56 protein-coding genes (2 of these 56 cut by a window edge) are annotated in these 56,536 nt (G+C 72.5%); 27 read left to right on the forward strand and 29 right to left on the reverse strand.

Features of this window, described 5'->3' with window-relative positions:
• Positions 1-98 carry the 3' end of a MarR family winged helix-turn-helix transcriptional regulator gene (locus DV20_RS37430; RefSeq protein ID WP_043788151.1) on the forward strand. It extends 346 nt beyond the left edge of the window, so only the last 98 of its 444 coding nucleotides appear in the window; its start codon lies off the left edge, out of view; the stop codon is at positions 96-98.
• A gap of 26 nt (positions 99-124) precedes the next feature.
• The gene (locus DV20_RS37435; protein ID WP_043788152.1) at positions 125-559 is read left to right on the forward strand and encodes an OsmC family peroxiredoxin; all 435 of its coding nucleotides are present in this window, start codon (positions 125-127) and stop codon (positions 557-559) included.
• A 49-nt stretch (positions 560-608) separates the two neighbouring features.
• On the opposite strand, the gene DV20_RS37440 is transcribed toward DV20_RS37435, so the two are convergent.
• A complete protein-coding gene (locus DV20_RS37440) occupies positions 609-1,412 on the reverse strand; it encodes an SDR family NAD(P)-dependent oxidoreductase (RefSeq protein ID WP_043788153.1) in 804 nt (267 codons plus the stop codon).
• An 85-nt stretch (positions 1,413-1,497) separates the two neighbouring features.
• Here DV20_RS37440 and DV20_RS37445 point away from each other — a divergent pair, with 85 nt between their 5' ends.
• The 3 genes from DV20_RS37445 (at position 1,498) to DV20_RS37455 (ending at position 6,763) form a co-directional block, all read left to right on the forward strand.
• The gene (locus tag DV20_RS37445) at positions 1,498-2,136 is read left to right on the forward strand and encodes a TetR/AcrR family transcriptional regulator (RefSeq protein ID WP_043788154.1); all 639 of its coding nucleotides are present in this window, start codon (positions 1,498-1,500) and stop codon (positions 2,134-2,136) included.
• Between the two features lie 247 nt (positions 2,137-2,383).
• Positions 2,384-3,277 carry a LacI family DNA-binding transcriptional regulator gene (locus DV20_RS37450; RefSeq protein WP_043788156.1) on the forward strand — a complete coding sequence of 298 codons (894 nt, stop codon included), beginning with the start codon at positions 2,384-2,386 and terminating at the stop codon, positions 3,275-3,277.
• A gap of 207 nt (positions 3,278-3,484) precedes the next feature.
• On the forward strand, positions 3,485-6,763 hold the full coding sequence (locus tag DV20_RS37455) for a S8 family serine peptidase (protein ID WP_043788157.1): 3,279 nt from the start codon (positions 3,485-3,487) through the stop codon (positions 6,761-6,763).
• Here the strand turns inward: DV20_RS37455 and DV20_RS37460 are convergent.
• From DV20_RS37460 to DV20_RS37475, 5 genes are read right to left on the reverse strand one after another with little or no spacing between them, the layout of a single operon-like run.
• Entirely contained in the window at positions 6,738-7,301 is a 564-nt protein-coding gene (locus DV20_RS37460) for a hypothetical protein (RefSeq protein ID WP_043788159.1), read from the reverse strand. The two genes, DV20_RS37455 and DV20_RS37460, sit on opposite strands and share 26 nt — an antisense overlap.
• A gap of 18 nt (positions 7,302-7,319) precedes the next feature.
• Complete coding sequence (locus DV20_RS46020) at positions 7,320-7,493, reverse strand: hypothetical protein (protein ID WP_167344420.1); 174 nt, start codon at positions 7,491-7,493, stop codon at positions 7,320-7,322.
• A complete protein-coding gene (locus tag DV20_RS37465) occupies positions 7,490-8,056 on the reverse strand; it encodes a hypothetical protein (RefSeq protein ID WP_043788160.1) in 567 nt (188 codons plus the stop codon). The genes DV20_RS46020 and DV20_RS37465 overlap by 4 nt, the downstream gene beginning before the upstream one ends.
• Positions 8,022-8,537, reverse strand: a complete 516-nt coding sequence (locus tag DV20_RS37470) for a hypothetical protein (RefSeq protein ID WP_043788161.1) — start codon at positions 8,535-8,537, stop codon at positions 8,022-8,024. Before DV20_RS37470 ends, DV20_RS37465 begins: the two co-directional genes overlap by 35 nt.
• Entirely contained in the window at positions 8,534-9,181 is a 648-nt protein-coding gene (locus DV20_RS37475; RefSeq protein WP_235191111.1) for a hypothetical protein, read from the reverse strand. Before DV20_RS37475 ends, DV20_RS37470 begins: the two co-directional genes overlap by 4 nt.
• A 179-nt stretch (positions 9,182-9,360) precedes the next feature.
• On the opposite strand from DV20_RS37475, the gene DV20_RS37480 reads away from it, so the two are divergent.
• Positions 9,361-9,885 carry a MauE/DoxX family redox-associated membrane protein gene (locus tag DV20_RS37480; RefSeq protein ID WP_043788324.1) on the forward strand — a complete coding sequence of 175 codons (525 nt, stop codon included), beginning with the start codon at positions 9,361-9,363 and terminating at the stop codon, positions 9,883-9,885.
• A 108-nt stretch (positions 9,886-9,993) separates the two neighbouring features.
• Here the strand turns inward: DV20_RS37480 and DV20_RS37485 are convergent, their stop codons facing one another.
• On the reverse strand, positions 9,994-10,617 hold the full coding sequence (locus DV20_RS37485) for a TetR family transcriptional regulator (protein WP_043788165.1): 624 nt from the start codon (positions 10,615-10,617) through the stop codon (positions 9,994-9,996).
• 81 nt (positions 10,618-10,698) lie between these two features.
• On the opposite strand from DV20_RS37485, the gene DV20_RS37490 reads away from it, so the two are divergent.
• A complete protein-coding gene (locus DV20_RS37490) occupies positions 10,699-11,160 on the forward strand; it encodes a nitroreductase family deazaflavin-dependent oxidoreductase (protein ID WP_043788166.1) in 462 nt (153 codons plus the stop codon).
• A gap of 37 nt (positions 11,161-11,197) precedes the next feature.
• Here DV20_RS37490 and DV20_RS37495 read toward each other — a convergent pair whose 3' ends face one another.
• Entirely contained in the window at positions 11,198-12,043 is an 846-nt protein-coding gene (locus tag DV20_RS37495) for an SCO6745 family protein (RefSeq protein WP_043788168.1), read from the reverse strand.
• A 72-nt stretch (positions 12,044-12,115) separates the two neighbouring features.
• Positions 12,116-12,322 (reverse strand): hypothetical protein, encoded by a 207-nt coding sequence (locus DV20_RS45250; RefSeq protein WP_152603809.1) that lies wholly within the window; start codon positions 12,320-12,322, stop codon positions 12,116-12,118.
• Between the two features lie 21 nt (positions 12,323-12,343).
• Between DV20_RS45250 and DV20_RS37500 the strand changes: the two genes are divergently transcribed.
• Genes DV20_RS37500 through DV20_RS37510 form a run of 3 tightly spaced genes read left to right on the forward strand, consistent with a single transcriptional unit; the run spans position 12,344 to position 16,308 of the window.
• Complete coding sequence (locus DV20_RS37500) at positions 12,344-13,183, forward strand: ABC transporter ATP-binding protein (RefSeq protein ID WP_084093864.1); 840 nt, start codon at positions 12,344-12,346, stop codon at positions 13,181-13,183.
• A gap of 51 nt (positions 13,184-13,234) precedes the next feature.
• Positions 13,235-14,212 (forward strand): ABC transporter substrate-binding protein, encoded by a 978-nt coding sequence (locus DV20_RS37505; protein WP_043788171.1) that lies wholly within the window; start codon positions 13,235-13,237, stop codon positions 14,210-14,212.
• Between the two features lie 2 nt (positions 14,213-14,214).
• A complete protein-coding gene (locus DV20_RS37510; protein ID WP_167344421.1) occupies positions 14,215-16,308 on the forward strand; it encodes an iron ABC transporter permease in 2,094 nt (697 codons plus the stop codon).
• Positions 16,309-16,343: 35 nt separating this feature from the next.
• On the opposite strand, the gene DV20_RS37515 is transcribed toward DV20_RS37510, so the two are convergent.
• On the reverse strand, positions 16,344-16,832 hold the full coding sequence (locus DV20_RS37515; protein WP_043788172.1) for a MarR family winged helix-turn-helix transcriptional regulator: 489 nt from the start codon (positions 16,830-16,832) through the stop codon (positions 16,344-16,346).
• 65 nt (positions 16,833-16,897) lie between these two features.
• Here DV20_RS37515 and DV20_RS37520 point away from each other — a divergent pair, with 65 nt between their 5' ends.
• From DV20_RS37520 to DV20_RS37535, 4 genes are all read left to right on the forward strand, one after another.
• Complete coding sequence (locus tag DV20_RS37520; RefSeq protein ID WP_043788174.1) at positions 16,898-17,320, forward strand: DUF6069 family protein; 423 nt, start codon at positions 16,898-16,900, stop codon at positions 17,318-17,320.
• Positions 17,321-17,526: 206 nt separating this feature from the next.
• Complete coding sequence (locus tag DV20_RS45255) at positions 17,527-19,050, forward strand: S1 family peptidase (RefSeq protein ID WP_051736294.1); 1,524 nt, start codon at positions 17,527-17,529, stop codon at positions 19,048-19,050.
• Positions 19,051-19,251: 201 nt separating this feature from the next.
• Positions 19,252-19,866 carry a TetR/AcrR family transcriptional regulator gene (locus DV20_RS37530; RefSeq protein ID WP_043788176.1) on the forward strand — a complete coding sequence of 205 codons (615 nt, stop codon included), beginning with the start codon at positions 19,252-19,254 and terminating at the stop codon, positions 19,864-19,866.
• Between the two features lie 40 nt (positions 19,867-19,906).
• A complete protein-coding gene (locus DV20_RS37535; RefSeq protein WP_043788177.1) occupies positions 19,907-20,998 on the forward strand; it encodes a winged helix DNA-binding domain-containing protein in 1,092 nt (363 codons plus the stop codon).
• 24 nt (positions 20,999-21,022) lie between these two features.
• Here DV20_RS37535 and DV20_RS37540 read toward each other — a convergent pair whose 3' ends face one another.
• Entirely contained in the window at positions 21,023-21,982 is a 960-nt protein-coding gene (locus DV20_RS37540; RefSeq protein ID WP_043788179.1) for a helix-turn-helix transcriptional regulator, read from the reverse strand.
• A 111-nt stretch (positions 21,983-22,093) separates the two neighbouring features.
• On the opposite strand from DV20_RS37540, the gene DV20_RS37545 reads away from it, so the two are divergent.
• Together DV20_RS37545 and DV20_RS37550 are read left to right on the forward strand one after the other, a co-directional pair.
• Positions 22,094-22,552 (forward strand): nucleoside deaminase, encoded by a 459-nt coding sequence (locus DV20_RS37545; RefSeq protein ID WP_043788180.1) that lies wholly within the window; start codon positions 22,094-22,096, stop codon positions 22,550-22,552.
• Positions 22,553-22,614: 62 nt separating this feature from the next.
• The gene (locus DV20_RS37550; RefSeq protein WP_043788181.1) at positions 22,615-23,577 is read left to right on the forward strand and encodes an isopenicillin N synthase family dioxygenase; all 963 of its coding nucleotides are present in this window, start codon (positions 22,615-22,617) and stop codon (positions 23,575-23,577) included.
• Between the two features lie 3 nt (positions 23,578-23,580).
• Here the strand turns inward: DV20_RS37550 and DV20_RS46865 are convergent, their stop codons facing one another.
• Both DV20_RS46865 and DV20_RS37560 read right to left on the reverse strand, forming a co-directional pair.
• Positions 23,581-24,069 (reverse strand): hypothetical protein, encoded by a 489-nt coding sequence (locus DV20_RS46865; RefSeq protein ID WP_235191112.1) that lies wholly within the window; start codon positions 24,067-24,069, stop codon positions 23,581-23,583.
• Positions 24,070-24,166: 97 nt separating this feature from the next.
• Complete coding sequence (locus tag DV20_RS37560) at positions 24,167-25,453, reverse strand: GGDEF domain-containing protein (RefSeq protein WP_043788182.1); 1,287 nt, start codon at positions 25,451-25,453, stop codon at positions 24,167-24,169.
• Between the two features lie 219 nt (positions 25,454-25,672).
• Here DV20_RS37560 and DV20_RS37565 point away from each other — a divergent pair, with 219 nt between their 5' ends.
• Positions 25,673-26,632, forward strand: coding sequence for a chitinase (locus tag DV20_RS37565; RefSeq protein ID WP_200876580.1), 960 nt, complete (start codon positions 25,673-25,675; stop codon positions 26,630-26,632).
• Between the two features lie 70 nt (positions 26,633-26,702).
• Here the strand turns inward: DV20_RS37565 and DV20_RS37570 are convergent, their stop codons facing one another.
• The 10 genes from DV20_RS37570 to DV20_RS37615 form a co-directional block, all read right to left on the reverse strand.
• On the reverse strand, positions 26,703-27,179 hold the full coding sequence (locus DV20_RS37570; protein WP_043788187.1) for a hypothetical protein: 477 nt from the start codon (positions 27,177-27,179) through the stop codon (positions 26,703-26,705).
• A 156-nt stretch (positions 27,180-27,335) separates the two neighbouring features.
• A complete protein-coding gene (gene murJ / locus DV20_RS37575) occupies positions 27,336-29,117 on the reverse strand; it encodes a murein biosynthesis integral membrane protein MurJ (RefSeq protein WP_235191113.1) in 1,782 nt (593 codons plus the stop codon).
• A 75-nt stretch (positions 29,118-29,192) separates the two neighbouring features.
• Entirely contained in the window at positions 29,193-29,450 is a 258-nt protein-coding gene (locus tag DV20_RS37580; RefSeq protein ID WP_043788191.1) for a hypothetical protein, read from the reverse strand.
• A gap of 139 nt (positions 29,451-29,589) precedes the next feature.
• On the reverse strand, positions 29,590-30,186 hold the full coding sequence (locus DV20_RS37585) for a TetR/AcrR family transcriptional regulator (protein ID WP_043788192.1): 597 nt from the start codon (positions 30,184-30,186) through the stop codon (positions 29,590-29,592).
• A 7-nt stretch (positions 30,187-30,193) separates the two neighbouring features.
• Entirely contained in the window at positions 30,194-31,360 is a 1,167-nt protein-coding gene (locus DV20_RS37590; RefSeq protein ID WP_084093866.1) for an acyl-CoA dehydrogenase family protein, read from the reverse strand.
• Positions 31,357-33,333: an acetyl/propionyl/methylcrotonyl-CoA carboxylase subunit alpha gene (locus DV20_RS37595; protein WP_043788193.1), complete on the reverse strand. Its 1,977-nt coding sequence runs from the start codon at positions 33,331-33,333 to the stop codon at positions 31,357-31,359. Before DV20_RS37595 ends, DV20_RS37590 begins: the two co-directional genes overlap by 4 nt.
• Positions 33,334-33,340: 7 nt before the next feature.
• Positions 33,341-34,939, reverse strand: coding sequence for an acyl-CoA carboxylase subunit beta (locus DV20_RS37600; protein WP_200876581.1), 1,599 nt, complete (start codon positions 34,937-34,939; stop codon positions 33,341-33,343).
• Positions 34,936-36,084: an acyl-CoA dehydrogenase family protein gene (locus DV20_RS37605; protein ID WP_043788196.1), complete on the reverse strand. Its 1,149-nt coding sequence runs from the start codon at positions 36,082-36,084 to the stop codon at positions 34,936-34,938. The genes DV20_RS37600 and DV20_RS37605 overlap by 4 nt, the downstream gene beginning before the upstream one ends.
• Positions 36,081-37,775, reverse strand: a complete 1,695-nt coding sequence (locus DV20_RS37610) for an acyclic terpene utilization AtuA family protein (RefSeq protein ID WP_043788330.1) — start codon at positions 37,773-37,775, stop codon at positions 36,081-36,083. The genes DV20_RS37605 and DV20_RS37610 overlap by 4 nt, the downstream gene beginning before the upstream one ends.
• Before the next feature lie 11 nt (positions 37,776-37,786).
• Positions 37,787-38,611 (reverse strand): TIGR03084 family metal-binding protein, encoded by an 825-nt coding sequence (locus DV20_RS37615; protein ID WP_051736295.1) that lies wholly within the window; start codon positions 38,609-38,611, stop codon positions 37,787-37,789.
• Between the two features lie 179 nt (positions 38,612-38,790).
• On the opposite strand from DV20_RS37615, the gene DV20_RS37620 reads away from it, so the two are divergent.
• From DV20_RS37620 to DV20_RS37640, 5 genes are all read left to right on the forward strand, one after another.
• Positions 38,791-40,026, forward strand: coding sequence for an HNH endonuclease signature motif containing protein (locus DV20_RS37620; RefSeq protein ID WP_043788198.1), 1,236 nt, complete (start codon positions 38,791-38,793; stop codon positions 40,024-40,026).
• A 298-nt stretch (positions 40,027-40,324) separates the two neighbouring features.
• On the forward strand, positions 40,325-41,164 hold the full coding sequence (locus DV20_RS37625; protein ID WP_043788200.1) for an enoyl-CoA hydratase-related protein: 840 nt from the start codon (positions 40,325-40,327) through the stop codon (positions 41,162-41,164).
• Positions 41,161-41,745, forward strand: a complete 585-nt coding sequence (locus tag DV20_RS37630; RefSeq protein WP_043788202.1) for an acetoacetate decarboxylase family protein — start codon at positions 41,161-41,163, stop codon at positions 41,743-41,745. The genes DV20_RS37625 and DV20_RS37630 overlap by 4 nt, the downstream gene beginning before the upstream one ends.
• A 237-nt stretch (positions 41,746-41,982) precedes the next feature.
• Positions 41,983-44,883: a ribonucleoside-diphosphate reductase subunit alpha gene (locus tag DV20_RS37635; RefSeq protein WP_043788204.1), complete on the forward strand. Its 2,901-nt coding sequence runs from the start codon at positions 41,983-41,985 to the stop codon at positions 44,881-44,883.
• Between the two features lie 16 nt (positions 44,884-44,899).
• On the forward strand, positions 44,900-45,973 hold the full coding sequence (locus DV20_RS37640) for a ribonucleotide-diphosphate reductase subunit beta (RefSeq protein ID WP_043788205.1): 1,074 nt from the start codon (positions 44,900-44,902) through the stop codon (positions 45,971-45,973).
• 73 nt (positions 45,974-46,046) lie between these two features.
• On the opposite strand, the gene DV20_RS37645 is transcribed toward DV20_RS37640, so the two are convergent.
• The gene (locus DV20_RS37645; RefSeq protein WP_043788207.1) at positions 46,047-46,487 is read right to left on the reverse strand and encodes a pyridoxamine 5'-phosphate oxidase family protein; all 441 of its coding nucleotides are present in this window, start codon (positions 46,485-46,487) and stop codon (positions 46,047-46,049) included.
• Positions 46,488-46,538: 51 nt separating this feature from the next.
• Between DV20_RS37645 and DV20_RS37650 the strand changes: the two genes are divergently transcribed.
• The 4 genes from DV20_RS37650 (at position 46,539) to DV20_RS37665 (ending at position 51,630) form a co-directional block, all read left to right on the forward strand.
• Positions 46,539-47,537, forward strand: coding sequence for an AraC family transcriptional regulator (locus tag DV20_RS37650; protein WP_043788332.1), 999 nt, complete (start codon positions 46,539-46,541; stop codon positions 47,535-47,537).
• A gap of 17 nt (positions 47,538-47,554) precedes the next feature.
• Positions 47,555-49,015: a cytochrome P450 gene (locus DV20_RS37655; protein WP_043788209.1), complete on the forward strand. Its 1,461-nt coding sequence runs from the start codon at positions 47,555-47,557 to the stop codon at positions 49,013-49,015.
• Between the two features lie 246 nt (positions 49,016-49,261).
• Complete coding sequence (locus tag DV20_RS37660; RefSeq protein ID WP_043788333.1) at positions 49,262-51,088, forward strand: putative bifunctional diguanylate cyclase/phosphodiesterase; 1,827 nt, start codon at positions 49,262-49,264, stop codon at positions 51,086-51,088.
• A gap of 80 nt (positions 51,089-51,168) precedes the next feature.
• Positions 51,169-51,630: a peroxiredoxin gene (locus DV20_RS37665; RefSeq protein WP_043788210.1), complete on the forward strand. Its 462-nt coding sequence runs from the start codon at positions 51,169-51,171 to the stop codon at positions 51,628-51,630.
• Here the strand turns inward: DV20_RS37665 and DV20_RS37670 are convergent.
• The 4 genes from DV20_RS37670 to DV20_RS37685 all read right to left on the reverse strand — a co-directional run bounded on the left by DV20_RS37670 (position 51,627) and on the right by DV20_RS37685 (position 55,542).
• Positions 51,627-52,157 (reverse strand): GNAT family N-acetyltransferase, encoded by a 531-nt coding sequence (locus DV20_RS37670; protein ID WP_043788211.1) that lies wholly within the window; start codon positions 52,155-52,157, stop codon positions 51,627-51,629. The two genes, DV20_RS37665 and DV20_RS37670, sit on opposite strands and share 4 nt — an antisense overlap.
• A gap of 38 nt (positions 52,158-52,195) precedes the next feature.
• Positions 52,196-53,404: an LCP family protein gene (locus tag DV20_RS37675; protein ID WP_043788212.1), complete on the reverse strand. Its 1,209-nt coding sequence runs from the start codon at positions 53,402-53,404 to the stop codon at positions 52,196-52,198.
• A gap of 95 nt (positions 53,405-53,499) precedes the next feature.
• Positions 53,500-54,753: an SAM-dependent methyltransferase gene (locus tag DV20_RS37680; RefSeq protein WP_043788213.1), complete on the reverse strand. Its 1,254-nt coding sequence runs from the start codon at positions 54,751-54,753 to the stop codon at positions 53,500-53,502.
• Positions 54,754-54,849: 96 nt separating this feature from the next.
• Positions 54,850-55,542 (reverse strand): alpha/beta hydrolase, encoded by a 693-nt coding sequence (locus tag DV20_RS37685; RefSeq protein ID WP_043788214.1) that lies wholly within the window; start codon positions 55,540-55,542, stop codon positions 54,850-54,852.
• A gap of 117 nt (positions 55,543-55,659) precedes the next feature.
• Between DV20_RS37685 and DV20_RS37690 the strand changes: the two genes are divergently transcribed.
• Complete coding sequence (locus tag DV20_RS37690; RefSeq protein WP_043788215.1) at positions 55,660-56,388, forward strand: SIS domain-containing protein; 729 nt, start codon at positions 55,660-55,662, stop codon at positions 56,386-56,388.
• Positions 56,389-56,519: 131 nt separating this feature from the next.
• Here the strand turns inward: DV20_RS37690 and DV20_RS37695 are convergent, their stop codons facing one another.
• Positions 56,520-56,536: the end of an ABC transporter ATP-binding protein gene (locus DV20_RS37695; protein WP_043788216.1), read on the reverse strand. The gene runs 1,855 nt beyond the window's last position; the window shows 17 of its 1,872 coding nt (coding positions 1,856-1,872); its start codon lies off the right edge, out of view — the gene reads right to left on this strand; its stop codon occupies positions 56,520-56,522.

Consider the following 56,536-nt stretch of genomic DNA (forward strand, 5'->3'; position numbering starts at 1 on the left):
GCTGCGCACTGGGCCTCGGCGACGAGGAGCGGCGGGAACTGATCAAGACCCTGCGGCGGCTGACGGCGTCAGCCGCCGCGTATTCGTCCGAGCACTGAATCACCCGAACATCGAGGAGGCTTCTATGCCCAGCCGTGACGCCACCACCCACTGGGTCGGCGGACTGAACAGCGGGAAGGGCGAGGTCACGCTGGACTCGTCCAACGCCGGCACGTTCGCGGTCTCGTTCCCGACCCGCGCGGGCAACCCGGACGGCCAGACGAGCCCCGAGGAGCTCATCGCGGCCGCGCACTCGTCGTGCCTGGCGATGAACCTGTCGGGCGTGCTGGAGTCCCACAAGCTCACGGCGGACTCGATCGACGTGAGCGCGGAGGTGACCCTCGGCCCGGCGGCCGGCGGCGGTTTCGAGATCAGCGGCATCGCGATCACGCTGCGCGCCTCGATCCCGGGCGTGACGGCGGAACAGTTCGCGGAGTACGCGGAGACGGCGGAGAAGACCTGCCCGGTGTCGAAGGCCCTCGCGGGCACGACGATCACCATGGACGCGGCGCTCGCCTGATCGCCCTTGCCGAGCGGCCCCTCGCCTTTCGCGGTGAGGGGCCGTTCGCTCAGCCGAACGCGGCCTGCGCCACGGGTTCCCACTCCCGCCAGCCCGCCAGCCGTTCGCCGTACTCGGCTTCGACCGCCGCCAGCGACTTGCCGAAGAACATCCGGGCCGGCGGGTTCTCGATGTCCGCCAGCCGCAGCAACGGCTCCCGGGTCGCGCGGGGGTCGCCGAGGTCCCATTCGATCCGGGTCGCTTCGCGCACCGCGTCGTACGCCGGGTGGGGCTCGCTCCGGCGGACGCTGCCGCCCCCGAAGTCCGTCCGGTACGGGCCGGGCTCCAGGCAGATCACGTCGATCCCGAGGGCCGCCACCTCCTGGCGCAGGGACTCCGAAAGTCCTTCCACCGCCCACTTCGACGCGTGGTACGCGCCGATGCCCGGGAACGCGCGGATGCCGCCCTCGCTGGTGACCTGGATGATCCGGCCGCGCCCCTGACGGCGCATGATCGGCAGGGCCGCCTGGGTCAGCCAGAGCGTGCCGAAGAAGTTCGTCTCGAGCTCCGCGCGGACCTCCTCCTCGGTCAGCTCCTCGACCATCCCGAAGTGCCCGTAACCGGCGTTGTTCACCAGCACGTCCAGGGACCCGAACTCCGCCGCCGCCCGCTCCACCGCGTCGACGGCGGCGGCGCGGTCGGTGACGTCCAGCCGCAGCGGCAGCACGGCGTCGCCGTACCGCTCGACGAGGGGACGCAGGCTTCCGACGTCCCGCGCGGTGGCGGCGACCCGGTCGCCGCGGGCCAGCGCCGCTTCGGTCCACTCGCGGCCGAAGCCCTTGGACGTCCCGGTGATGAACCAGCTCTTCGTCACGACTTGCCCTTCCTGCTCGAATACTGCATCACAAGCTAACAGTAGCATGGACTGCATTAATGCATCGAGTGGTAAGGTGGCGGCCATGATCGCGAACGACGGGCGCCGTGAGCGCAAGAAGGCCCAGACCCGCGCCCGCATCCAGGACGCGGCCCTGGACCTCTTCGCCGGTCAGGGCTACCGCGAAACCACGATCGCGCAGATCGCCGCGCGCGCCGACGTCGCGACCCGCACCGTCACGCTGCACTTCCCGGCCAAGGAGGACCTGCTCTTCGCCGACGACCCGTTCACCCCGGAGTCGCTGGCGGCGCGGCTGCGCGACCGGCAGCCGGAGAGCACGCTCGACGCGGTCCGTGAGTGGATGCACGCGACCATGCGCGAGCTCGACGAGCGCGACCGCGCGACCGGGGTGGATCCCGCGCACCTCTGGCAGCGCCGCGCCCTCCGCGCCGACCTCCTCATGGCCGACGACGACCTCCGCGGCCGCGCCCGCGCCGGCTACCGCGACCTCGAACTCCTGATCGCCGAGGCCATCGGCGAGGACCTCGGCCTCCCGACGGACGCCCTGCTCCCCCGGCTCGCGGCCGTCACGGTGGTCACCGGCCTCCGGGAGATCTACGTGACCCGCGAAGGCCGGGCGCGCACGGCGGCGAGCGAACTGGCCGGCCTGGTCGACGAGGTGCTCGCGTTCGCCAAGGCCGGTCTCCGCACCGCTCCGGCGTGAGCCCACCGGCAGACCGATCGGTTTCGATCCTCGCGAACGGGGTCACCTCGCGGGAGGACCATCGACGCGAACCCAGTCCGGCGGAAAGATCGAATCGGTTCGATCATCACCTGGCCCGGTGAATACGCGCGGAACAGCCCACGATTTTCTTGTGCATCCCCGAACCGTGCTCTACTTTTGATGGTCGTCGATGCGGTTCGACGAATCATGACGGGGTCGCCGTCTCCGGGGGGCAGTCGAGAACGCCATGCGCAAGCGGGGTCATCACCGGCACGCCGGGGCACGGCTGACCGCCGGCCGCCGGACGAATGTGCTCGCCCTGGTCGTTCCGCTGCGTGCCGGCGCCCATGACGTCGTCGTCCGGGAATTCGTGGCCGCCGCGATCGCCGCGGCCGGCGCCCGGGAACACGCCCTGTTGCTGATCACCGCCGAAGAGGGCCCGGCCGCGCTGCGCCGCGCGGTGTCCTCGTCCGTCGCCGACGGGGTCGTGCTGATGGACGTCGAGGCCGCCGACCCGCGCGTGCCGGTGCTGCTCGGGCTCGACCGGCCGGCGGTGCTGATCGGCGTGCCGGACCGGCCGCGCGGGCTCGGCTGCCTCGACCTGGACTTCGCCGCGGCGGGCGCGCTGTGCCTGGGCCACCTCGCCGGCCTGGGCCACGAGCACGTCGCCCTGATCGGCGCGCCGCCCGCGGCCTACCGGCGCGGCAGCAGCTCCGCGACCCGGCTCGCCCGGGGCTTCACGGCGGAGGCGACCCGCCGCGGCCTCCGCTCCACCACGCTGGCCTGGGGAAACACCCCCCGGCAGATCCTGCGCGGCCTGGACGCGCTGTTCACCCGGCACCCGGACGTCACCGGCCTCGTGGTGCACAACGAAACCGCGCTGCCCGCCGTGCTGGCGGCCCTGCACCACCGGGAGCTGCGGGTGCCCGAGGACCTCTCGCTCGTCGCCGTCTGCCCGGAGAGCCTGACCGCGCACAGCCTGCTCGAGCTGACCTGCGTGGCGATCCCGGCGCGGGAGATCGGTGCGCTCGCCGTCGAAACGGTCATCGGGCAGCTCGACGACGGCATCGCGCCCGGAACCCGGCTGCTGGCGCCGAAGCTGGCCGTCCGCGCCAGCACCGCGCCGCCACGCCCGCGGTGACCCCCCGGGGCGAATGGCCTTCCGCATTTTGCCACTGACGGTATTCCGGTGATCAATTATCGGCGGTTGGTTCACGGAAATGATGTATTGCCCGGTACACCCGGGCCGGTGTTAACGTGACCGCGGCGGCGCGCGGCTCATTTTTCCCGCACGCATTCGCCGAGACGAAATTCCGGGGGAAGCGATCTGCAGGTGGGGGTCCTTGACATGCATCGAAGACAGCTGGCACTGGCGGCCGCCGTGGTGGCGGGGGTTTCGCTGCCCGTTCCGGCGGCGGCGGAACCGGCCGCCCCGCCCGTCGTCGCCGGCGATTCCGGGTCCTCCGTCACGCTGATCACCGGCGACCGGGTGCGGGTACTGCCGAATACCCGCGGGAAAAGCCCGGTCGTGGTCGAACCGGGCCCGGGACGCGAGCGGATCGGCTTCTTCCGCGAAACGAACACCGGCACGAAGCCCGGCGACATCACCGTGGTGCCGTCGGACGCGCTGGCGCTGGTGGCCGCCGGCCGGCTCGATCCCCGGCTGTTCGACGTCTCCGAACTGCTGCGGCAGCACCTCGCCGACTCCGCGGCGAGCCTGCCCCTGATCGTCACCTACGCCGCCGGCGGGGACCCGGCGGCCACGCCGCCCGCCACCACGGCCGTGCGCGAGCTGCCGAGCGTGCGCGGCACGGCCCTGCGCCAGGACCGGCGCCGCGGCCCGGAGTTCTGGTCCTGGCTCACCGCCGGGTCCGCGCTGCGGGCCGGGGTGGGCAAGGTGTGGCTGGACGGCCTGGCCACCCCGGCCCTCGACGTCAGCGTGCCGCAGATCGGCGGCCCGGAGGCGTGGCAGGCGGGGTACACGGGCCGCGGCGTCACCGTCGGCCTCCTCGACACCGGCGTCCGGGCCGATCACCCGGATCTCGCCGGCAAGGTCGTCGAGGCGAAGGACTTCACCGGGACCCGGCCGGACGCGAGCGACGACCTGGGGCACGGCACGCACGTCGCCGGCATCATCGCCGGGACCGGCGCCGCCTCCGGTGGGCGCTACCGCGGGGTCGCGCCGGACGCCCGGCTGATCAGCGGCAAGGTCTGCGTCGACCACGGCTGCCCGGAATCCGCGGTGATCGCCGGTCTGGAGTGGATCGCGCCGAAGGTGCGCGTGGTCAACCTGAGCCTCGGCGGCGACGCGACCGACGGCACGGATCCGGTGTCCCAGGCGGTGAACGCGCTGACCGCCCGCCACGGCACCCTCTTCGTCGCCCCGGCGGGCAACGACCGTTCGCTCGACCTGCCCGAACCGGGACCGGTCGTCGCGCCCGCCGCGGCGGACGCGGCACTGGCGGTCGGCAGCGTGTCGGCCCAGGACACCACCAGCGCGTTCTCCAACCGGGGCCCGCGGCTCGGCGACCACGCGGTCAAGCCCGACATCGCCGCGCCCGGCGAAGGCATCGTCTCGGCGCGGGCGACGGGCACGCGCGACGGCGACACCGCGCCGGTGGACGACGGCTACGCCCGGCTCTCCGGGACGTCGATGGCGGCACCGCACGTCGCGGGGACGGCGGCCCTGCTGCTCCAGCGGCACCCGGACTGGCTCGCCGGCCGGCTCAAGACCACGTTGACCAGCACCGCCAAGCCGACCGCCGACGTCGCCGACCAGGGCGCCGGCCGGGTGGACGCGGCCCGCGCGGTCACCCAGCAGGTCACGGCCACCACCGGCAGCGTCGGTTACGGCTTCGTCGCCTGGCCGCGCACGCGAGCCGTCACGAAGACCGTGACCTACCACAACGACGGCGACGCGGCCGTCACCCTCGCGCTGGCCACCACTTCCCCGCTGTTCACGCCTTCGGCGGCGGCCGTCGTGGTGCCCGCGCACGGGAACGCCGACGTCGGCGTCACCCTCCGGGCGGGCGGGGACGCCGCCGGGCCGCACGGCGGCCGGCTGACCGCGACGGCGCCCGGGATCACCGTGCAGACCGCGCTCGGCGCCTTCCTGGAAGCCGAAAGCTACGACGTGTCCGTCCGGCTGATCGGCCGGGACGGGCGGTTCACGGCGGGCGTGGCCACGCTCGTCGACACCGCGACCGGGGCCGCGTTCGGCGTGCGGCCGTTTCGCGCCGACGGCACGGCCGTGGTGCGGGTCCCCAAGGGACGCTACGACCTCAACGCGCTAGACGTGTCCGGCGATCCGAGCGGCCGGACCCGCCCGGCCGCGGTGACGCTGCTGTCGCGGCCCGGTCAGCCGGTGACCGGCGACGTCTCGGTCACGCTCGACGCCCGCGCCGGCAAACCCCTGCGGGCGGTGGTCGACCGCCCGGACGCGCGGCTGCAGGGCGGTGAACTGGGCCTGGTGTCCGGGAACCCGGGCGGCACCCGCACGAACACGCTCGCCTGGATCGTCCAGCCGGGCAACGAGCTGTACGCGGCCGGCTCGGGCCGCGAGGTCACCGACCACACGTACGCGATGTACTTCCGGGCGACGCTGGAGGCCGGCGACGACCTCTACCAGCTCGCGCTGCTCGAACGCGGCCGCGTGCCGGCCGACCCCGTCTTCCGGGTGCGCGACAAGGACCTCGCCGTGGTCGACGCCCGGTACCACACCCAGGGGAAACCGGCGGAAAGCCTGCGCGGCGACGACGTCACCTTCGGCTTCCCGGGCGCCGACAGCGGCACGTACCAGGTCTCGGCGCCGGCGCTGCCGAGCCGGCGCACCGAGCACTACACGACCGGGGTGAGCTGGCAGCACGTCGTGGCGGTGTACCCGGACCCGCTGACCGACGCGGAGACCAGCTACTCGTACCGGACCTACCGGCCCGGCTTCCAGCACGCCGGCTGGAACCGCGCCCCGGTCGGGCCCGCGTTCGGCGCGCCGGCGGACGGCTGGGGTGTGCTGCGTGCCGGGAACCAGCTGGCGTACGCGATCCCGCTGGTGTCGGGCAGCGACCCGGAGGTGTACACCACGCCGCCGGCGGGCCTCACCGGCACGGCGACGCTCTCGCGCGACGGCGTCACGCTGGCCACCGCGGAGAACCCGGCCGCCGGTGCGCTCGCCATCCCGGACGGTGCGGGCACGTACACGCTGCGGTCCGTCGCCACGCGCAGCGTGCCGTGGTCGGTGGTGGGCACCGCGGTGGACGTGGCGTGGACGTTCCGCGAGCCCGGCCTGGCGGCGCCGGCGAAGCCGTTGCCGCTGCTGGTGGTCCGGGCCGAGGGCGCGGTCGACGACCAGAGCCGCGCCCCGGCCGGGAAGCCGTTCGTGCTCGCGCTGACCGCCCAGCGGCAGCCGGGCGCGGGTGAGTTCCGGCTGGCGGAGCTGCGCGTCGAGACGTCCACCGACGACGGTGCCAAGTGGACGGCCGTGCCCACGGCCCGCATCGGCAACGGCGGGCTCGCGGTGGTGCACAACCCGCCGGGCGGAGGGTTCGTGTCGCTGCGGATCACCGCCCGCGACACGGAAGGCAACGCGCTCACCCAAACCGTGCTCAGGGCGTACCAGACCACGCCGTGACGGCGAGCGCGGCGAGCGGGACGACGAAGGCGGCCCCGGTCAGGACCCTGAGCTCCCGGCCGTGGGCCCGCCATTCGCCGTCCCAGCCGTTTTCGCCGTCGTAGCGCAGGTTCGCCGTCGTCATCAACGCCCGGCCCAGCCCGAACCCCACCCCCGCGCCCACCGCCGCGGCCGGCGAAGCCGTGAGGACCACGGCGATCGCGGCGACGTACGGCAGGCCGCTGGGCAGGTAGGTGCGGACGCCCGTGCCCATCTCGAAGCCGAACTGCAGCGGGCCGAGGTGCCGGCCGAGGCGGAACACCGTGTCCGGCACCAGCCGCCGGTTCTCCGGCAGCCGGAACGACCACACGCCCGTTTCGCGCAGCAGCACCGTCCCCAGCGCCACGGCCACCACGGCCCAGCACGCGAGCGACGGCAGCGGGGCGCGCAGCAGGGATCCGGCCACGAGCAGCACGAGCGCGGTCAGGGCGCCGCCGCAGACCAGTCCGGCGCAGAACGCCAGTGTCGGAGTGCCTCGCCAGACCGGCGAGCTCAGCACGAAGGCCGAGTTCCGGCTTCAACTGGAGCCGCTGGTGGCGAACCCGGCGGCCGCGCACAGGACGAGCCACGCCCCGGGCAGCAGCCGGCCCGGCGCGAGCAGGAGGGCCAGCGTCACCGCGGCCGCGGCGAGCACCAGCCCGGCGGCGATCGTCAGCGGGTGCCACCGGCGCCGCGCCGACCCCGCGGTCACAGGGCCGCGCGGCAGATCGTCAGGTACGTCTGGCCGGTGTACCCGCCGCCCCAGAAGGTGGAGAAGCCGTCGGAGCAGCGGTAGACCTTCTGGTCCGGGGTCGTCCACCGCCACGCGTTCTTGCCCACGAACTGGCCGCAGGAGTTGGACACGGGCTGGTGGTCGACCTGGAGGCCGCCCTCGTTCCAGGTGCCGTACTTGTGCCAGCCCGCTTCGCAGTAGGTGCTCCCCCGCCAGAACCCGCCGAAGCAGGCGGCGTAGGCGTTGACGTACGCGCCACTCGTGTCGGGCAGCTCGGCGTAGCCGGTCGGGTAGGCGTCCCGGCAGTCGTTGCGGTCGTAGCCCGGCATGCCGTACGGGCCGAACTCGGCGTTCGCCGTCCGGACGCGGGACAGGCCGGACCAGTCGAGCGCGGTCGCGCCGATCGTCAACGCGCCCAGCGCCACCGCGCGCAGGAACGTCCGGCGCGTCCCGCGGGTCTTCAGCCTCCGCCCGGCGCGGGTGGTCCCGACCTGTAGGCCGGGCCGGTCAAGCTCGGGAATGCGCGCCAACTCCAGCGTCACCGGTGCCGCCTCCTTCCTGCCGGCCGGTCCATCCGGCCAGTGCCGTGTCCACTTCGGACGCCCGGACCGGCAGCAGCATCCGCCGGACACGGCCGGTTTCGTCGAGCAGCATCAGCACCGGCGGCGAGAGGTGGGAGACCGAGCGCCACGCTTCGCCGTCGCTGATCACCGGCAGGCCGTGAGCGAGCTCCGCCCACGTCGCCGGGGGTTCGTGGGTCAGCAGGATCGCGTCGGCGCCGAGCCCGGCCAGCCGCTCGACGACGGTCAGGCACAGCGGGCAGCCCGAATCGACCGCCGCCACGATCCGGCCGGCGAACCGCGGCCCGAGCACCAGATCGGGCGGCGCGGCCACGAATCCGCCGTCGCCGCGGGTGACCATCCCGCGCAGCAGCCGGACTTCGCGCAGGACGGCCGCCAGGCCGAAGAACAGCAGGACGATCGCCGCCCAGGTGATCAGGGTGACCGCGATCGACGGGCTCATCGGCGGTCCCAGGCGATGTCGATCCCGTCGAGCCAGTCGAGCCGCTCCCGCTCGGTCTTCGCCGCCGTGCCGGCGAGGTGGACCTCGGCCACGCCCGCCGGGCAGCCGAGGACGAACGAGCGCGCGGGATCCTTGCCGTACCCGGACTTCCAGACTTCGCCGTGTTTCGTGCGGGCGCCCGCGTGCCGGGGCAGCAACGCCGCGGCCTGCCGGGGTGCGGGGATCGACAGCGAACCGTGGTCCTTCACCACGACCACCAAGTGCTCGTTCGCCGGGTCCAGCAGCGTCTCCGCACGGGGGACGACGGTCATCCCGTCGACGTGGTCCTCGATCCGCAACGAGCCGAAGAGGGCCAGCACGCGGTCGCGGCCGGGCGCCGGGCCCGCGTACACCGTCATCAGTTCGTGGTAGGTGCCCAGCAGGGTGGCCACGGACGACTGCCCGTCGCGGGCCTCGGCGACGACGACTTCGCGGCCGTGCACGAGAAGGCGCTCGCGGGTGTCGGCCGGTGCGACGTACGTGCACGCGAAGTCGTGGTAGCCGCGCGCCCCGATCTGGAACCCGGTGCCGTAGGAGCCGCCGACGAACCGCACTCCGGCCACGACGTGGGAAACGGGGGCCGCCGCGGGCAGGCCCACGGTCACCCGGTCTCCGCTCGGCGCCACCAATCGCAGCCGTTGTACCGCCATCAGACCCCCCATTTCCGGAATCCGCCCCCCGTGAGGCTAGCCGAGGAATTCGGCGGTGACCACGGTCGTTTTCCGACGGTTCTCGAATTGCTCCGATCGGGGACGGTACTTTTGTCGGCGAATACAGTGGGGTGATGCACTCCTTCTGGTCCGCGGGAATGACGACGCTGACGGTGTCCGGAGCCATTCTCCTGGCCGCGGCCGGTGTCACCCACGCGGCGCGGCCCCGGGAGCACCGCGCGGTGCTGCGCGCGCACCGCCTGCTGCCCGCACCGGCGTTCGTGGCGCCGGCGACCGCCGTCGCGGAGGTCGTCGTGGGCGTGTCCGTGCTCGCGGTCCTGCTCACCGCGCCGGCGGCCGCGACACCGCCCGTCACCGCGCAAGCGGCGCTCTACTGCGCTTTTGCCGTCTACGCGGCGGTGTTGCGGAGACGGCGGGCCGACGTGCCGTGCGGGTGTTTCGGCGCGGGGAAGGTCTCGTGGGCGGTGGTGTCGAGGGCCGTCGCGCTCGCGGCGGGCAGCGCCGGGTGCGTGGCGCTCGGTCCGGCCCCGGACCGGTGGCCGTGCCTGGCCGCCGGCCTGGTCCTCGCGATGGCGAACCAGCTGGTTCTCGCGTGGCGCGGTGCCACCGAAGGAAAGCCACGCGGGGCTTTCCGCTGATTCTTTCCGGTCGGTGAATCCAAAATTGTTCGCCGGAAAATCACCGTCATGGGCCCGAGTCTTCGGGAGGCGGTGCAGCGACCGCGATGGGATCGGACAGTTCCCCGGCTACTCCTGAACCCCGTGCCCCTCGGCTCCGGCGGAGTGGTCGAGGCCAGCGGCGAGCAGGTCGAACGCCTGGCCGGTCAGCTCGGAGTCCGGCGCCCGCCGTCCGGCCGCCCGCCAGGCGGCGACCGCCGGCTGCACCGCGCACAGCGCCACCGAAGCCACCAGGTGCGGCCGGGGGTCCGCGGCCGGGTCGATGCCCATCCGGGCGCCGATCAGCCGCGCCACCTCGTCGAACCGGGCGGTCGCCCGCTCGATCCGCGCGGCCGTCAGCGCCGGGCTGACCGAGATCACGTCCTGCAGGCCGTGGAAGCGCGAGTCGGCTTCGTACGCCCGCATGACCTCGACCGCGGCCGTCTTCAGCGCGGTCAGCGCCGGCACGTCGGCCGGTTGCCCGGCGAACGCGGCGAGCACCGCCGTGATCTGTTCGTCCGCGAGCGCCAGCGCGACGTCCTCCTTCGAGGCGAAGTACCGGAAGAACGTCCGGGAGGAGACCTCGACCGCTTCGGCGATCTGGTCGACGGTCGTGGCCTCGAAGCCGTTGGCGCAGAACAGTTCCTGAGCCGCGTCGATCAACGCCTCCCGCGTCCGCTGCTTCTTCCGCTCCCGCAGGCCGAGCTTCTCCATGCCGGCCAGCGTACGGCACTCACGTCACCATGAGGCTTTTGTCAGTTGACGACACTTGTCACTCTATGACACATTGGCGGCATGCCCAAAGCCCCCGCACCCACGTCCCCCTACTGGAAGCTGCAGCGGCAGCTGACCCGGCTCAACACGTTCCTGTTCCGCAGAACCCGCGGCAAGGTGGGCGGGTCGTTCTTCGGCGGCGCACCGGTGCTGCTGCTGCACCACGTCGGCCGCAAGTCCGGCCAGGCCCGGATCAGCCCGCTGATCTACGTCGACGACTCGCCGCGGCTGGTCGTCGTCGCCTCGAAAGGCGGCGTGGACGCGCACCCCGCGTGGTACCACAACCTCATGGCGATGACGGCCACCGAAGTGGAACTGCCCGGCGGCGAACGTCGCCGGGTCCGTCCGCGCGTCGCCGAAGGCGCGGAGCGAACCCGGCTGTGGGAGCGAGCGGTGGCGATCTACAAGCCCTACGCCGCCTACGCGACCTATACCGAGCGGACGATTCCCGTAGTGGTCCTCGAACCCGCCGACGCCACGTAGGCCGGAAGCCCGGGCTCCGCCGGGAGACGCGGACCGGCTACCTCGCGAGCATCCACGGCATGAGTTCCTCGGCGAGCGCGCGGCTGTACGGCCGCACCAGCGCCTGCAGTTCCGCGCAGGCGGACTCACCGATGTGCGCGTAGGGCGTCACGCTGTTCTGGTCGGTCGCCTTCTCGATCTCCGCCCGGCGGGCCGCGCCCGCGGGCGTGAACGTCAGGTCGGCGTCGTCGGTGAGCCAGTCCCGCGCACGGAGGCCGGCGACGGCCCGTGCCCAGTCCTCTTCGGACCACGCCCGGGAGGTGCGCAACGTCTCGGCGGGGACGGCCCCGGAAGCCGCGTGGGTGACGAGGGCTTCGATGCCGCTCAGGCCCGCCGTCAGCAGGGCCGCGATGTGGGCGTCGCCGCGGTACTCCCGGAGCAGGGTTTGCGCGTGCCACAGAACCAGATGCGGCTCGGCGGGCCACGGCAAGGCCGCGTGGGCGGCGAAGAGCGGGCGGCCGGCGACGTCCTCGGCGACCGTCTCGGCGGCCTCGCGCGACAGGGTGGCGGCCCGGCGCATCTCCGGCGAGCCGATCGCCTCGCCCAGGACGCCGCGCAACGTCCGGTCGGCCGCGGCGTGCCGCGCGGCCAGCACGGCGGCCGGGTCGGTGGCGGACCAGGCCGCGCTGATCGACGTCCGGACCAGGACCGGGTTGAAGTTGTGGAACGTCGCGACCACGACCGGCGCCGGAACCGCCCCGAGGGCCGCCGACCTCGACGCGAAGTAGCCGGCGCGGCCGGTGAGGCCGAGCTTCTCGTACGCGGCGGTGGCTTCCGGCGCGAAGTAGATCATCCCGTGGTAGGGCTCGAGGATCCGCCAGGTCCGGCGCGCCGCTTCGATCACGCCGTCAACGTACCAGCCAGTCGGTATGCCGTGGACGTCCTCACGCCGGCCGTTCTTCGCGTCGGCCGCGGTTCACCGGACGTGGTCTTCGTCCCGGTCGCGTGCGCCGGCCCGCCGGTGCCGGACCAGCGCCGCCGGCGCCACCAGCAGTGCGACGGGCAGGCCGGTGACGAGCCACCGGCTCCGCCGCCGGCCGGAGAACTCCATCCCCCGCCACCGGTGCCGCGAGCCGGGCACCGGCCCCGTGTGCCGGTCACCACAACCCTTGTACTTAGGCAAGGCTGACCTTATTGTCCTCCCGTGTCCCTTGATCCTTCCCGTGCCGGTACCGGCGTGCACGCCCGGGCGATCGACGTCGCTTACGGCAGCGACGTCGTCGTGCGTGCCGCGTCGCTTTCCCTGCACGCGGGCACCGTCACCGCGCTGATCGGGCCGAACGGCAGCGGGAAGTCGACGCTGCTGCGGGCCCTCGCTCGGCTGCACCCGCCGGTCGCCGGGTCGGTCGCCTTCGCCGACGGTGCCGACCTGCGTGCCCTGTCCGGGAAGGACATCGCCAAGCGGATCACCCTGCTCTCGCAGCACCGGACCGCGCCGGGCGGGGTGAGCGTGCGGGAGCTGGTCGAGTTCGGCAGGCACCCGCACCGGTCGCGGTGGGGCGGCCGCGACCCCGAAGGGCCCGCCGCCGTCGAGCGGGCGATGGCGCTGACCGGGCTGTCCGCCCTCGCCGACCGGCCCGTGCAGGCCCTGTCCGGCGGACAGGCGCAGCGGGTGTGGCTCGCCGCCTGCCTGGCGCAGGACACCGCGCTGCTGCTGCTCGACGAACCCACGACCTTCCTCGACCTGCGGTACCAGGTCGAGATCCTCGACGTCGTCCGCGATCTCGCCGACCGGCACGGCGTCGGCGTCGGCGTGGTGCTGCACGACCTCGACCAGGCCGCCGCGGTCGCCGACCGGGTGCTGCTGCTCGAAGGCGGCCGGGTCACCGCCGAGGGCGCCCCCGCCGACGTGCTGACGCCGGAACACCTCAGCCGGGCCTACGGCATCCGCGTGGACGTCGTGACCGACCCGGCCGACGGCCGGATCCACACCCGCGCGGTGGGCCGCTTCAACGACACCGCCGCGCGGACCGCGCCGGTCTGACCGGAACCCCGTCACCGGCCGAAGTCTCTGCAAGAAACGCTAGGGAGAACCATGCGCATCACCCGGACGTTCCTCGGCTTGGCCGCGGCCGCCACGTTCTTCGTGGCCGGCTGCGGCACCACCGAGGCGCCCACGGACAACGCCGCCGCCACCGCCGCCACCGGCCCGGTCACGGTCGTCGACTCGCGCGGCAAGGAGGTGAAGCTGCCCGGCCCGGCCAAGCGCGTCGCGGCCACCGAGTGGAACGCCGTCGAGCACCTCGTGTCGCTCGGCGTCATGCCGGTCGGCGTGTCGGACATCAAGGGCTACGGGCAGTGGGTCAGCGCCGAAAAGCTCGACGGCACCCCGAAGGACATCGGCACCCGCGGCGAGCCGAGCCTCGACACGCTCGGCTCGCTGGGACCGGACCTCGTGGTCGTCACCGACAGCGTGACCGAAGGGGCGCTCGAGCAGATCGAGGCGAAGGTGCCGGTGATCGTCCTCAAGGGCGGCAACGCCAAGGACCCGATCGCCGGGATGTACGCCAACCTGGACACCATCGCGAAGGCCACCGGCACCGAAGCCAAGGCGGCGCGGCTGAAGTCCGAGTTCGAGCAGAAGCTCACCGCGGGCCGGGCCGAGGTGGAGAAGCTGGGAGCCCTCGGCCGGCAGGTCGCCTTCTCCGACGCCTACGTCACCTCCGGCTCGGTCAGCATCCGGCCCTACACCAAGGGCGCGCTCGTGTCCGCGGTGTTCGGCAAGCTCGGCCTCGAGACCGCCTGGCCGATGGAGGGCGACGCGGTCTACGGCCTCGCGCAGGCCGACGTCGAAGGCCTCACGAAGCTGCCCGACGTGCGGTTCTGGTACATCGCCAACAACGCCGACGGCGACCCCTACCAGCAGCAGCTGGCCGGCAACGCGATCTGGACGAACCTCCCGTTCGTCAAGAGCGGCAAGGTGCACCGCTTCCCGGACTCCCTCTGGATGTTCGGCGGGCCGAGGTCCATGGCGCAGTTCGTCGACGCGGCCGTCGCCGCCCTGAAGCACTAGCGGTGGCCACCCTGACCGAGCCCCGGCCGCCCGTGGTCGCCGTCCGGCGGCGCGGGCGGCTCGCACTGCTCGGCGGCGGCCTCGCCGCCCTGCTCCTGCTGGGTTCGGCCGTGCACCTGACACAGGGCACCGCGGACCTGGGCGCGCTGGACGTGCTGCGGCTGGTGTCCGGCGCCGGGACCGGCGACACGGCCGCCGTCGTCGTCGAGTCGCGGCTGCCGCGCCTGCTCGCGGCCTTGGTCGTCGGGGGTGCCCTCGGCGTGGCCGGCGCGGTGCTGCAGTCGGTGTCCCGCAACAGTTTGGCGTCGCCGGACACACTGGCCGTCAACGCCGGGGCGCACCTGGCGGTGGTCGCCGTCGCCGCGTTCGGCGTCTCGCTGCCCCTGCTCGGCGCGACCGGGATCGCCTTCGCGGGTGGGCTCGCCGCGGCCGTGTTCGTGCTCGCGCTGGCCGGTACCGGGGGCACCGGGATCTTGCGGCTGGTGCTGGCGGGCACCGCGATCGCGCTGGCCCTGATCTCGGTGACCCAGGTCCTGTTGCTGCTGTACGCCCAGGAAACCCGCGGCCTCTTCGCCTGGGGCGAAGGATCGCTGGACCAGAACGGGCTCGGCGGTGTCCGCACGCTCGGCCCCGTCGCCGGCGTCGCGCTGGCCGTGCTGCTCGGCATGGCCCGGCGGCTCGACCTGATCCACGTCGGCGACGACCACGCCAGGACCCTGGGCGTCCACATCGGACGGACGCGGTTCGCCGCGGTCGGGCTGGCGGTGCTGCTGGCCGCGACGGCGGTGACGCTGGCCGGGCCGATCGGGTTCGTCGGCCTCGCCGCGCCGGCCGTGGCGCGGCTGCTCGCGTCCGTGGTGCCGGGCCTGCACCGGCACGCCGCGCTCATCCCGTGCTCGGCGGCGCTGGGCGCGGTTCTGCTGCTGGGCGCCGATGTCCTGCTGCGCGCGATCATCGGCCCGCAGCGCGCCCTGGAGGTGCCGACGGGCGTCGTGACGACGATCCTCGGCGCGCTCTTCCTCGTGGTGCTGGCCCGGACCGCCCGGATCACCACCGCGACCGCCGCACCGCCGTCGGCCGGCGCGCGCGGCGGGGTGAGCGCGACCCGGTACCGGGTGACCCTCGGCGCGCTGGCGGTCGCCGTGGTCGCCGTCGCCGTGGGAGCGGTCCTGCTCGGGGACGCGAAACTGCTGCTGGGCGACGTCGTGAACTGGGTGAGCGGCCAGGCGGGCCCGATCGTCACCGGCGTGCTGGACACCCGCGTCCCCCGCGTGGCGGCCGCGCTGCTGGCGGGCGCGGCACTGGCGCTGGGCGGCGCGCTCACCCAGGCGGTCGCCCGCAATCCCCTGGCCGAGCCGGGGATGATCGGCGTCGTCGGCGGTGCGGGCCTCGGCGCGGTCGCGGTGATCACCACGGTGTCCGGGGTCGGGTTCTGGACCTTGACCGGGTCCGCGGGCCTGGGTGCCGCCGTGGCGATGGCCGTGGTCTTCGCCGCGGCCGCCCGGGGCGGCTTCACCAGCGAACGCCTGGTGCTGATCGGTTTCGGTGTGCACGCGGCGGCCCAGGCGCTGGTGACGCTGCTGATCACGCTGTCCGATCCGTGGAACGAGACGAAGGCGCTGACCTGGCTGGGCGGCTCGACCTACGGCCGCACCTTCCCGCACCTGGTGCCGATGGTGCTGGCGCTGCTGCTGGTGGCGCCGGTGCTGTTCCGCATGCGCCGCGAGCTCGACCTGCTTTCGCTCGACGACGAGACCCCGCGCGTCCTGGGTGTGCCCGTGGCCCGCACCCGGTTGCTGCTGCTGTCGTGCGCGGTCCTGCTGACCGGCGCGGCGGTCGCGGGCATCGGGGTGCTGACGTTCGTCGGGCTGGTCGCCCCGCACGCGGCCCGCGCGATCGTGGGCAGCCGGCACGCCCGCCTGCTGCCCGCCGCGGCGCTGCTGGGCGCAATCCTGGTCGGCATGGCCGACACCGCCGGCCGCACGCTCATCGCCCCCGGCCAGCTCCCGGCCGGCCTGATGACCGCGATCATCGGCGCGCCCTACTTCGTGTGGCTGCTGTACCGGCACCGCTCGAAGGCCGCACGGGGACGCTGACGACGCGCCTTCACCTCAGTGCCCGGCCGGCGCCCCTACTCGGGTTTCAGGATCTCCGTGGGCAGACCGAGGGCCTCGACGATCCGCTCCACGGCCCGGCCGACCCGCACGAAGTCCTCGCCCAGCGGGTCCGTCACCAGCCGGCGGACCGTCGTGACGTGCGCGGGTGCCGCGGCCGCCAGGTGGGCGCGGCCGGCCTCGGTCAACGTCGCGGTCGTGAACCGGCGGCCCTGGCCGGTGCACACCTCGCGCGTCACCCAGCCACGGTCTTCCAGGCGGGCCACCGCGTGCGAGATCCGCGGCAGCGATCCGTTGGCCATCTCCGCGATCTCGCTCATGCGCAGGCTTTCCCCCGGTACCGCCGACAGCCGGGCCAGGATCAGGTAGCCCAGCAACGTCAGGTCGGCGTCCCGCAGCAGCTGGCTCTCCAGCGCGCCCGGCAGCGTGAGCAGGACCTTCGCCAGGTTGATCCACGCCCGCAGTTCGTCTTCGCCGAGCCAGCGGACCGGCTCCTCCTCGCTCACGGCCTTGACTTTAACACGCAACCCAACCTACCGTTTGGGTTGCGTGTTAAACCCAAGGAGGAGCGATGACCCCCACCCCCAAACCGACCGCGGCCACGGTCGTCCGCCTCGGCTTCGCCCTCTTGGCGGCGGCCGCGGCGAACACCGCCATCGCGCTCGGGGCGCTGGCGCTCGACGACGGCGGCATCGCCATGGGCCTGTCCCCCGCGTCCTACCTGCCCGCCACCGCGGCCGGCCTGCTGCTGGGCACCGTCGGCTGGTTCGTGCTCGCCCGCACGGCCCCGAAGGCCCTGCGCGTGGTCGTCCCCGCGGTCCTCGTCCTCACCTGGGTCCCGGACCTGCTGCTGTTCACGGCGGGCGCCACGGCGGCCAACGTCGTCGGCCTGATGCTCATGCACCTGGTGGTCACGACGGCGGTCGTCCTCGCCCTCCGCCCGGCCCCGTCCCCGGCCGAAGACGGCGCCCGGCCGCTCCGGACGGCCGACTAGGGCGACCGCGGCACCCTCGCCCGCCACCAGCCCGAGGACCCGGGCCCTTTCCGTCCACTTCGGACCGAGCGCGGGCCGCCGGCTCACCCCGGCGAAGTCCGGGCGCCGCGGCTCCCCCGCGAGACCAACGTCACAGCGATCCCCCGGCTTCACCCGCCAAGATGGTCATGCCGGTCGAAACCGGCATGGGGATTCAAGGGGGATCAATGCGTTATCTCAGACCTGCGCTCCTCGCCGGCGCGGTAGTCCTCGGCACGCTCACCGCGGCGGCGCCGGCCCAAGCCGTCTCCGGGGGCGCGCCCGCGGCCGACGGCGCCTACGCCTTCACCGCGAAGCTGATCACGAGCAGCCGCGCGTGCAGCGGGGTGCTCGTCGCCCCGAACTGGGTGCTCACCGCGGCGAGCTGCTTTCCCGGTACGACGGACGGCGGTGCGCCCGCGACAGCCACCACGGCGATCGTCGGCCGCACCGATCTGCGCGGCACCGCCGGGCACGAAACCACGGTGTCGGCGGTCTTCCCGCGCGGCGACCGCGATCTCGCGCTCGCGAAACTCGCCCACGCCGTGACCGACGTCGCTCCGGTGACGCTGGGCGGCACCGCTCCGGCCGCCGGCGAGAAGCTGCGCGTCGCGGGTTACGGGCGCACCGGAACCGAGTGGGTGCCCGACAAACTGCACACCGGGGCCTTCACGGTGACGTCCGCGACGGCCACCACGGCCGCGCTCACCGGCGACGGCGGGATCGACACCTGCAAGGGCGACGCCGGTGGCCCGGCGTTGCGCGAGAGCGGCGGCCGGCTCGAGCTGGCCGGCATCAGCAGTGCGTCGTGGCAGCACGGCTGCCTCGGCGAAGCGGGAACCCGGCAGGGCACCACCGCCGTCCGCACCGACGACGTGGCGGGCTGGGTCGAGCAGCTCACCCTCGTCACCGACGTGGCACTGACCGGTGGCCGGATCACGCGGCTGCAGAACGGCTCCGCGTACCTGCTGAACGCCGTCGGCGACAGCTCCTGGTCGCTGCAGTGGGACGCCCGCTTCGGCGCCGTGACGAAGCTGCGCGCCGACGGTCCCCGCATCGGCGTCCTGCTGGCCAACGGCGATCTGTGGGTCAAGGACGATGCCGTGCCGGGCCTCGGCTGGGTCCGCGAATCCGACGCCGTCACCGACTTCGCCCTGTCCGGCACCCGGATCGCCGCCGTGCGGGAGGGATCGGCGTACCTGAAGGAAGGCGATCTCCAGGGCGGCTGGACGACGCAGTGGGACGCCGGGTTCGGCGCGGTGGCGGCGGTCGGCATCGGCGGCGCGCGCGTCGGCGTGCTCACCGCCGATGCGCACCTGCGCCTGAAGGACGACGTCGCCCACCCCGGCTGGACCGACCAGGCGGACCGCGTCACGGCGTTCGACCTGTCCGGAGACCGGATCGCCGTGCTGCGGGACGGATTCGCGCAGCTCAAGCAGGGCGACCTCTTCGGCGGGTGGAGCACCCAGTGGGACCCGCGGTTCGGCGCCGTGACCAAGCTCGACATCGACGGCGCGCGCATCGGCGTCCTGCTGGCGGACGGCGTCGTCCAGGTGAAGGACGACAGCGCGGCGAACACCGGCTGGTTCGCCGAGTCCGACCGGACCACGGCCTTCGGGCTGGCCGGCGGCCGGGTCGCCGTCGTCCGCGACGGGCGCCTCTCGGTCAAGGACGGTGACCTGCAGGGCCCCTGGACCGAACTGGGCCAGTAGCCGCGGCCCCCGGTGACGGTGGTGGCGCGGACCGCACTTCCCCTGCGGCCGCGCCACCACCGGAACCGACTCTACCCCACCATCGAACTTCTGTTCGACCGGGGCCCCGGTTCTCTCGGCGGATCCCCGCACAAAGCGCCCGCTTACAATGGGCACGACCGGCTTCCGTCACGGGCGCCGGGCGAGCGGGAGGAACACCGGATGTCGATGTCACTGTCGGCCGAACTCTGGCCGGACGTGCAGCCGGAGACCGCCCGGCGGCTCATGCTGGCCGGGGTCGAAGCCTTCGCCCAGCGCGGCTACCACGCCACCACCACGCGGGACATCGCCGGCGCCGCCGGGATGTCGCCCGCCGCGCTCTACGTGCACTTCCCCTCCAAGGCCGCGCTGCTGTTCGCGATCAGCCGCTACGGCCACGAACAGACCCTCGCGCTGGTCGAGAACGTCGTCGCCAAGGAGTCCGATCCGGTCGAACGGATCCGGCTGATCGTCGAGGACTTCGTGGCCTGGCACGCGCGGCGCCACACCGTCGCGCGGGTCGTCCAGTACGAGCTGCAGGCGCTGCCCGAGCAGGAGTTCGAGGTGGTCGCCGCGCTGCGGCGCCGGATCGAGCGAATCGTGCGCGAGGTCATCGCCGAGGGCGCCGAAGCCGGCGTGTTCACGGTGTCCGACCCGCACGTCGCCGCCCGGGCCGTGCTTTCACTGGGCGTCGACGTCGCCCGGTGGTACAGCGAGCGCGCCCGCCAGACGCCGGCCGCGCTGGGCAAGGAGTACGGCGGGCTCGTGCTGCGCATGCTCGGCGTGTCCGGGCAGTAGCGGACGAATCCTGACCGCTTTCTCCGGCACGGTGGGCCCCATGCCCCACGTCCTCGGCCCGCGGGCCCTCAACCGCGCCACCCTCGCCCGGCAGCTGCTGCTCGAGCGCGCCGACCTGCCCGTCCTCGACGCCGTCGCCCACCTCGGCGGCCTGCAGGCGCAGGAGCCGCAGGAACCGTTCACCGGGCTGTGGTCCCGGCTGCGCGGGTTCGATCCGGCCGCGCTGGACACGCTGCTGACCGGACGGCGCGTCGTGCGGACCCACCTCATGCGCCGCACCGTCCACCTGCTCGCCGCCGACGACGTCCTGGCGTGGCGGAGCCGGTTCGACACCATGCTGCGGCAGCGGGTCGCCGGCACCTACCGCCGCGAGCTCGAGGGCGTCGACTTCGCCGAGCTGGCCGCGGCGGGCCGGGCGGTGCTGGCCGACGGCGAACCCCGCTCGATGGGCGAGCTCGCGCGGGCCGTCGCCGGCCGGTGGCCCGCCCCGGGCCCGCGCCCGCTCGGCGAGCTGCTGATCGCCGCGCTGATCCCGTCGGTGCAGCTGCCGCCGCGCGGGCTGTGGCGCACCAAGGCCGGCGTGCGGAACCTCCCCCTGGCCGCGTGGCTCGGCCGCGACGCCGACCCGCTCGACCCGGACGACGGCGTCGGCCGGGCGCTGGTCCGGCGCTACCTGGCGGCGTTCGGCCCGGCGGCCACGGCCGACCTGCGCGCGTGGTCCGGGCTGGCCGGGTTGCCCGCCGCGGTGAAGGCGGTCCGCGAGGAGCTGGTGGTCTTCCGCGACGAGCGGGGACGCGAGCTGCTCGACCTGCCCGGCGCGCCCCGGCCCGGCCCGGACACGCCGGCACCGGTGCGGTTCCTGCCGGCGTTCGACAACGCGATCCTCGGCTACGACGACCGGTCCCGCATCATCGACGACGCCCACCGCGGGCTGTCGGTGGCGGGCGAGCGGGTCGTCCTGGTCGACGGCCGCGTTGCGGCGACGTGGACGGTGGCCGCGGAAACGGTGGTGGTGCGGCCGCTGCGGCGGTTCACCGGGGCGGAACGCGGGGAGGTCGTGGCCGAGGGAAGCGCCTTGGCCGCCTTCCTGAGCGACGGCGGCAGCGACCGGGCGCGGGTGGCCGCGGACTGACGGCGAGCTGCCGCCCCGGGGACGCTACTGGCCCACCGCCCGGGCGAACCGCTCCGCCACCTCCCGCAGCCGCTCCACCAGTCCCGGCGGCGCCTCCTCGACCACGAAGTCGTACCCCATCTGCGCCAGGTGGTACGGCGCCGCGTCCAGGTGGGCCGCCCCGGTCCGCACCCGGCAGCTGCTTTCGTCGATCTCCTCGACCGTCCCCGCCGTCGGCGGGATGCGCCGGGCCAGCGCGGCGGCCGGAGCGGCCACCCGCAGGACCAGCCGGTGCGGGTACACCTCCGTCGAAAGCTGGCGGGAGACGTACTCCGCGAGGTCCGCCGCCGGGGGTTCGCGCGGGGTGAAGCGGAAGCCCGTCACCGGCGTCCCGTCGATCCGGTCCACCCGGAAGGTGCGCCAGTCCGCGCGGTCGAGGTCGAAGGCGACCAGGTACCAGCGCCGCCCCGTGTGGACCAGCCGCAGCGGCTCGACCGACCGCTGCGTCGCGGCACCGGACCGGTCGCCGTAGCCGAAGCGCAGCCGCTCGTGGTCGCGGCAGGCCGCCGCGATCGCCGTCAGCACCGAGGCGTCCACCGTCGGGCCGGCTCCCGGCAGGGACACCGTCGCCGCCTGCAGCGCACCCACCCGCGGCCGCAGCCGGGCGGGCAGCACCTGCTCCAGTTTCGCCAGCGCGCGCACCGACGTCTCCTCGATGCCGCTGACCGTCCCGCTCGCCGCCGTGCGCAGGCCGACCGCGACCGCGACGGCCTCGTCGTCGTCCAGCAGCAGCGGCGGCAGCGCCGCGCCCGCGCCCAGCCGGTAGCCGCCCGCCACCCCGGGCGTCGCGTGCACCGGGTAGCCGAGGGAGCGCAGCCGCTCGACGTCGCGCCGGATCGTGCGGACGTCGACCTCGAGGCGGGCGGCGAGGTCGGCACCCGGCCAGTCCCGGCGCGCCTGCAGCAGCGAGAGCAGCCTGAGCAACCGTTCCGAAGTGCCGTACATGGCACGCAGTGTGCCAGACATCGCGGACAGCACCTGTCCGCGATCCGCCGGAAGGGGCCGTCCCGCCGCCGAACACTTGCCAGACACCGCCCCGGCCGGAAAGAGTGGCGCATGCCGATCGATCCGCACACCCTGCTCGCCGTCGCCCGCGAAGAAGCCGAGCGGGGCAAGGCCGAAGGCGGCGTGCCGATCGGGGCCGCGCTGTTCGACTCCGCGGGCACCCTGCTGGGCCGCGGGCACAACCGGCGCGTGCAGGACGGCGACCCGTCGATGCACGCCGAGACCGCGGCCTTCCGCAACGCCGGCCGGCGCCCGCACTACCGCGACACGATCATGGTCACGACGCTCTCGCCGTGCTGGTACTGCTCCGGGCTCGTCCGTCAGTTCGGTATCGGGCACGTCGTCATCGGTGAGGCCGAGACGTTCCACGGCGGTCACGACTGGCTCGCCGGGCTCGGGGTGGAGATCACCCTGCTCGACGATCCCGGCTGCACCGCGCTGATGACGGAGTTCATCGCCGCGCGCCCGGACCTGTGGTTCGAGGACATCGGCGTCGAGAAGTCCGATTAGGACAGCAGGACAACCCACGGCTTCCCCGAAGCCGGGCACGACCGTTCGTCACAGGAGCCGGTATGCCGTCATCCGTTCCGCTCGTGGACCTTTCGCCGTGGTTCGCGGGCACGTCCGAGGGCCGGGCCGAAGTCGCGGGCCGGATCGACCGCGCGCTGCGCGCGTCCGGTTTCCTGCTGGTCACCGGGCACGGCGTCCCGGACGACCTGCGCCACCGGACGCGCGAGCTGGCGCGGGAGTTCTTCGCGCTGCCCGAGGACGTCAAGCAGCGCTACGCGGTCACGGTCGGCGGCCGCGGCTGGCTGCCGCCGGGCGTCGAGGCCAACGGCTACGCCGAGGGCACCGAGACCCCGCCGGACCTCAAGGAGTCCTATTCGGCGGGCGCGGACACCCGGACCGGTGTCGCCGAGGTCGACGGGTTCTGGTTCCAGCCCAACGTCTGGCCGCACGAGGTGCCCGGCCTCGGCGAGGTGGCCACGGAGTACATGCGCCGGATGCGGGCGCTGTCGGACCACCTGCTGGAGATCTTCGCCGCCGCGCTCGGCCTCGCCCAGAGCCACTTCACCCGGCACACCGGGCACCCGACGTACACGTTCAACATCAACTGGTACCCGCCGATGACCCGCGTCGGCCCGCCGGCGCCGGACCAGTTCCGGATCGGCCCGCACACCGACTTCGGCACGGTCACGGTGCTCGACCGCCAGGCCGGCGTCGGCGGCCTGCAGGTCTGCACGGCCGACGGCGAATGGGTGGACGCGCCGTTCCACCCGGAGGCGTTCACGGTGAACATCGGCGACCTGATGGCCCGCTGGACGGGCGACCGCTGGCGCTCGACCCGCCACCGGGTGCTGCCGCCCGCGGCGACGGCGCCGGACGAGGACCTCGTGTCGCTGATCTTCTTCTACGAGACCGATCACGACGCGCGGATCACGTCACTGGCGCCGCCGCTGGGGAGCCGGACCTACCCGGAGGTGATCGCGTCGCAGTACCTCAAGGAGAAACTGGCCGCGATCACGATGAGCTGACGATCAATCGCAGATCCGCGCGGCGACCGCGGCCGGGACGTCTTCGCACAACTGTCCCGTACCCCCGTTCCGCATCACCCATTTCCCGTTCTGGTTGGCGAACAGCATGCGACCGCCGTCGAGTTCGTTGGTGAAATGGGCGAACGCCCAGGACCCCTCGCACTTGATGCGCTGCAGCCCCCTGCTGTCGACGACCAGCGCGGCGGACGCCTTTTCGTTCGCCTTGAACGCGGCTTCCAGCGTGGCCTTGGTGGCCGAGGCGCAGGCGCTCGCCGGTGTGCTCGCCTTGGCCGGCACCGGCTCCGCCACCTGCACGGGAGCGGGCGCCTTGGTGGCCGTCGTCGCCGTCACGGTCGGCGCCGCCGGCGCCGGCGCGGCCCCTTGGGCGCTCGGCGGATTCTGCTCGCCACCGCAGGCCGAAAGGGCGAACGCCAGCGCCACGACGATTCCGGTGCCGGCTCCGGCCCGCGCGAAATGAACCTTGGAATACATTTGTTTCCCCCTGCGTCATCGACGGCCCCTCACCGTCTTCACAACCACCAAGACGCCCCGGGGAATTGCCGGTTGCACGCCCTTCCTAACGGGAAGGTCACGACTCCGGCTGGGCGCACACCGTCCGGTTCCGGCCCGCCGCCTTCGCGCGCAGCAACGCCTGCTCCGCCGCCAGCAGCGCGTCGTCGAGGAGCCCGGCCGAGCAGCCCGCCACGCCGATCGACACGGTCACCCCGACGAACTGGGGGCCGTCGCCCGAAGGCTTCAGCGCCACCAGCGTCGAGGCGATCCGCAGCCGGATGCGCTCGGCGATCGCCATCGCGTCGAAGGGGCCGGTGCCGGGCAGCAGCACCGCGAACTCCTCGCCGCCGGTGCGGCCCACCAGATCGGCGGACCGCACTTCGTCGCGCAGGGCGCCCGCGACCGCGCGCAGGACGGCGTCGCCGACGCGGCCGCCGTAGCGGTCGTTGAGCAGGCGGAAGTGGTCGAGGTCGAGCAGCAGCACGGCCGGGCCGGGACCGTGCGCGCCGAGGCGGTCCAGCCGGGCCTCGGCGGCGCCGCGCCAGGACGCGGCGGTCAGCACGCCGGTGCCCGGATCGAGGGTGACGTGGTCGCGGCGGCCTGCCCCCAGTCCGCCGCGGTGCAGCACGACGGTGGCGCCGGCCAGCACCGGGACCAGCAGCGGCGCGGCGACGGCGGCCCAGGCCAGCGGGAGGCCGAACGCCGTCATCGCGGCGTCGAAGGCGTGTCCCGGCGCGGCTTCGCGCGGGCGGCGGGGCCCGTCGGCGCCGGTCACGAGGGCGGCGTTGACGGCGAGGAACACCAGCCCGGCGGCGGTGAGCAGGAGCACGGTCCGGCTGTCGAGGACCGCGCCGAGCGGCCGGGCGGCGGTCGCGGTGAGGAAGGCACCGGCGGCGAGCCCGGCCAGCGCCGTCGCCGCGGCGCCGAACACCTGCCGGTGGACGGGCTTTCTGCGGACCCGGAACCACTGGTGCGCCGCGGAGAGCACGACCAGCGCGACGGCGAGTGCGGGCCGGAGCACGAGCACCCCGGCGAAGATCCACGGGGTGTCGACCCCGGGCCCCAGGAGGGTTTCCTCCCGGTGGCGCTCGACCGGCCGCGCGAGCTCCGCCGACACCAGCATCCCGGCCGCGAGCAGCGCGAACGGCACCAGCATCGCGGCGAGCGGCGGGAACCGGAGGGCGGCGAGCACGACGGCGGCGACGGCGAGGACGTCGACCCCGACGAGGTACCAGACCTGGCCGCGGCGCGGCAGCCGCCACAACGCCCACTGCCGCAGGGCCCAGCACCGCAGGACGAGGGCGGGCAGGAACCGGCCCGGGCGGCGTCCTCCGCCGGCGGCGACCGTGGAATCCCCCACCATTTCGGCAAACTAGCCGGAATGCGGGCCCGTGTCACTCCGCCTTCAGGGGAATTTCACATCGGCGGCCCGCGGCGGCACCGTGGGTCATTTTCCGACCGGTGGAGGGTTGACACACAACATTGGTCTAGTCCACTGTGTGATGGCACACAGCACTCCTCCCGGGTTGATCCCGCCGCCTCAAACCGGAGGTGCTCCACCTGCGCGTTTCGGAGGACCCCCATGAAATCAGTGCGCCGTCTCCTCACTCTCGCGGCCGCGGCTTCGGCCGCGCTGGCGACGACGGTCGGGCTCGCCCCGCAGGCCATGGCCGCGGTCGACCCCGTGCTCGCGTCCCCGTACCTGTACCAGTGGGGCGGGCAGACCAGCCCGACCGCCGCGATGTCCGCGACGGGCGTGAAAGCGTTTACGCTCGCCTTCGTCCTGTCCGACGGGACCTGCAACCCCAAGTGGGACGGCAGCCGGTCGCTGACCGGCTCCGACAAGACGATGATCCAGAACATCCGCAACGCGGGCGGGGACGTGATCCCCTCCTTCGGCGGCTGGTCCGGCACGAAGCTGGGCTCGAAGTGCACATCGGCCTCCGCGCTCGCCGGTGCCTACCAGAAGGTGATCGACGCCTACGGGCTCAAGGCGATCGACCTCGACATCGAGAACACCGACGAGTTCCAGAACAACACGGTGCAGGACCGCATCCTCAACGCGGTCAAGCTGACCAAGCAGAAGAACCCGGACCTCAAGGTCGTCATCACCATCGGCACCACCACGACCGGCCCCGACTCCTGGGGCAAGCGCCTGATCAACCAGGCCAAGGCGATCGGCGCGGGGGTCGACGTCTGGTCGGTCATGCCGTTCGACTTCTCCGACGGCGGTGACATGGCCGCCCTGACGAAGTCGGCGGTCGACGGGCTGAAGAACCAGCTCAAGTCCACGTTCGGCTGGAGCGACGACACCGCCTACCGGCACAGCGGCCTCTCCTCGATGAACGGCAAGACCGACAACGCGGGCGAGACGGTCACCGTCGCGAACTTCACCTCCATCCGCGGCTACGCGGCCAGCCATCACCTGGCCCGCTTCACGTTCTGGGCCACCAACCGCGACTGCAGCGGTGGCGGCGAGTGCAGCGGCATCACCCAGGACAAGTACGCGTTCACCAAGATCGTCGCCGGCTACACCGGCTGACCCGGACCCGTAGTGGGGCCGTCGGGGGTCCTCTCACCGGCATCGGGGCCGGTGAGGGGGCCTTCGCGGGTCAGCGCCCCCAGCCACCGCAGTAGTACGGGTTGCACGGGTAGTGGCTCCACCGCGGGTCTCCTGTGGACGGCGGCGGCGTGGACGGCGACGGCAGCGTGACGGTCACCGTCGGCGTCGGCGTCGGCGTCCGGCGCGCGTGCATCACCACCGGCGACGGCGTGGTGGTCTCGGTCGGCACGGCCAAGGCGGTCGACGCCGGGACGGCCGTGGCCGGCTGCAGCTGCGGGAACTGTGTGGAACCCGGCACCGGCTCCGGTCGCGACGCGAGCACGAGCACCAGCCCGCCCAGCGCCACGAGCACCGCCGACACCAGCGCCACCCGCGCCGCCCCACCGGGCCCGGCCGCGGGCTCGGTTCCCCGGCGCGCCGCCAGCTCGGCCGCCCGCGAGCCCGGTTCGCGCGGCCGCGCGCCGGTCTGCCTGAGCAGCTCGTCGACCGTGACCCGGTCCCGTCGCCTGCGCGCACTGCGCGTCATGCACGACCTCCACCCGATACCGCCGCCGCCGCGCTCGCCCGCGACGGCCTGATCGGGGTGGATAGTAGGAAACCCTTGCGCCAGTTGTAAACGCGCTGATCGCCGCGGTCCCGTTATCGTTTCGAGACAACCGGATCGCGTTCCCGGCCGTAGCCGTCAACGAGCGGCGATCCGCCGCCGCAACCCCGCCACCCGCCGGGTCACCGGGGTGAACTCCGGCAGCTTCAGCAACGCCAGCAACCCGAACGGCACGGCCATCCCGAGCAGCCCCTGCACCGGCAGCTTCACCCACGCCGCGGGGATCACGCCGAGCGACGCGGGCACCGCGTGCCCGGCGAGCACCGCGGCCACCACGCCCAGCCCGCTCACCGACAGCGTGATCAGCCCGACCCGCAGCGACCGCTTGCTGCGCAGGTGGCCGAGCCGGACCCACAGCCAGACCTGGCCGAGGACGGCCCCGACCACGAACCCCGCGCCGTTGACGAGCATGACGCCGTAGACGACGTGCTCGCCGTCGAGCAGTCCGCGGCAGAGCAGCAGCAGCGGGATCTTCACCGCCGTCATCACCAGCATGATCAGCGTGGGCGTGCGAGCGTCCTTCATCGCGTAGAACACCCGCAGCTGCAGCATGACCAGCGCGAACGGCAGCAACCCGACGGCGGAGACGGCCAGCGTCTGGCCGAGCCGCTCGGCGTCGTCGAGGGTGCCGCGGCCCCAGGTGAAGATGGCGATGCCGATCGGCGTGCCGACCACCGCCAGCACCGCCGAGATGGGCACGAACAGCACCGTGGACATGCGTGAGGCGAGCGAGAGGTCGCCGACGAGCGACACCGTGTCGCCGTCCGCGGCGGCGCGGCTCATCCGCGGCATCAGCGCGGTCAGCAGCGAAACGCCGAGGATGCCGTAGGGCAGCTGGAAGAGCAGGGACGCGTAGCTGTAGGCCGTCACGCCGCCGCTGTTGCCGCCGGTCAGCACCCGGGTGGTGATGACGAACCCGACGTGGCTGACCACGACGTAGCCGAGGATCCACGCGGCCAGCCCGCCGAACTCCTTGATCCGCGGGTCGAAGCCCCAGCGCCAGCGGAACCGGAACCCGGTGCGCAGCAACGCCGGGATGAGCACGACCGCCTGCGCGACGATGCCCAGGGTGGTGCCGAGGCCGAGCACGAGGAGCTTGGGGTCGCTCATCCGGACCGGGTCGAGGGTCAGTTCCCCCGGCACGACGGCGAACACGACGAGCGTGCCGGTGACGACGACGTTGTTCAGCACCGGCGCCCAGGCCGGCGGGCCGAAGACGTTCTGCGCGTTGAGGATGGCCGAGAGCAGCGCGAACAGGCCGTAGAAGAGGATCTGCGGCAGCAGCAGGTACGCCAGCGCGGTGGTCAGCGCCGGGTTCGCCGTCGGAGACGATTTGTCGACGTAGAGCGCGGTGAACAGCGGGGCGATGGCCACCGCGACGGCCGTGCCGACGGCGAGCAGCACCAGCGCCATCGTGATCAGCCGCTGGGTGTAGGCGCGGCCGCCGTCGGCGTCGTCGTGCGAGCGGACCAGCAGCGGCACCACGACGCTGGCCAGGACACCGCCGAAGAGCAGTTCGAAGACGATGTTGGGCAGGGTGTTCGCGACGGTGAAGGAGTCGTTGACGACCCCGGCCCCGGCCACGGCGGCGAGCAGCAGTTTCGCGACGAACCCGGTGACGCGGCTGACGGCGGAGGCGACCGCCATCCGGCCGCTGGAGCGGGCCAGCGACGAGCCGGCGCCTTCGCCGCGGCCGGCGCTGACCGGCGAAGCGGGCGGCCGCGCGACGATCTGACCGGCGAACTCGTCGTAGGGCCGCCGGGAGACGTCCGGGTCACGGGTCGGCCAGTGCGGGCCCCGCAGCTCGCTCGGGAGGAAGACCGTCGCCTCGTCGTCCACCGGTGGTGGGTGCTCCGCCATGGGAACAAGCCTGCCAGGTCAGGGGCATCGAGGGGAGACCGAACACTTGTTCGGCACCACGACCCTGCGTGACGCTCAGGCGGCGGCGGTGATCTCCAGCGCGGCCTGCCCGGCCTCGGTCAGCTCGGCGGCCACCCGCCCGGTAGCGCCTTCGACGGCGGGCCGCAGGTAGCCACCGTGGGCGAGGGCGTGCGCGGTGCTCTGATCGCAGCAGGCGAATCCGTCGACGAAGAGGTCGGGCTCGCAGCTGCACGACATCTGCGCACGCCCCTCGGCCACCGCCTTCAGCATCGCCATCGCGCGGTGGGTGAGCTCGACTCGGGAACCGGACACCGGACTGCCTTCCTCTTTCTTCGCCGCTACAACGGGTTATTCGCCCGTTGGGCCGATTGTGTTACTTACGGCACTATGACGTTCGAGGTGCGGGTGAGGTTCCGTGCTGTTTCCGGGATGCCGTTCCGGCTCCGCTCGCTCAGCTCAGCCGCAGCTCCAGCGTGCGGGCCCACTCCCGCACGATCTGGCGACGCCGTCGCGTGTCGTCCGTCAGGAGGTTCGCCAGGCCCAGGCCGCGCGCCAGGTCGAGGGTGGCCTGGACCAGCTCGCGCACCCCCGGGCGGGACTCGTCCACCTCCAGGAGCTCCACCGTGACCCGGTGCGCCTCGCGCCCGACGCGGGCCTCCAAGGGCACCAGCACCGCCCGCAAGGCCTCGTCGGTCGCCGCTACCGACCACAGCTGCAGGGCCGCGCGGAACAGCGGGCCCGTGTACAGGTTCAGCACCATCTCCACGACGCGCTCGATGCGGGACGCTCCGCTCGGGAGGTCTGCGGCCTGGGCGCGCAGCTCGTCGATCTGGGCCTCGCCGAGCAGGTCGACCGCCGCCACCACCAGGTCCTCCCGGGCCGGGAAGTGGTGCTGCGCCGCGCCGCGGGAGACGCCCGCGCGCTCGGCGATCCCGGCCACCGTCACGCCGTGCCAGCCGCGCTCGCCGAAGCTGTCGAGCGCGGCCTCGACCAGGCGCCGCCGCGTGGTGCGGCTGCGCTCCTGCTGGGGTTCGCGGATGCCGGTCAAAACTCTCCTAATAGGACTTCGGGAGGCCGAGGCTGTGCTGGCCGACGAAGTTGAGCACCATCTCGCGGCTGACCGGGGCGATCCGGCCCAGCCGCACCGCCGTGACCAGCGTGCCGAGGCCGTATTCGGTGGCCAGGCCGTTGCCGCCGTGGGTCTGCACGGCCTGGTCGGTGGCGCGGATCGCGACCTCGGCGGCCGCGTACTTCGCCATGTTGGCCGACTCCCCCGCGGCGAAGTCGTCGCCGGAGTCGTAGAGCGACGCCGCCTTCTGCGTCATCAGCTTCGCGAGTTCGAGCTCGATCTTGATCTCGGCGAGCGGGTGCGCCAGGCCCTGGTGGGTGCCGATCGGCGCACCCCAGACCCGCCGCTCGTTCGCGTAGCCGACGGCCTTGGCGAGTGCGTACCGGGCGATGCCGAGCGAGAACGACGCCCCCATGATGCGTTCGGGGTTCAGGCCGGCGAACAGCTGCGCGATCGCCGCGTCCTCCTCGCCGACCAGCGCTTCGGCCGGCAGGTGGACGTCGTCGAGGAACAGCGAGAACTGGTTCTCCGGCGCCACGATGTCCATCGGGATCTTCGTGTACTCGAAGCCCGGGGTGCCGGTCGGCAGGATGAACAGCGCGGGCTTGAGCCGCCCGGTCTTCGCGTCCTCGGTGCGGCCCACGACGAGCACGGCGTCGGCCTCGTCCACCCCGGAGATGTAGACCTTCCGTCCGTTGAGGACCCAGCCGTCCGCGTCCCGCCGCGCGGTGGTCGTGATCTTGTGCGAGTTCGACCCCGCGTCCGGTTCGGTGATCGCGAAGACCATCCGCTTGGTGCCGTCGGCGATCCCGGGCAGCCACTGCTTCTTCTGCTCTTCGGTGCCGAACCGGGAGATCACGGTGCCGCAGATGGCCGGCGAGACGACCATGAGCAGCAGCGGCGAGCCCGCGGCGGCGAGCTCCTCGAGCACCGCGGCGAGGTCGGCGATGCCCGCGCCCCCGCCGCCGTACTCCTCGGGGATGTTGACGCCGAGGTAGCCCAGCCGCCCGGCCTCGTCCCACAGCTCGTGGGTCTTCTCGTCCGCGCGGGCCTTGCGCGCGTAGTACTCGTGGCCGTACTTGGCGCCCAGCTCGGCGACGGCCTTGCGGAGCGCGATCCGCTCTTCCGGCTCGACGAAGTTCATCGCGTTCATTCCGCTTCTCCCACCACAGTGTCCGATCGCGCGTCTCCGACGACGGCGAGGATCGTGCCCACTTCGACCTGCTGCCCCACCGTCACCGGCAGGTCCGCGACCACGCCGTCGGCGGGGGCGGCGATCCGGTGTTCCATCTTCATCGCTTCCAGCCACAGCAGCGGGTCGCCCGCCTTGACCGGGTCCCCGGCCTGGACGGCGAGCCGCACGACGGTGCCCGGCATCGGCGCGACCAGCGACCCCGCGGCGAGCGCGGCGTCCGGATCGGCGAACCGCGGCTCGGCCTTCAGCGCCACCGACCCGAGTGCGGAGTCCACGAAGGACACATCGCCGTGCCGGGCGACCTCGAAAGCCCGCCGCACTCCTCCGACGTCCAGCACGACCCGCCCCGGCTCGGCCGACACCAGCTCGGCATCGAAGCCGTCCGCGCGGAGACCGTCCCGGGTCAGCGCGTAGACGACCTCGTACTCGCGGTCCGCGACCGTGAAGACCTTGCGCTGCCCGGCCGAGCGGACGTTGCGCCAGCCACTCGGCAGCCTGCGCTGCGTGGTCGCCGACGCCCGGTTGGCCGCCGCGCCCGCCAGGGCCGCGGCCAGTGCGGACAGCCGTTCGGTGTCCTCGGTGGCCAGTGGCGCGGCGAGGGTGGCGAGGCCGTGGCGGTCGAAGAACGCCGTGTCGGTCTCCCCGGCCAGGAAGGCGTCGTGCCGCAAGATGTTCACCAGCAGGTCGCGGTTGGTGACGACGCCGTGGATCTTCGCCGCCGCCAGTGCCTTGGCGAGCCGGCGGGCGGCTCCGGCGCGAGTGGGTGCCCAGGTGATCACCTTGGCGAGCATCGGGTCGTAGTGGACGCCCACCACCGATCCGGTCTCGAACCCGGAGTCGAGCCGCAGCCCCGGCCCGTGGGTGAACGTCCGGTCCACATCGGGCACCTCGAAGGTGCCCAGCGTGCCGCTCTGCGGCTGCCAGCCGGCGGCCGGGTCTTCGGCGTAGAGCCGGACCTCGATCGAGTGGCCCACCGTGGGCGGCGGGTCGGCGGGGAGCCGCTCGCCCTCGGCGATCCGCAGCTGCAGCGCGACCAGGTCCAGGCCCGTGACGTTCTCGGTGACCGGGTGCTCGACCTGCAGCCGGGTGTTCATCTCGAGGAAGTAGAACCGGCCGTCCGGCCCGGCGAGGAACTCGACCGTGCCCGCGCCGACGTAGTCGATCGCCTTGGCGGCCTTGCGCGCGGCCTCGAACAGCTCCTCGCGCATCGCGGCGTCGACGAACGGCGACGGCGCCTCTTCGACGACCTTCTGGTGACGGCGCTGGATCGAGCACTCCCGCTCCCCCACCGCCCACACCGTGCCGTGGGTGTCGGCGAGCACCTGGACCTCGATGTGGCGGCCGGTCTCCAGGTACCGCTCGCAGAAGACGGTCGGGTCGCCGAACGCGGACCCGGCTTCGGCACTGGCGCCCTCCACCGCCTCGGCCAGCTCGCCGAGCGAGCGGACCACGCGCATCCCGCGTCCGCCCCCGCCCGCGGAGGCCTTGACCAGCAGCGGGAGGTCCGCCTCGGTGACCCGGCCGGGGTCCAGTTCGGACAGCACCGGGACGCCGGCGGCGGCCATCAGCCGCTTGGACTCCACTTTGGAGCCCATGGTCTCGATCGCTTCCGGCGGCGGGCCCACCCAGGTGAGCCCGGCGTCGAGCACGGCCCGGGCGAAGGCGGCGTTCTCGGACAGGAAACCGTAGCCGGGGTGCACCGCGTCGGCGCCGCTGTCGGCCGCGGCTTTCACCAGCAACTCGGCCCGCAGGTACGTCTCCGAAGGCGCGTTGCCGGGCAGGCGGACGGCCGCATCGGCTTCGCGAACGTGCGGCGCGGCGGCATCGGCGTCGGAGAACACCGCGACCGTGCCGATCCCGGCGTCGCGGCAGGTGCGGAAGACGCGGCGGGCGATCTCGCCGCGGTTGGCGACCAGCAGGTTCTGGATCATCGCTCGCTCACATCCGGAAGACGCCGAAGCCCTCGGCGCCCTTCACTGGTCCATTGTGGATCGCGGACAGGCTCAGGCCCAGCACGGTGCGGGTGTCGCGCGGGTCGATGATGCCGTCGTCGTAGAGCATGCCGGAGAGGAACATCGGCATGGACTCGGCTTCGATCTGACCCTCGACCATGGCCCGCATGGCCTTGTCGTGCTCCTCGTTGTACTCCTGGCCACGGCTTTCGGCGGCCGCGCGGGCCACGATGGACAGCACCCCGGCCAGCTGCGCCGGGCCCATCACCGCGGACTTCGCGCTCGGCCACGCGAACAGGAACCGGGGGTCGTAGGCGCGGCCGCACATCCCGTAGTGCCCGGCGCCGTAGGACGCCCCCATGAGGACGGACAGGTGCGGCACCTTCGAGTTCGACACGGCGTTGATCATCATCGCGCCGTGCTTGATGATGCCGCTCTGCTCGTACTCCTTGCCGACCATGTAGCCGGTCGTGTTGTGCAGGAAGACCAGCGGCGTGTGGATCTGGTTGGCCAGCTGGATGAACTGCGCCGCCTTCTGGGACTCCTCGCCGAACAGCACGCCCTGGGCGTTGGCGAGGATGCCGACCGGGTAGCCGTGGATGCTCGCCCAGCCGGTGACCAGCGACGAGCCGTAGAGCGGCTTGAACTCGTCGAAGTCGGAGCCGTCGACGACCCGGGCGATGACCTCGCGGGGGTCGAACGGCACCTTGAGGTCGGCCGGCACGATGCCGAGCAGGTCCTCGGCGTCGTACAGCGGCTCGGCGTAGTCCGGCTTGGGCGACGGGCCCTGCTTGGTCCAGTTGAGCCGCTTGACGATGTTCCGGCCCAGCCGGATCGCGTCGGCCTCGTCGACGGCCAGGTAGTCGGCCAGGCCCGAGGTGCGGGCGTGCATCTCGGCGCCGCCGAGCGACTCGTCGTCGGACTCCTCGCCGGTGGCCATCTTGACCAGCGGCGGCCCGCCGAGGAAGACCTTCGCGCGTTCCTTGACCATCACGACGTAGTCCGACATGCCCGGCAGGTACGCCCCGCCCGCCGTGGAGTTGCCGAAGACCAGCGCGATCGTCGGGCAGCCGGCGGCGGAGGCCCGCGTGAGGTCGCGGAAGATCCGGCCGCCGGGGATGAAGATCTCCTTCTGCGTCGGCAGGTCCGCGCCACCGGATTCGACGAGGTTGATCGACGGCAGCCGGTTCTGCGCGGCGATGTCCGCGGCCCGGAAGCTCTTCTTCGTCGTCCAGGGGTTGCTCGCGCCGCCCTTGACCGTCGGGTCGCTGGCCGAGATCAGGCACTCGACGCCTTCGACGACGCCGATCCCGGTCACCAGGCTGGCGCCGACGCGGTAGTCGGTGCCCCAGGCGGCCAGCGGCGACAGCTCGAGGAACGGCGAGTCCTCGTCGAGCAGCAGCTCGATCCGTTCGCGGGCGAGCAGCTTGCCGCGCTTGCGGTGCCGTTCGACGTACTTTTCGCCGCCGCCGGCCACGGCCTTGGCGTGTTCGGCGTCGATCTCGGCGAGCTTCTCCAGCATCGCCTCGCGGTTCGCGCCGAACCCGGCGGCCCGCGTGTCCACAGTGGACCTCAGAGCAGTCACGAGGTGTATCCCAATCGCTTCGCGGCCAGGCCGGTGAGGATCTCGGTGGTGCCGCCGCCGATGCCGAGGATCCGGACGTCGCGGTAGTGCCGCTCCACTTCGGACTCGCGCATGTAGCCGAGCCCGCCGTGCAGCTGGACGGCCTCGTTGACCACCCATTCGGCGGCTTCGACGGCGGTGTTCTTGGCGAAACAGGCTTCGGCGATGACCTCCTCGCCCGAGACGTGCCGGATCGCGGCCTGCCGGGTGTAGGTCCGGGCGACGTCGATCTTCCGCGCCATTTCGGTGAGCTTGTGCTGCACGACCTGCCGGGAGATGAGGGGGCGGCCGAACGTCTCGCGCAGCCGGCACCAGTCCAGCGTCAGGTCGAGCGCCCGCTGGGCGTGCGCGTACGCCTGCACGGCCAGCGAAAGCCGTTCGGTGACGAACTGGGTGGCCACCTGCGCGAACCCGCTGTTCTCGGCGCCCACCAGGTTCTCCACCGGCACCCGCACGTCCACGTAGGACAGCTCGGCGGTGTCGGAGCAGAGCCAGCCCATCTTTTCGAGCTTGCGGCTCACCGTGAATCCCGGCGTCCCGCGTTCGACGACGATCAGCGAGAGGCCGTGCGCGCCGTCGCCGCCGGTGCGCACGACCGTCGTGACGAAGTCCGCGCGGCAACCGGAGGTGATGAACGTCTTGGCGCCGTTGACGACGTATTCGTCGCCCTCGCGGACGGCCGTGGTGCGGATCCCGGCGACGTCGGAGCCGCCGTCCGGCTCGGTGACGGCGAGGGAGCCGATCTTGGCCCCTTCCAGCGTGGGCCGCACCCAGCGTTCGATCTGCACCGGGTCGCCCGCCTCGGCGATGTGCGGGACGGCGATGCCGCAGGTGAACAGCGACGCGAAGAGCCCGCCGGAGCCGCCCGCGTAGTGCATCTCCTCGGCGACGACCAGTGCGTCGAGGTAGTTGCCGTCCCCGCCGCCGATCTCCTCGGGGAACGCCACCCCGAGGAGGCCGAGGTCACCGGCCTTCCGGTGCAGCTCGCGCGGCAGCTCGCCGTCGCGTTCCCAGTCGTCGAGGTGCGGCAGGACCTCCAGCTCGACGAACTTCCGCACGGTCTGGCGCAGTTCGGCCCGTTCGGGCGTCCGGAACGGATCCGTCACAGGAGCACCTCGGGGATGTCGATCTCGCGGGAGCGGAGCCATTCGCCGAGGGCCTTGGCCTGCGGGTCGAACCGCGCCTGCGACGCGACGCCCTCGCCGAGGATGCCTTCGACGACGAAGTTCACCGCCCGCAGGTTGGGCAGCAGGTGGCGGGTCACCGGCAGGTCCGCGGTCTCGGGCAGCAGCCGCCGGAACTCGGCGACGGTCAGCCGGTGCACCAGCCACCGCCAGGCTTCTTCCGAACGCACCCAGACGCCGACGTTGGCGTTGCCGCCCTTGTCGCCGCTGCGGGCGCCGGCGATCGCGCCCAGTGGCGCCCGCCGGACCGGCCCGTGGCCGAGGGGCTCGGGCAGCGCGGGTTCGTCCACTTCGGACAAGTCAAGGGTGGACACCGAAGGCGCTATGTCGACCCGCATCCCGTCCGGCAGCACGGCGACGTGCGGCACCTCGCGGGCGTCCACGTAGGCCGCGGTGTAGACGCCGTAGGGCGAGGCGTCCGACGGCGGCGCCGTGACGTGGAACCCGGGGTAGCTCGCCAGCGCGAGTTCGACGGCCGCCCCGGTGAACGCGCGTCCGGCGACCTTCGGATCGGCGTCCTTGACCGCCACGTGCAGCAGCGCGCTGGCCGTCTGCTCGGTGTCGGCGTCGGCGTGGTCGGTGCGGGCGAGGGTCCACCGGACGTCGGCGGGCGGCCGATCCTTCAGCGACGCTTCGAGCTGTTCCCGCACCAGCGCGGCCTTCGCCTCGATGTCGAGTCCGGTGAGGACGAACGTCGTCTCGTTCCGGAAGCCCCCGAGGGTGTTCAGGGCGACCTTCAGCGTCGGCGGCGGCGCCTCCCCGCGGACACCGGAGATGCGGACGCGATCGGGTCCCTCTTCGGTCAGCGTCAGCGTGTCCAACCGCGTGGTGACGTCCGGCCCGGCGTACCGCGCGCCGGTGATTTCGTACAGCAGCTGCGCGGTGACCGTGCCGGCGTTCACCACACCCCCGGTGCCCGGGTGCTTGGTGATGACGCTGGAGCCGTCGGCCTCGATCTCGGCGATCGGGAACCCGGGCACGCCCAGGGAGTGCTCGGTGAAGAAGGCGTAGTTGCCCCCGGTGGCCTGGGCACCGCACTCGATGACGTGCCCCGCGACGACCGCGCCGGCCAAGGCGTCGAAGTCGTCCCGAGCCCAGCCGTAGTGCGCCGCGGCCGGGCCGGCGATGACGGAGGCGTCGGTGACCCGGCCGGTGACGACGACGTCGGCACCGGCGTTCAGGCACTCGGCGATGCCCCAGGCGCCGAGGTAGGCGTTGGCGGTCAACGGTTTCCCGAGACCCAGCTCGCCGGCGCGGGCCACCAGGTCGTCGCCCTCGACGTGCGCGACCTTGACGTCGAGACCGAGCTCGGCCGCCAGTTCGCGGAGCGCGTCCGCCAGCCCGGCCGGGTTGAGGCCGCCCGCGTTGGTGACGATCTTGACGCCCTTTTCCCGCGCCAGCCCGAGGTTTTCCTCCATCTGGCGGAGGAAGGTCCTGGCGTAACCGCGGCTCGCGTCCTTCATCCGGTCGCGGCCGAGGATGAGCATGGTCAGCTCGGCCAGGTAGTCCCCGGTCAGGACGTCCAGCGGCCCGCCGGTGAGCATCTCGCGCACGGCGGAGAAGCGGTCGCCGTAGAAGCCGGAGGCGTTGCCGATGCGGTAGGGCCGTGTCACGGCCGGCTGCGTCACGGCCGGCTCCGCGGGGAGGAGTCCGTCGCCGGCGCGAACTGCCCCGGCTGCCGGCCGTTCCCGGGAGGCCCGGCGAAGGCCTGCGCGATGCCGAGCCACTCTTCGACGTCGGCACCGTGCGCGACGAGATCGGTGTCGGCCGGGTGCCGCCGCTGGGTGACGACGAGGCAGAAGCCGAGGGCGCTGCCGGTGAGCTTCTGCTCGGCGTCCTCGGGCCCGAAAGCCCAGGTCGAGCCGTCGGGCGCGGTGAGCTCGATCCGGAATTCCTCGGTCGGCGGCGCGAGCGAGTGGACTTTGTAGGCGAAGTCGCGGGTACGGGTGCCGAAGCGGGCGATGTGCCACAGCCGCGCGGTCGGCTCCCGGGTGAGGCCGAGCGCGTCGAAGACGTCCTGCCCGTGCGCCCAGGTCTCCATCAGCCGCGCGGTCGCCATCGACGCGGCGCTCATCGGCGGCCCGTACCAGGGCAGTTTCTGCCCGTCCGGCACCGCGCTCAGCGCTTCGGCCAGCAGTCCGCGGCCTTCACGCCAGTCTTCGAGTATTTCCGACGGCGGCCGTCGCGCCCCGGCCGCCGCACCGTCGTCGACATAGGTCTCCCCGGCCTTGAGGAGCTCTTCGACCTCGGCCTGCCAGTCTTCCGGGTGCGCGGCCGCGATCAGGGCCTTGCGGTCGGTCCACGCCAGGTGCGCGATCTGGTGCGCGACCGTCCACCCCGCGGCGGGTGTCGCGCGCGCCCAGTCGGCCGCGGGCAGAGCCGCCACCACGTCGTCGACCGTCCGTGTCTCCGCGTCGAGATCCCCGAGGATCACGCCGAGGTCCGCCATCGCCCGCCTCCTTGCGTCCTTCGTCAGGGTGGCACCTGGGGCGAGAAAAATCAAGCGCGCCTGATTGTTTTGGGTTCGCGGCCGCCGGGGGGTTTGGGTGTTCTGGGGTGCGGACAGTTGCTGGGATTCGTACCCTTTCGAGTGGTGAACTGGTGTTCGATGGTCGGTAGCTTGGAGGTATGACCAGCAACGCAGCCCACCCCTCCTCTTCGGATGCGGTCGCTTTTGCCGACCGGATCGGGGAGTTGCTTGCCTGCATGCGGTCTGCTGAGGCGGAACTCGGTGCCCTGCTGGTGGAAATCGAACAGCGCGGAGTGATGGAGCTGTTCGGGTACCGCTCCGCCGCACGGTTGCTGGAGCACCTCGGCGATGTCCCCAAGCCCGCTGCCGAACGACTCGTGCGACGTGCCCGCTCACTCAACCCCGGACGCAACCTCGACGGCACCCCGATTCCCGCCCTGGCTCCCGCCACCGGCGCCGCCGCCCGCACCGGCCGCCTGAGCAACCCGATGGTCGACGTGATCACCGGCGTTCTGGCTGAGGTGCCCTGCGAACACCGCGACAGCGCCGAAACCCACCTGCTGACCTTCGCCGCCGAGGCCGGACACAAGCAGGTCGCCGCCCTCGGGGCCCGCATCCTCGCCCACCTCGCTCCCGATGGCGCGGAACCCGACGACACCGAACCGGTGATCCCGCCCCGGGAGCTGTTCCTACGCCGGAAAAGAACCGGGGTGTGGGAGCTGAACGGCCGATTCGATGACGAGACCGGCGCCCGCGCCAGCGCCCTCCTCGACGCCCTGGCCGAACGCCGCACCAGCGACGACGGCCCGGACCACCGCACCCTGCCGCAGCGCTACGGCGACGCGTTCTCCGACGCGATGGACCTGGCCCTCAACTCACCCGATCTGCCCATGCAGGCCGGGGAACGCGCCCACGTCATGGTCGCCGTCTCCCTGCAGGATCTGAAATCCGGCGTTGGCAAGGCCACCCTCGGCGACACCGGGGAGATGACTGCCGCCGAAGCGCGGGTTCATGCCTGCGACGCCATGATCATCCCCGCAGTGCTGGGCGACAAAAGCGAACCGCTCAACCTCGGCCGTCTTCGCCGCCTGATTTCCGCCGGACTCCGCCGAGCGTTGTTCCTTCGCGACCGTGGCTGCGCGTTCCCTGGCTGTCATCGTCCACCACGCCACTGCCAAGGCCACCACATCCGGCACTGGGCCGACGGCGGCCTCACGGATCTGGGCAACCTGGTGTTGATGTGTGCCCATCACCATCGGCTGCTGCACCGCTCCGGGTGGGAGGTCCGCATCGCGGCCGATGGTCTCCCGGAGTTTCTGCCACCGGTGTTCATCGACAGACGTCGAAAACCTCGGCGCAACAACCTCCACGACCCGCTGCCCTTCGCAGCCTGAACACAGGGACAGGCCCGCAGCCACACGGCTACGGGCCTACACCCACGCGACCTTGCGCCTTTGACCCCGGCAGGGGGGTCCGCGCGTCCCGGCGACCGCTCCACCCGCAGACAGCACCCCCAACGCTCGCCACGGCTACCGGGGGAGCCCCCCCACCCTGGTCGGCGACCAGGGCTCCAGCAGCTACAGCGCGAGGTCGACCAAGGCAGGACCGCAAGCAGCCGAACCGATCCGACCACTCAGGCGGCCCACTATTGACATCTTGCCAGTAGCGTCCGGCTGCAATAGCTTCGACGGCATGGCCGACTACGCCGAGATCACCTACGCCGTCGCGGAGCGGGTTGCCACGGTCACGCTGAACCGTCCCGAAGCGCGCAACGGCTACACGATCCGGATGGCCGATGAACTGCAGGCCGCTATGGGGCGGGCCGATCGGGATGAGGGCGTTCGCGTTGTCGTGTTGACCGGGGCCGGGGCGGACTTCTGCGTGGGGGCCGATCTCAGCCAGGGTGGCTTCGACTTCGATCCGGAGGAGGGGCCCGGCCGGCACTGGCAGGAGCCCGCCGGCCGGTGTTCGAAGCGGATCTTCACCATGAACAAGCCCGTCATCGCCGCCCTGCACGGGGCCGCCGTCGGGGGTGGGCTCACCATCACGCTTTCCTGTGACTACCGGCTGGCGTCGGAAGACTCGCGGTTCGGCTTCGTGTTCACCCGCCGCGGTATCTACCCCGAAGGCGCGTCGGCGTGGTTCCTGCCCCGGCTCGTCGGGATGGGGACCGCGCTCGACTGGATGATCAGCGGGCGCGTCTTCGCCGCGGCCGAGGCCCTCGAGAAGGGCCTGGTGCACCGGGTTTTCCCGACCGGGACCGTGCTCGACGAGGCCTACCGGCTCGCCCGGGAGATCGTCGGGACGACCGCGCCGGTGTCCGTGGCCGTCACCCGGCAGCTGCTCTACCGGATGGCGAGCGCCGAGTCGCCGTTCCCGGTGCACGAACTCGACTCGCAGCTGATCGGCGGGCTCGGCGCGAACCCGGATGCCGTCGAGGGCGTCCTGTCGTTCCTGCAGAAACGGCCGCCGTCGTTCGGCATGCGGGTCGAGACCGACCTGCCCGACTACCTGCCCTGGCTGGAGAAATGACCCCCTACCCGCCGCAACCCTGGAACCTGACCGCCGACGCGCACGTGTCGATCTGGCGGGTCCCCGCGCGTGACGTGCACCCGACCGCGCTGTCCGTCGCCGGGTACACCTCCGTCTTCACCGCCTGGATCGCCTACCGCGAACCCGGGCAGCTCAGCTACCACGAGCTGCTCGCCGCCGTCCCCGTGCGCGGGAAGCGGACCACCTGCACGATCACGCAGATCTGGGTCGACTCCGAGATCTCCCTCGCCGGCGGCCGCGAGCTGTGGGCGATCCCGAAGGACCTGGCCGCCCTGCAGTTCACCGACCGCACCTACACCGCGGCGGCCGGTGACGACTGGATCGCCACCGCGGCCTTCACGCCGCGGCCGGGCCTGCCGGTCCGCCTCCCCGGCCGGTTCGACGTCCTCCAGGACCGCGACGGCACGCCCGTGCGGACACCGGTCGGCGCGAAGATCCGCCCCGCGCTCGCCGCGGCCGACTGGACGGTCAACGGCGGCGGCCCGCTCGGCTACCTGGCCGGGCGGCGGCCGTTCCTGAGCCTCGCCCTGCCCGGCACGCAGCTGCGGTTCGGCGCCTGAACGGCATCTCTGGGTGATCACGCAATCCCGTCAGAGTGAACGTGCGACACGCCATTTAGGGTCCCGCGCGGGGGCCAACCCCTACATGTAGTCTCTGGTGACCGGCAGCCCCCAGCGACGGGGAGACCGCTGCGGAGGGTCGCCGGGCAGCTTTGGAGAAACCGCAGCGCACGGCGTCACCACGCCGTGTGGCGATCGAACGCGCCCATTTTTCGAGAGAGCACAGTGGAGACACGCATGTCAGTCGAAACCGGTCAGCGGCCCTCCGCTGCCGACTCACCCACCGCGATCCGGGTCATCCGGCGGGACGGCAGCGTGTCGCCGTTCGACGCCGGCAAGATCTCGGTCGCGCTGACGAAGGCGTTCCTCGCGGTCGAGGGCGGCGACGCCGCCGCGTCCTCCCGCGTGCACCACGTCGTCGCCGAGCTCACCCAGCAGGTCGAGACCACCCTGCTGCGCCACGCCGGCCCCGAGACCGCCCTGCACATCGAGCAGATCCAGGACATCGTCGAGCTCGCCCTCATGCGCGGCGAGCACCACAAGGTCGCCCGCGCCTACGTCCTCTACCGCGAGGAGCGCGCGAAGGCCCGCGAGGCCGCGAAGCCGGCCGCGACCGAGGTCGCGCTGAACGTCAAGGGCGCCGACGGCGTCCTGCGCCCGCTCGACTGGGCCCGCGTTTCCCACGTCGTGGGCGAGGCCGTCGCCGGCCTCGCCGACGTCACGGCCGAGCCGGTGCTGGCCGAGACCAAGCGCAACCTCTACGACGGCATCAGCGCCGACGAGCTCGCCCTGGCCCAGATCATGGCCGCCCGCGTGCTGGTCGAGCAGGAGCCGAACTACTCCTACGTCTCCGCCCGCCTGCTGCTGGACAAGCTGCGCGGCGAGGCGCTGAGCTACCTGGCGCAGAAGCCGCGCCAGGCCAGCCAGGACGAGATGGCGGCCGAATACCCCGCGTACTTCCGCGCCTACCTGCGCCGCGCCATCGAACTGGAGCTGGTCGACGGCGAGCTGCAGCGCTTCGACCTGGACAGGATCACCGCCGCGATCCGCCCGGAGCGCGACCTCGACTTCGGCTTCCTCGGCCTGCAGACGCTCTACGACCGGTACTTCCAGCACCACGACGGCACCCGCTTCGAGCTGCCGCAGGCGTTCTTCATGCGCGTCGCCATGGGTCTGGCGATCCGCGAAGACGACCGCGAAGCCCGCGCGATCGAGTTTTACGAGCTGCTGTCGAGCTTCCACTTCATGGCGTCCACGCCGACGCTGTTCAACTCGGGCACCACGCGCCCGCAGCTGTCGTCCTGCTTCCTGACCACGGTGGACGACGACCTGGACTCCATCTTCCAGGCCTACAAGAACAACGCGCTGCTGGCGAAGTACTCGGGCGGCCTCGGCAACGACTGGACCCCGGTCCGAGGCCTCGGCGCGCACATCAAGGGCACCAACGGCCAGTCGCAGGGCGTCGTGCCGTTCCTCAAGATCGCCAACGACACCGCCGTCGCGGTCAACCAGGGCGGCAAGCGCAAGGGTGCGGCGTGCGCGTACCTCGAGACGTGGCACGTGGACATCGAGGAGTTCCTCGACCTGCGCAAGAACACCGGTGACGACCGCCGCCGCACCCACGACATGAACACCGCGAACTGGGTGCCGGACGAGTTCCTCCGCCGCGTCGAGGCCGACGCGCAGTGGACGCTGTTCTCGCCGAACGAGACCCCGGACCTGCACGACCTCTACGGCAACGAGTTCTCGCAGCGCTACCGCGAGTACGAGGCCGCCGCCGACCGCGGCGAGATCAAGGTGTTCCGGCGCGTCCGCGCGGTCGACCTGTGGCGCCGCATGCTGACCATGCTGTTCGAGACCGGCCACCCGTGGATCACGTTCAAGGACCCGTGCAACCTGCGGTCGCCGCAGCAGCACGTCGGCGTCGTGCACTCGTCCAACCTGTGCACCGAGATCACGCTGAACACGAACTCCGAAGAGGTCGCGGTCTGCAACCTCGGCTCGGTGAACCTGCTCAAGCACGTCACCCCCGATGGCCTCGACACCCAGCGCCTCGAGAAGACCGTGCGCACCGCCGTCCGCATGCTGGACAACGTGATCGACATCAACTTCTACACGATCCCGGAGGCGCGCCGCTCCAACCTGCGCCACCGCCCGATCGGGCTGGGGCTGATGGGGTTCCAGGACGCGCTGTTCGAGATCGGCGTGCCGCTGTCGTCCGACGCCGCCGTGCAGTTCGCCGACGAGAGCATGGAGCACATCTCCTACTACGCGATCTCGGCGTCGACCGACCTCGCCGAGGAGCGCGGCCAGTACCAGTCGTTCGAGGGCTCGCTGTGGAGCAAGGGCATCCTGCCGATCGACTCGATGCAGCTGCTCATCGACGCCCGCCAGGGTGACAACCTGGACGTCGACCTCTCCACGACGCTGGACTGGGCGCCGCTGCGCGAGCGCGTCAAGACCGTCGGCATGCGCAACTCCAACGTGATGGCGATCGCGCCCACCGCGACGATCTCCAACATCTGCGGCGTCGGCCAGTCGATCGAGCCGCTGTTCCAGAACCTGTACGTCAAGTCGAACATGTCCGGTGACTTCACCGTGGTGAACCCGCACCTGGTCCGTTCGCTCAAGGCGCGCGGGCTGTGGGACGAGGTCATGGTCAGCGACCTCAAGTACTTCGACGGCAGCCTCGGCCAGATCGACCGCGTGCCGGACGACCTGAAGGCGCTGTACGCGACGGCGTTCGAGATCGAGTCGAAGTGGCTGGTGGACGCCGGTTCGCGGCGCCAGAAGTGGATCGACCAGGCGCAGTCGCTGAACCTGTACATCGCGGCGCCGAGCGGCCGCAAGCTCGACCAGCTCTACCGCTACGCGTGGCACAAGGGCCTCAAGACCACGTACTACCTGCGCGCGCAGTCCGCGACGCACGTGGAGAAGAGCACCCTGCGCGGCACCGACGGCAAGCTGAACGCCGTCTCCGCCACGCCGGCCCCGGCTGCCGCGGCCACCCCGGCCCCGGCTCCGGCTCCCGCGCCGGCGCCCGCGCCCGCTCCGAAGCCCGAGCCGGACGTCGACTTCGTCGCCACCGAAGGCGCCGCCTGCCGCATCGACGACCCCGACTGCGAAGCCTGCCAGTAAAGGAATCCCTGCACAGATGACCAACGTGGAGACGACGGACGCGACCGGCCTCGGGGAGATCGAGGTCGGCGCCGCCCGGATCAACGTCGACGACAAGCGCATGATCAACGCGCGCGCCGACGTCAACCAGCTGCTGCCCATGAAGTACAAGTGGGCGTGGGAGAAGTACCTGGCCGGCTGCAACAACCACTGGATGCCGACCGAGGTCGCCATGCAGGCCGACATCGCGCTGTGGAAGTCGCCGGACGGCCTCACCGAGGACGAGCGGCAGATGCTCAAGCGCAACCTCGGCTTCTTCGCGACCGCGGAGTCGTTGGTGGCCAACAACATCGTGCTCGCGGTGTACCGGCAGATCACCAACCCCGAGTGCCGCCAGTACCTGCTGCGCCAGGCGTTCGAGGAAGCCGTGCACACGCACACCTTCCAGTACATCTGCGAGAGCCTCGGCCTGGTCGAGGGCGAGCTGTTCAACATGTATCGCGAGGTCCCGTCCATTTCGGACAAGGACGCGTGGGCGCTGAAGTACACGCAGAACCTGGAGAACCCGGACTTCGAGACCGGGACGCCGGAGGCCGACCAGGCGTTCCTGCGTGACCTCGTCGCGTTCTACGTGATCTTCGAGGGCATGTGGTTCTACACCGGTTTCGCGCAGATCCTGTCGCTGGGCCGCCGGAACAAGATGGTCGGCATCGCCGAGCAGTACCAGTACATCCTGCGCGACGAGTCGATCCACCTGAACTTCGGCATCGACTGCATCAACCAGATCAAGATCGAGAACCCCCACCTGTGGACCGAAGAGTTCCAGGCGGAGGTTCGCGGGATGCTGCAGGAGGCGTGCGAGCTGGAGGTCAAGTACGCGCGCGACACGATGCCGCGCGGCATGCTGGGGCTGTCGGCGCAGCTGTGCGAGCAGTACATGCACTTCATCACCGACCGCCGCGCGCAGCAGATCGGCCTCGCCCCGATCTTCGGCGAGACCGAGAACCCGTTCCCGTGGATGTCCGAGGCGATGGACCTGAAGAAGGAGAAGAACTTCTTCGAGACCCGCGTGATCGAGTACCAGTCGGGCGGCGCCCTCGACTGGGACTGACGTCCTTCGACGAAGGCCCCGCACGGAAACGCGGTGCCCGCCCGGCCTGCCGGGTGGGCACCGCGTCGGCGCGTCAGTACGCGTAGCGGCGCACGGTGTCGGGGTGGATCACCAGCCGCACCTGGTCGTCCTTCAGGATCGCCTCGAGGTCGGCGGCGCGGGCCGGGTCGTCGAGGTCCCAGTACCGGGCCGCCAGGCGCGCGGCCAGGTCGTGCGCGCCGTCGGGCTCGATCGAGACCCGGCCGGTCACCGACACCCAGCGCTCCCGCTCCCCCACCGGCGCCGCCACCACGATCGACGCCCGCGGGTCCCGGCGCACCCGGCGCACCTTGGGGGCGTCCGATTCCGAGAACAGCTGGATCGTGCCGTCGGCGGCCGCCTCGAACCAGACGGGGCGGGGCTGGCTGCCGGCCACCGTCAGGAACCCGTGCAGGGGACGGCGGAGGAACTCGAGGTCTTCGGCGGTCAGTGCGGTCGGAGAGCTCTGTGCGGTCGGAGAGGTCAGTGCGGTCATGCCTCGATCAAACCGGCGGAGGCCGGACGATCCCATGGGCACAACGCTCGAATCCCTGTCCATTCGTCTACCCTCGACGCCGTGGACGACCTCTTCCGCGGGGTGCGGGCCCACGGCTCGCTCTTCGGCAGCTCGGCCTTGGCGCCACCGTTCTCCCTGCACTTCGTCGACGGCCCCCCGTTGACCCTGTGCACGGTTCTCACCGGCGGCGGCTGGATCGTGCCCGAGCGGGGCGAACCCGAGCCGCTGCGGCCCTACGACACCGTCGTCGTGCGCGGGCCGGGGACGTTCACCTTCGTCGACGAGGTCGGCACCGCCGCCGAACCGGTCGCGTGCGGCGAGTTCTGCGCCGTCCCCGAACAGGGCGGGACGCGGCACCGGCGCGGCTGGCGCGACGACGGCGACGGCCCGACCACCCTGATCGTCGGCGCCTACCCCGTGCGCGGCGAGATCAGCCGCCCGCTGCTGGACGCCCTGCCCGCCGTGCTGCGCGTCGACGGCGGCGGCACCGGGGACGCCGTCCTGGACCACCTCGCCACCGAGGTCGCCGCCGACACGCCCGGGCAGCAGGTCGTGCTCGACCGGCTGCTCGACTGGATGCTCGTCTGCACCCTGCGCGCGTGGTTCGACCGGCCCGGCGGCGAACCCCCGGCGTGGTGGACCGCCCAACGCGACCCGGTGGCCGGCCCGGCGCTGCGCCTGCTGCACGACGAACCCGCGGCGCCGTGGACGGTCGCGGCGCTGGCCGTCCGCGTCGGCGTGTCGCGGTCCACGCTGGCCAAGCGGTTCGCCGAACTGGTCGGCGAACCCCCGCTGACCTACCTCACCCGCCGCCGCATGGCGCTCGCCGCGGACCTGCTGACCGAGCGGCCGGGCGCGACCGTCGCGCAGGTGGCCCGTGCCGTGGGGTACGCCGACCCGTTCGGCTTTAGCGCGGCGTTCAAACGGGTCCGCGGCGTCACGCCGAGCGAGTTCCGGCGCAGACCACCCGAAAAGACGGCCGCCGAGGTGTTGTCAGGGCGTCAACAAGAGGGCATCGTGGAGGGGTAGCCGATCTCAGCGGGGAGATGGTCACTTTGCCGGGCACCGTGAGCCGAGCCACCGAAGCACTGCGCGAACGCGTGCCGCCGCTGACCGCGTTCCCCCTGCCGCACAAGGTCGACGAACGCTGGCTGCGGTCGCGCTGGCCGGTCAAGGAACTCGCGCCACCGCCCGCGGGCAGCGGCCTCAAGCCCGTGCTGGGCGACGAAGGGCCGCCGGTGGTCGGGCACATGCTCGAGATGATGCGGTTCGGCCCGGCGTTCGGCCTGCGCCGCCACGAGCTCTACGGCCCGGTGTCGTGGACCGGCGGGTTCGGCCGCCGGATCGTCGCGCTGTCCGGCCCCGAAGCCACGCAGATCGCGCTCGTCAACAAGGACAAGGCGTTCTCCCAGGAAGGCTGGAAGTTCTTCATCGAGAAGTTCTTCGAGCGCGGCCTGATGCTGATGGACTTCGGCGAGCACCACCTGCACCGCCGGATCATGCAGGAGGCCTTCACGCGCCCGCGGCTGGCCGGCTACGTCGGCGAAATGGGGCCCGCGCTGCGCGAAGGCGTCGCCGGCTGGGGCTCGAGCGAACGGCCGCGGCTGTACTGGTCGCTCAAGCAGCTGACCCTCGACGTCGCGACCCGCGTGTTCATGGGCATGCGCAGCGGCGCCGACGCGGCCCGGATCAACCGCGCGTTCGTCAGCTCCGTGCGGGCCGGCACCGCCTTCGTGCGCTTCCCGGTGCCGGGCGGGCGCTGGTCGGCGGGGCTGCACGGGCGCCGGGTGCTCGAGCGCTACTTCGGCGAAACCCTGCCCGCCAAACGACGTTCGGGCGGCGACGACCTGTTCGCCGCGCTCTGCCAGGCCACCACCGAGGACGGCGACCGGTTCTCCGACACCGACATCGTCAACCACATGATCTTCCTGATGATGGCCGCGCACGACACGACCACCATCACCAGCAGCGCCATGGCCTACTACCTGGCGAAGCACCCGGAGTGGCAGGAACGCGCCCGGGCGGAGTCCCTGGCCCTCGGCGACGACGTCCTGGACATCGAAGCCGTCGAAAAGCTCGAAACCCTGGACCTCGTCATGAAGGAGGCGCTGCGGCTGGTCGCGCCGGTGCCGTCGCTGACCCGCCAGACCGTCAAGGACACCGAGGTGCTCGGCCACTACATCCCGGCGGGCACCCTGGTCGGCGTCTCGCCCACCGTCAACCACTTCGCGCCCGAGTGCTGGACGAACCCCTTCGCGTTCGACCCGGAGCGCTTCGCCGAGCCGCGGCGGGAGGACAAGTCGCACCGGCTGGCGTGGATGCCGTTCGGCGGCGGCGCGCACAAGTGCATCGGGCTGCACTTCGGCGGTCTCGAGGTCAAGTTGCTGATGCACGAACTGCTGCGGGCCTACCGCTGGTCGGTTCCGGAGAGTTACACCGCGCGCTGGGACTACGTCTCGCTGCCGGTGCCCGCGGACGGCCTGCCGGTCCGGCTGACCCCGCGCTGACCCCCCTGACCGGGCAGGCGTCCACCGTCGCATACACTAGGTAACGAAATGTTACCGTTTGTGGAGACCCGTTCACTCGTTCAGCCGGTAGACACCCCGTGACGCACATGATGGCGTGGCATCGATCGTGGGCGAAGGCTGCAAGGTGTGGCTTCATGATCCTCGACACCGTGTCCGACCTGGCCATACCTGTGCATGAAGAGGTGGAGTGTGCCTGAACCCGGTGCCGCGTCGGGGCTACTGGACGTGGCGCGCCGGTGGGCGGCGACGTTGGCCGACACCAAAGGAGTAACCCTCCCCCCGGAGGAGCTCGAAGCGGTCCTGCTGGAGGTCGCGCAGGACGCGGTCGGCCAAGCGGGCTCGCAGCACGACGGCGCCCTGCTGCGGTTCACCGCGCTGTACGCCGCGTCCCCGATGGGCATCGCGCTGGCCGACCCCGATGGCGCCATCGTGGAGGCCAACCTCGCGCTCGGCCAGCTGCTCGGCTGCTCGCCGGACCGGTTGCGCGGCAAGCACATCACCGACCTCGGCTCGACCGACCACGACGTCTCCCGGCTCGCGGCGGGCCTGGCGCAGGTCCGCGCGGGACGCGACCGCTACCAGGAGCGGATGCTGCTCGACCACACCGAGGACGGGCAGCTCTGGACCGACGTGACGCTCGCCCGGCTGCCCGGCGACCGGCCCGGCTCGATCTACCCGGTGCTGATGGTGTCGGACGTCAACGAGCTGCACCTGCTCCGGGAGCAGCTGCTGCACCAGAACGTGCACGACCCGCTGACCGGGCTGCCGAACGCGTCGTCGTTCACCACCAAGCTGGAAGCCGCGCTCGGCGCCGGCGCGCGCGACGACATCGCGCTGGTCTACCTCGACGTCGACGGCTTCAAGGTGATCAACGACGGCCTCGGCGCCGGCGTCGGCGACCAGGTGCTGCGCGGGGTCGCGAACAAGCTGTCGGCGGTGTTCACCGGTCACCACGACGGGTTCGTCGCCCGGCTCTCCGGCGACGGCTTCGCGGTGCTGCTGCGGGGCGAGCTGACGGCGACCGAGGTCATCCGGCTGGTCGAGCGCGCCCTGGAGGACCTCAACGAGCCGATCTACCTGGGCGGCCACGGCATCGGCGTCAGCGCGAGCGCGGGCATCGTCGTGCGCGCGGCCGTCGAAGGCGGTGCGGCGGAACTGCTGCGGGCCGCGGAAATCGCGCTGCACCGGGCCAAGGAGGCCGGCAAGGCGCAGTGGATGCTGTTCGACCCGGAGCTGGACGCCCGCGACCGCGGCCGCTACCAGCTGGGTGCGGTGATCGCCGGCGCGCTGGAGAACGGCGAGTTCTCGCTGATCTACCAGCCGACGGTGAAGCTGGCCCGGCCGGACGAGCTCGCCGCCGTCAACGCCGGGCTGCGGTGGAACCACCCGGAGAAGGGCGAGCTCGGGTCCGAGGAGTTCTACCCGCTGGCCCAGACCACGGGCATGACGGTCCCGCTGGGCCGCTGGCTGCTCGCCGAGTCACTGGCGGCCACGGCCCGCTGGCGCGCCCGCCTGGGCGACGCGGCCCCGGACGTCTGCGTCCGGCTGCCGACCCGGCTGGCCATCGACCCGGACCTGGTGCTGCTGGTGAAGGAACAGCTGGACAAGCACGAGCTGCCGGCCCGGGCGCTGCGGCTGTGCACCGACCGCGGGTCGATGCTCGACCCGCGCGGCGAGGTCCTGGATTCGCTGGCGGTGCTGGCCGACCTGGGCGCGCAGCTGGTGCTGACGATCTCGGGATCGGCGGACCTGGAGTTTATCCCCCAGCACCGCCTCCCGGTGCGGCACGTGATCCTCTCGGGGCCGGTGGTCGACGCGCTGGACACCGACGAGCCGGCGGAGGCCGATCTGCGGCACCTGACGCAGCTGATCACGCGGGCTCGTGAGCTGCACCTGCGGGTGGGCGCGGAGGGCGTCCGCACGCACGAGCAGGCGACCCGCTTGCGCCAGCTCGGGGTGGTGGCGGCCCGGGGCCCGTTCGTGGCGGATTCGGCGACGGGCGACGAGGTCGACGAGCTGATCGCGCGGCACCCGCGGCGGCAGGCGGGCTAGCGCGGCCGGACCAAGCCGGTGTCCCGTCGGCTCCGAACACCCGGCAGGATGGGTTCTGCCGCCGACGAGAAGGGACGTCCATGGACGCCGGAGACCTCGCCCCCGACTTCACCCTGCCCGACGACCGGGGCCAGGAGCGCACGCTCTCGGACTTCCTGGCCACCGGGCCCGTGGTCCTGTTCTTCTACCCGGCCGCCATGACCAGCGGCTGCACCGCGGAGAGCTGCCACTTCCGCGACCTCGCGGCCGAGTTCGCGGCGGTCGGCGCGCACCGCGTCGGCATCAGCCCCGACGCCATCACCAAGCAGCGCGCGTTCGCCGAAGCCCACGGCTTCGACTACCCACTGCTGTCCGATGTGGAGGGTGCGGTCGCCAGGCGGTTCGGCGTGTGGCGGAAATTCGTGCCGCTGCACACCAAGCGCGCCACCTTCGTGATCGGCGAGGACCGGAAGGTCCTCGCGAAGATCAAGAGCGAGCTGAACTTCACCGTCCACGCCGACGAGGCGCTCAAGGTGCTGCGGGAGCGGAACAAGGTCTCCTAGCGCGGGGCGAGCCGCCACACGTGGTTGGTGCCCGTGCACGACGGCGCCAGCGGTTTCTCCGCCGGCTCCGTGCGCACCCGGGTGAACCCGAGGCGCGCGGGCACCGCTCCGCTGCGGACGTTCCGCTCGTCGTGCTTGATTTCGACGTACCCGGCGCCGAGGCGGAACACCTCCCCCGTCAGCAGCGCGACGGCCCGCGTCATCAAGCCGCGGCCGGTGAAACCGTGCGCGAGCCAGTAGCCGATCTCGACGCCGCCGTCGCGGGTCATCACGCCGATGCCGCCGGCCAGGTCGGGGCCGGCCGAGAGCGCGAAGTCGTACGCTTCGCCGCTCTCCCAGTGCTTCGCGGTGCGCCGCAGGAACTCCGCCGAGTCGTCGTCGGTGTACCCGCCGGCGACCCAGATCAGGAACGGGCGCAGGTGCGCCAGTGACCCGCTGACGGCGGTCGTCAACCGGGTCCGGTCGCCGGGGTGCCAGCGGGTCAGCGTCAGGTCACCGTCGCGGTAGGTCTCGGCCGGGGCTTCCATGCGTTTCATGGTGCCCCGGCCGGGACCCCCGCCGCGAACTAATTCACGATGACGCTGTCCGGCACCTCGGTGTCGTTCTTCAGCGCGTCGAACAGCTGCTTCGACTTGGCCTTGTCCCAGTTCTCCGCCGACCCGCTGGTCACCGGCACCGTCGTGGTCACCACGCCGCCGGAGGAGATCCCGCGCATCGCGATCGCCAGGCCGGCGAGGTTGTGCACGTGGTCGCCCGAGTCCATGGTCAGCGCGTCCGGCGCCGAGGACAGCAGCGGGAAGAAGTCGAACGGGTTGAGCAGCGTGCCGGGGCTGGCGATCTGGCTGACCAGCGCGCCGATGAACTTGCGCTGGTTGGCGACGCGGTCGAGGTCCGAGCGCGGGGTCGCCGCACTGTGGCGCATCCGGACGAAGCCCAGCGCCTCACGGCCGTCCAGCGTCTGCGGGCAGCCCGCCTTGATGGTGATCCCGGTCATCGTGTCGTTCATGTCCTGGTCGATGCACATCTCGACGCCGCCGATCGCGTCGACGATCTTGGCGAACCCGCCGAAGCCGATCTCCGCGTAGTGGTCGATGTGCAGGCCCGTGGCGCCTTCGACGGTCTGCGCCAGCAGCTTCGGGCCGCCGAGGGAGAACGCCGCGTTGATCTTGTTCTTGCCGTGGCCGGGGATCGACACCTGCGAGTCGCGCGGCAGCGACAGCAGCGTCGGCTTGGTGCCGTTGTCCGGCAGGTGCGCGACCATGATCGTGTCGGTGCGCTGCCCGCCGCCCGCCGCGGCGACGTCGCCGGTGGCGAGCCGCTCCTCGTCCGCCGCGGTCAGGCCTTCGCGGCTGTCCGAGCCGACGATCAGCCAGTTGGTGCCGGACGCGGCCACCGGGCGGCCGGAGTAGTCGGCCAGCGCGTCGACGCGCTTGATCGAGAACTCGAGGTAGACCCAGATGCCGGCCAGGAACACGACGAACACCAGCACCAGGGCGCCCAGGACCTTGCCGACGCTCCAGCGGCGCCGGCGTGGCGGCCGGGACGGCGGGTAGCCGTCCCCGGCCGGGCGGCGGGGCGGGTCCTGCCGCGGCGGCGGCGGGGCGTACTCGGGCTCGCGGGTGCCCATCGGGCGGGTGCGCTCGTCGTACGGGCTGCGGCCCCGCCCGGGCAGCGGCATCATCTGCGCGCGCTGGTGGTCCCGGGAACGGCCGGCGGGCGGCCGGGGCGGCGGCATCCGGCGTCCGCCGTCGTCGCCACGGTAGGTCATCACCATCACCCAATCCCGATCCGGACAAACTGTCGTCGTCAGTACACCGCACGTCCTCGGAAGGAGGACGCCCGGCACCGGGGTCGGGTTGCGGCGATCGGCTACCGGCCGGTCGCCTCGTAGCCGAACTGGTGGACCTTGAGGTACCCGGACCGGAACCCGGCCTCGGAATAGGCCAGGTAGAACTCCCACATCCGGCGGAAGACGTCGTCGAACCCGAACCCGGCGATGTCGGCCCAGCGGTGCAGGAACCGTTCGCGCCACCACCGTAGCGTGCGCGCGTAGTCCTGGCCGAACTCGCGCATCCCGGCCAGCCTGAGCCGGGTGTTCGCCTTGACGCCCTCCTCGATCGACCGCACCGACGGGATGAGGCCGCCCGGGAAGATGTACTTGTGGACCCAGCCGTAGGCTCGGGACGCCGCCATCATCCGGTCGTGGTCCATGGTGATGGCCTGCAGCCCGAACCGCCCGCCGGGGCGCAGGCGCTCGCCGATCACCCGGTAGAACTCCGGCCAGTAGGACGCGCCGACGGCCTCGATCATCTCGACGCTGACCACGGCGTCGTACCGGCCGCTCGACTCGCGGTAGTCGCACAGCTTCACTTCGACGCGGTCGGAGAACCCGGCCGCCGCGATGCGCTCGGTGGCCAGCGCGCGCTGCTCCTCCGAGATGGTCAGCGACGTCACGTGCGCGCCGCGGGCCGCGGCGCGGATGGCGAGTTCGCCCCAGCCGGTCCCGATTTCGAGGACCTCGCTGCCGTCGCGGACGCCGGCGTAGTCGAGCACGCTGTCGATCTTGCGGTGCTGCGCGGCGGTGAGGTCGTCGCCCGGGGCGAACAGCGCGGCGGAGTACGTCATCGACTCGTCGAGGAAAGCCCCGAACAGGTCGTTGGACAGGTCGTAGTGCCGGTGGATGTTGGCCCGCGCGCCCTCGAGGGTGTTCTCCTCCGACGGCGGCTGCGTCCGCTCGGCGAGCCGGCGGAACTTCTGCAGCACCGGCGGGACGAGCGTGCCCATCCGCTCGGCGAACGGGGTCAGCACCTCGGCCAGGTCGGAGGCGGTCCAGTCGCCGGCCATGTAGGACTCGCCGAAACCGATCTTGGCGTCGACGCCGAGGCGGTGGAAGAACGCCTCGGGCCGCAGGATCCGCAGTTCGGGCGCTTCCGGACCGCCGGCGCCGAGCACGGTGCCGTCCGGCAGCGTCACCCGGACGTCGAGCGGGCGGACCGCGCGGCGGAACAGCGCGGCGGCGATCCGCGCCCGCAGCGCGGAGTGCGGCGGGGTGGCCAGGCCCGGCCACCGGGTGCCGTCCGGGACGTCCCGGGCCGACGCCCGGTCAACGCTCGAAGTGGTCACGGGTACTCCCTCCGGCCGGCCAGGTTCGCCGGTGATCGATCCTAGTCGCCGCACCCCCGCGGCGCGTGTCGCCGAATGCCCTGTTCGGGGCATGTTTCACACCGGTATCCGCAGGCGTTCGGGCCCGGTGACGGCCCACGCCCCGCGGAGGGTCCCGCCGTCGTCGCCGGCGAGCAGGTCCAGGGTGAACGCCACGGTCAGCCGGGTCCAGACCCGGGCGCGGCGCAGCATCGCGTGGCCCTCGTTGCCGATTTCGAACCGGGCGACGCGGGCGGCGACACCGGCGGCCCGCTCGGCGAAGGCGTGGGATTCCGCCGGGCTCGTCATCCGGTCGCGGGTGCCGTGCACGATGAGCACCGAGCGGCCGGCGACGGCCTCGACCGGCTCGCCCCGCGGCGTCCACGGCGCCAGGGCGCAGACCCCGCGCACGGCCGGGTCGTCGGCCACGCGCAGCGCGACCCGTGCCCCCATCGAGTGACCGACCAGCACGACCGGCAGGCCGGGGTGGTCGGCGCGGATGCGCTCGAGCGCCCAGCGGGCGTCGTCGACGGGGTCTTCGGCGGGCGCGTTCCAGCCATAACGGCGGTTGCGCAGCAGCCGCACTTCAACGCCGTGACCGCGGCCGGCCCGGTGCAGGGCGCGCGCGATGGGCACCATCCGCACATGGGCGAGCTTCCAGGGCGGCACGCCGCCGGTCCCCCGCTCCGCGCCGCCGTGCAGCACGAGCACGACCGCCCGGGTCCGCCCCCGCGCCCGCCACACGGACACCGCCGGTTCTGCTTCGGCCACCCGCGTCCTCCTGTTCCCCCGCATCCGGGTCAACCTCGGTCCCCCACCCGGCTATTCCACCGTGCGAAGTGGTCCGCACGGTAGATTCGGCGCCCGGTTCCCGACGGAAGGGTGGGTGTGGTGAGCGCCACGGAGATCGCAGGCAGCGTCGCCGAGCAGCTGGCGGACGTCGAACAGGCCAACGCCGAAGCGGTGCGCGCCGCGGCGGACCTGGTGCTGGGGGTGATCCGGGCCGACGCGCTGGTCTACACCGCGGGGGCCGGGCACTCGCTGGCCGCGGTCGCCGAGACGTTCTACCGGGCCGGCGGGCTGGCGTGCGTCTACCCGCTGTACCACCCGGAGCTGCTGCCGCTGCACGGCGCGGTGTCGAGCACGCGGACCGAGCGGCGCAGCGGCCTGGCCGCGGAGGTGCTGGCCGAGCGCGCGCCGGGCCCGGACGACGTGCTGGTGGTGTTCTCGACCTCCGGCGTCAACCCGTACCCGGTCGAGCTGTGCATCGAGGCGCGCAAGCGGGGCGCGGCGGTGATCGCGGTGACGTCGCGGGCGTGCGTGGCGGCGGCGCCGCGGCGGTCGTCGAGCACGCTGGTCGAGCAGGGCACCGTGGTGCTGGACTCGCTGGTCGTCCCCGGCGACGCGAGCTACCCGGCGGACGCCCCGCGCACCGCGCCGCTGTCCACCGTGGTCAACGCGTTCCTGTGGAACCTGGTGCTCGCCCAGGTCTACGACCGCGGGACGGCCGAGGGCCTCGACGTCCCCCTGTGGCGGAGCTCCAATGTGGAGGGTGGCGACGAGGCGAACGCCGCACTGCTGGCGAAGTACGGCGAAATCGTTCCCCGGCTGCGGTAGTGCCCGGCACGCGTGATCAGAAGGGACACACGCGTGACCGGAGGGGACACTCGCGTGACTGGGCGGGCATCACGCCGATGCCCGCCCGATCACGCGTGATGCCTCCCCAGTCACGCGTGATGCCTGCCTGATCACGCGACGGCGGGTT

The sequence above is a fragment of the Amycolatopsis rifamycinica genome (genome assembly GCF_000695625.1).
Classification (GTDB): Bacteria; Actinomycetota; Actinomycetes; order Mycobacteriales; family Pseudonocardiaceae; genus Amycolatopsis; species Amycolatopsis rifamycinica.

Coding starts and splice junctions, on each gene's coding strand:
- DV20_RS37435 (WP_043788152.1), top strand. CDS start 125: ATGCCCAGCCGTGACGCCACCACCCACTGGGTCGGCGGACTGAACAGC.
- DV20_RS37445 (WP_043788154.1), top strand. CDS start 1,498: ATGATCGCGAACGACGGGCGCCGTGAGCGCAAGAAGGCCCAGACCCGC.
- DV20_RS37450 (WP_043788156.1), top strand. CDS start 2,384: ATGCGCAAGCGGGGTCATCACCGGCACGCCGGGGCACGGCTGACCGCC.
- DV20_RS37455 (WP_043788157.1), top strand. CDS start 3,485: ATGCATCGAAGACAGCTGGCACTGGCGGCCGCCGTGGTGGCGGGGGTT.
- DV20_RS37470 (WP_043788161.1), bottom strand. CDS start 8,537: ATGAGCCCGTCGATCGCGGTCACCCTGATCACCTGGGCGGCGATCGTC.
- DV20_RS37480 (WP_043788324.1), top strand. CDS start 9,361: ATGCACTCCTTCTGGTCCGCGGGAATGACGACGCTGACGGTGTCCGGA.
- DV20_RS37485 (WP_043788165.1), bottom strand. CDS start 10,617: ATGGAGAAGCTCGGCCTGCGGGAGCGGAAGAAGCAGCGGACGCGGGAG.
- DV20_RS37490 (WP_043788166.1), top strand. CDS start 10,699: ATGCCCAAAGCCCCCGCACCCACGTCCCCCTACTGGAAGCTGCAGCGG.
- DV20_RS37505 (WP_043788171.1), top strand. CDS start 13,235: ATGCGCATCACCCGGACGTTCCTCGGCTTGGCCGCGGCCGCCACGTTC.
- DV20_RS37520 (WP_043788174.1), top strand. CDS start 16,898: ATGACCCCCACCCCCAAACCGACCGCGGCCACGGTCGTCCGCCTCGGC.
- DV20_RS45255 (WP_051736294.1), top strand. CDS start 17,527: ATGCGTTATCTCAGACCTGCGCTCCTCGCCGGCGCGGTAGTCCTCGGC.
- DV20_RS37530 (WP_043788176.1), top strand. CDS start 19,252: ATGTCGATGTCACTGTCGGCCGAACTCTGGCCGGACGTGCAGCCGGAG.
- DV20_RS37535 (WP_043788177.1), top strand. CDS start 19,907: ATGCCCCACGTCCTCGGCCCGCGGGCCCTCAACCGCGCCACCCTCGCC.
- DV20_RS37540 (WP_043788179.1), bottom strand. CDS start 21,982: ATGTACGGCACTTCGGAACGGTTGCTCAGGCTGCTCTCGCTGCTGCAG.
- DV20_RS37545 (WP_043788180.1), top strand. CDS start 22,094: ATGCCGATCGATCCGCACACCCTGCTCGCCGTCGCCCGCGAAGAAGCC.
- DV20_RS37550 (WP_043788181.1), top strand. CDS start 22,615: ATGCCGTCATCCGTTCCGCTCGTGGACCTTTCGCCGTGGTTCGCGGGC.
- DV20_RS46865 (WP_235191112.1), bottom strand. CDS start 24,069: ATGTATTCCAAGGTTCATTTCGCGCGGGCCGGAGCCGGCACCGGAATC.
- DV20_RS37560 (WP_043788182.1), bottom strand. CDS start 25,453: ATGGTGGGGGATTCCACGGTCGCCGCCGGCGGAGGACGCCGCCCGGGC.
- DV20_RS37565 (WP_200876580.1), top strand. CDS start 25,673: ATGAAATCAGTGCGCCGTCTCCTCACTCTCGCGGCCGCGGCTTCGGCC.
- DV20_RS37570 (WP_043788187.1), bottom strand. CDS start 27,179: ATGACGCGCAGTGCGCGCAGGCGACGGGACCGGGTCACGGTCGACGAG.
- murJ (WP_235191113.1), bottom strand. CDS start 29,117: ATGGCGGAGCACCCACCACCGGTGGACGACGAGGCGACGGTCTTCCTC.
- DV20_RS37590 (WP_084093866.1), bottom strand. CDS start 31,360: ATGAACGCGATGAACTTCGTCGAGCCGGAAGAGCGGATCGCGCTCCGC.
- DV20_RS37595 (WP_043788193.1), bottom strand. CDS start 33,333: ATGATCCAGAACCTGCTGGTCGCCAACCGCGGCGAGATCGCCCGCCGC.
- DV20_RS37615 (WP_051736295.1), bottom strand. CDS start 38,611: ATGGCGGACCTCGGCGTGATCCTCGGGGATCTCGACGCGGAGACACGG.
- DV20_RS37620 (WP_043788198.1), top strand. CDS start 38,791: ATGACCAGCAACGCAGCCCACCCCTCCTCTTCGGATGCGGTCGCTTTT.
- DV20_RS37625 (WP_043788200.1), top strand. CDS start 40,325: ATGGCCGACTACGCCGAGATCACCTACGCCGTCGCGGAGCGGGTTGCC.
- DV20_RS37630 (WP_043788202.1), top strand. CDS start 41,161: ATGACCCCCTACCCGCCGCAACCCTGGAACCTGACCGCCGACGCGCAC.
- DV20_RS37635 (WP_043788204.1), top strand. CDS start 41,983: ATGTCAGTCGAAACCGGTCAGCGGCCCTCCGCTGCCGACTCACCCACC.
- DV20_RS37640 (WP_043788205.1), top strand. CDS start 44,900: ATGACCAACGTGGAGACGACGGACGCGACCGGCCTCGGGGAGATCGAG.
- DV20_RS37645 (WP_043788207.1), bottom strand. CDS start 46,487: ATGACCGCACTGACCTCTCCGACCGCACAGAGCTCTCCGACCGCACTG.
- DV20_RS37655 (WP_043788209.1), top strand. CDS start 47,555: ATGGTCACTTTGCCGGGCACCGTGAGCCGAGCCACCGAAGCACTGCGC.
- DV20_RS37665 (WP_043788210.1), top strand. CDS start 51,169: ATGGACGCCGGAGACCTCGCCCCCGACTTCACCCTGCCCGACGACCGG.
- DV20_RS37670 (WP_043788211.1), bottom strand. CDS start 52,157: ATGGAAGCCCCGGCCGAGACCTACCGCGACGGTGACCTGACGCTGACC.
- DV20_RS37675 (WP_043788212.1), bottom strand. CDS start 53,404: ATGGTGATGACCTACCGTGGCGACGACGGCGGACGCCGGATGCCGCCG.